The sequence below is a fragment of the Hypnocyclicus thermotrophus genome, assembly GCF_004365575.1.
In the GTDB taxonomy this organism is placed as follows: domain Bacteria; phylum Fusobacteriota; class Fusobacteriia; order Fusobacteriales; family Fusobacteriaceae; genus Hypnocyclicus; species Hypnocyclicus thermotrophus.
Window position 1 is genome coordinate 134,193 of sequence record NZ_SOBG01000005.1, and the last position, 57,671, is coordinate 191,863.

The 57,671-nt window shown below is 25.1% G+C and carries 53 protein-coding genes and 1 tRNA gene (1 of these 54 only partly in view); 52 read left to right on the forward strand and 2 right to left on the reverse strand.

The window, feature by feature from the left end; genetic code table 11:
* Positions 1-307 precede the first annotated feature (307 nt).
* From EV215_RS06785 to bioA, 22 genes are all read left to right on the forward strand, one after another.
* On the forward strand, positions 308-1,996 hold the full coding sequence (locus EV215_RS06785) for a chromosomal replication initiator DnaA (RefSeq protein ID WP_134113243.1): 1,689 nt from the start codon (positions 308-310) through the stop codon (positions 1,994-1,996).
* 575 nt (positions 1,997-2,571) lie between these two features.
* The gene (yaaA, locus tag EV215_RS06790; RefSeq protein ID WP_134113244.1) at positions 2,572-2,784 is read left to right on the forward strand and encodes a S4 domain-containing protein YaaA; all 213 of its coding nucleotides are present in this window, start codon (positions 2,572-2,574) and stop codon (positions 2,782-2,784) included.
* 13 nt (positions 2,785-2,797) lie between these two features.
* Positions 2,798-3,877 carry a DNA replication/repair protein RecF gene (recF, locus tag EV215_RS06795; RefSeq protein ID WP_134113245.1) on the forward strand — a complete coding sequence of 360 codons (1,080 nt, stop codon included), beginning with the start codon at positions 2,798-2,800 and terminating at the stop codon, positions 3,875-3,877.
* Positions 3,870-4,703, forward strand: coding sequence for a DciA family protein (locus EV215_RS06800; RefSeq protein ID WP_134113246.1), 834 nt, complete (start codon positions 3,870-3,872; stop codon positions 4,701-4,703). The genes recF and EV215_RS06800 overlap by 8 nt, the downstream gene beginning before the upstream one ends.
* A gap of 16 nt (positions 4,704-4,719) precedes the next feature.
* On the forward strand, positions 4,720-6,621 hold the full coding sequence (gene gyrB, locus EV215_RS06805; protein ID WP_134113247.1) for a DNA topoisomerase (ATP-hydrolyzing) subunit B: 1,902 nt from the start codon (positions 4,720-4,722) through the stop codon (positions 6,619-6,621).
* Between the two features lie 24 nt (positions 6,622-6,645).
* Complete coding sequence (gyrA, locus tag EV215_RS06810; protein ID WP_134113248.1) at positions 6,646-9,096, forward strand: DNA gyrase subunit A; 2,451 nt, start codon at positions 6,646-6,648, stop codon at positions 9,094-9,096.
* Between the two features lie 238 nt (positions 9,097-9,334).
* Positions 9,335-12,316, forward strand: coding sequence for a transcription-repair coupling factor (gene mfd, locus EV215_RS06815; protein ID WP_134113249.1), 2,982 nt, complete (start codon positions 9,335-9,337; stop codon positions 12,314-12,316).
* Positions 12,317-13,222, forward strand: a complete 906-nt coding sequence (locus EV215_RS06820; protein WP_134113250.1) for a peptidylprolyl isomerase — start codon at positions 12,317-12,319, stop codon at positions 13,220-13,222.
* The gene (mazG, locus tag EV215_RS06825) at positions 13,222-13,974 is read left to right on the forward strand and encodes a nucleoside triphosphate pyrophosphohydrolase (RefSeq protein ID WP_134113251.1); all 753 of its coding nucleotides are present in this window, start codon (positions 13,222-13,224) and stop codon (positions 13,972-13,974) included. The genes EV215_RS06820 and mazG overlap by 1 nt, the downstream gene beginning before the upstream one ends.
* 68 nt (positions 13,975-14,042) lie before the next feature.
* Positions 14,043-14,351 carry an RNA-binding S4 domain-containing protein gene (locus EV215_RS06830; RefSeq protein WP_134113252.1) on the forward strand — a complete coding sequence of 103 codons (309 nt, stop codon included), beginning with the start codon at positions 14,043-14,045 and terminating at the stop codon, positions 14,349-14,351.
* Entirely contained in the window at positions 14,338-15,201 is an 864-nt protein-coding gene (gene ispE / locus EV215_RS06835; protein WP_134113253.1) for a 4-(cytidine 5'-diphospho)-2-C-methyl-D-erythritol kinase, read from the forward strand. The genes EV215_RS06830 and ispE overlap by 14 nt, the downstream gene beginning before the upstream one ends.
* A gap of 34 nt (positions 15,202-15,235) precedes the next feature.
* Positions 15,236-15,544, forward strand: coding sequence for a septation regulator SpoVG (gene spoVG, locus EV215_RS06840; protein ID WP_134113254.1), 309 nt, complete (start codon positions 15,236-15,238; stop codon positions 15,542-15,544).
* Positions 15,545-15,621: 77 nt separating this feature from the next.
* Positions 15,622-15,696: transfer RNA gene (locus tag EV215_RS06845), tRNA-Gln, on the forward strand.
* Between the two features lie 151 nt (positions 15,697-15,847).
* Complete coding sequence (locus EV215_RS06850; RefSeq protein ID WP_134113255.1) at positions 15,848-17,755, forward strand: hypothetical protein; 1,908 nt, start codon at positions 15,848-15,850, stop codon at positions 17,753-17,755.
* 18 nt (positions 17,756-17,773) lie between these two features.
* Positions 17,774-18,451 carry a flagellar brake protein gene (locus EV215_RS06855; RefSeq protein ID WP_134113256.1) on the forward strand — a complete coding sequence of 226 codons (678 nt, stop codon included), beginning with the start codon at positions 17,774-17,776 and terminating at the stop codon, positions 18,449-18,451.
* Between the two features lie 21 nt (positions 18,452-18,472).
* Positions 18,473-19,819: a glucose-6-phosphate isomerase gene (locus EV215_RS06860; RefSeq protein ID WP_134113257.1), complete on the forward strand. Its 1,347-nt coding sequence runs from the start codon at positions 18,473-18,475 to the stop codon at positions 19,817-19,819.
* A gap of 170 nt (positions 19,820-19,989) precedes the next feature.
* Positions 19,990-21,381 carry an aminopeptidase gene (locus EV215_RS06865; RefSeq protein WP_134113258.1) on the forward strand — a complete coding sequence of 464 codons (1,392 nt, stop codon included), beginning with the start codon at positions 19,990-19,992 and terminating at the stop codon, positions 21,379-21,381.
* A 235-nt stretch (positions 21,382-21,616) separates the two neighbouring features.
* Positions 21,617-22,069, forward strand: coding sequence for a PTS sugar transporter subunit IIA (locus EV215_RS06870; protein ID WP_134113259.1), 453 nt, complete (start codon positions 21,617-21,619; stop codon positions 22,067-22,069).
* Between the two features lie 24 nt (positions 22,070-22,093).
* Positions 22,094-23,305 (forward strand): cation:proton antiporter, encoded by a 1,212-nt coding sequence (locus tag EV215_RS06875; protein ID WP_134113260.1) that lies wholly within the window; start codon positions 22,094-22,096, stop codon positions 23,303-23,305.
* A gap of 28 nt (positions 23,306-23,333) precedes the next feature.
* Positions 23,334-23,657 carry a hypothetical protein gene (locus EV215_RS06880; protein ID WP_134113261.1) on the forward strand — a complete coding sequence of 108 codons (324 nt, stop codon included), beginning with the start codon at positions 23,334-23,336 and terminating at the stop codon, positions 23,655-23,657.
* A gap of 99 nt (positions 23,658-23,756) precedes the next feature.
* Positions 23,757-25,526, forward strand: coding sequence for a chloride channel protein (locus EV215_RS06885; protein WP_134113262.1), 1,770 nt, complete (start codon positions 23,757-23,759; stop codon positions 25,524-25,526).
* Between the two features lie 149 nt (positions 25,527-25,675).
* Positions 25,676-26,950 carry an adenosylmethionine--8-amino-7-oxononanoate transaminase gene (gene bioA / locus EV215_RS06890; protein ID WP_134113263.1) on the forward strand — a complete coding sequence of 425 codons (1,275 nt, stop codon included), beginning with the start codon at positions 25,676-25,678 and terminating at the stop codon, positions 26,948-26,950.
* 39 nt (positions 26,951-26,989) lie between these two features.
* Here the strand turns inward: bioA and EV215_RS06895 are convergent, their stop codons facing one another.
* Positions 26,990-29,083 carry a hypothetical protein gene (locus EV215_RS06895; RefSeq protein ID WP_134113264.1) on the reverse strand — a complete coding sequence of 698 codons (2,094 nt, stop codon included), beginning with the start codon at positions 29,081-29,083 and terminating at the stop codon, positions 26,990-26,992.
* Between the two features lie 194 nt (positions 29,084-29,277).
* Here EV215_RS06895 and EV215_RS06900 point away from each other — a divergent pair, with 194 nt between their 5' ends.
* The 30 genes from EV215_RS06900 (at position 29,278) to sufU (ending at position 56,881) form a co-directional block, all read left to right on the forward strand.
* On the forward strand, positions 29,278-30,561 hold the full coding sequence (locus EV215_RS06900) for a UDP-N-acetylmuramoyl-tripeptide--D-alanyl-D-alanine ligase (RefSeq protein ID WP_134113265.1): 1,284 nt from the start codon (positions 29,278-29,280) through the stop codon (positions 30,559-30,561).
* A gap of 16 nt (positions 30,562-30,577) precedes the next feature.
* The gene (gene mraY, locus EV215_RS06905; RefSeq protein ID WP_134113266.1) at positions 30,578-31,660 is read left to right on the forward strand and encodes a phospho-N-acetylmuramoyl-pentapeptide-transferase; all 1,083 of its coding nucleotides are present in this window, start codon (positions 30,578-30,580) and stop codon (positions 31,658-31,660) included.
* Positions 31,661-31,666: 6 nt separating this feature from the next.
* Positions 31,667-32,941: a UDP-N-acetylmuramoyl-L-alanine--D-glutamate ligase gene (gene murD, locus EV215_RS06910; protein WP_134113306.1), complete on the forward strand. Its 1,275-nt coding sequence runs from the start codon at positions 31,667-31,669 to the stop codon at positions 32,939-32,941.
* A gap of 14 nt (positions 32,942-32,955) precedes the next feature.
* Positions 32,956-34,029 carry an undecaprenyldiphospho-muramoylpentapeptide beta-N-acetylglucosaminyltransferase gene (gene murG, locus EV215_RS06915; protein WP_134113267.1) on the forward strand — a complete coding sequence of 358 codons (1,074 nt, stop codon included), beginning with the start codon at positions 32,956-32,958 and terminating at the stop codon, positions 34,027-34,029.
* 13 nt (positions 34,030-34,042) lie between these two features.
* Positions 34,043-35,386 (forward strand): UDP-N-acetylmuramate--L-alanine ligase, encoded by a 1,344-nt coding sequence (murC, locus tag EV215_RS06920; protein ID WP_134113307.1) that lies wholly within the window; start codon positions 34,043-34,045, stop codon positions 35,384-35,386.
* 1 nt (position 35,387) lies between these two features.
* Entirely contained in the window at positions 35,388-36,227 is an 840-nt protein-coding gene (gene murB / locus EV215_RS06925) for a UDP-N-acetylmuramate dehydrogenase (protein WP_134113268.1), read from the forward strand.
* A 72-nt stretch (positions 36,228-36,299) separates the two neighbouring features.
* On the forward strand, positions 36,300-36,962 hold the full coding sequence (locus EV215_RS06930) for a cell division protein FtsQ/DivIB (RefSeq protein ID WP_134113269.1): 663 nt from the start codon (positions 36,300-36,302) through the stop codon (positions 36,960-36,962).
* A gap of 23 nt (positions 36,963-36,985) precedes the next feature.
* Complete coding sequence (gene ftsA, locus EV215_RS06935; RefSeq protein ID WP_134113270.1) at positions 36,986-38,263, forward strand: cell division protein FtsA; 1,278 nt, start codon at positions 36,986-36,988, stop codon at positions 38,261-38,263.
* 31 nt (positions 38,264-38,294) lie between these two features.
* Complete coding sequence (gene ftsZ / locus EV215_RS06940; protein WP_371682588.1) at positions 38,295-39,359, forward strand: cell division protein FtsZ; 1,065 nt, start codon at positions 38,295-38,297, stop codon at positions 39,357-39,359.
* 93 nt (positions 39,360-39,452) lie between these two features.
* Positions 39,453-39,737, forward strand: coding sequence for a 30S ribosomal protein S6 (rpsF, locus tag EV215_RS06945; RefSeq protein ID WP_134113308.1), 285 nt, complete (start codon positions 39,453-39,455; stop codon positions 39,735-39,737).
* Positions 39,738-39,770: 33 nt separating this feature from the next.
* Positions 39,771-40,169 (forward strand): single-stranded DNA-binding protein, encoded by a 399-nt coding sequence (locus EV215_RS06950; RefSeq protein ID WP_134113309.1) that lies wholly within the window; start codon positions 39,771-39,773, stop codon positions 40,167-40,169.
* An 18-nt stretch (positions 40,170-40,187) separates the two neighbouring features.
* On the forward strand, positions 40,188-40,415 hold the full coding sequence (gene rpsR, locus EV215_RS06955; RefSeq protein ID WP_208320356.1) for a 30S ribosomal protein S18: 228 nt from the start codon (positions 40,188-40,190) through the stop codon (positions 40,413-40,415).
* Between the two features lie 93 nt (positions 40,416-40,508).
* Positions 40,509-41,531 carry a D-glycero-beta-D-manno-heptose-7-phosphate kinase gene (gene rfaE1 / locus EV215_RS06960; RefSeq protein WP_134113272.1) on the forward strand — a complete coding sequence of 341 codons (1,023 nt, stop codon included), beginning with the start codon at positions 40,509-40,511 and terminating at the stop codon, positions 41,529-41,531.
* A gap of 15 nt (positions 41,532-41,546) precedes the next feature.
* On the forward strand, positions 41,547-42,032 hold the full coding sequence (ispF, locus tag EV215_RS06965) for a 2-C-methyl-D-erythritol 2,4-cyclodiphosphate synthase (protein ID WP_134113273.1): 486 nt from the start codon (positions 41,547-41,549) through the stop codon (positions 42,030-42,032).
* A gap of 107 nt (positions 42,033-42,139) precedes the next feature.
* The gene (gene pth / locus EV215_RS06970) at positions 42,140-42,709 is read left to right on the forward strand and encodes an aminoacyl-tRNA hydrolase (protein WP_134113274.1); all 570 of its coding nucleotides are present in this window, start codon (positions 42,140-42,142) and stop codon (positions 42,707-42,709) included.
* 258 nt (positions 42,710-42,967) lie between these two features.
* Positions 42,968-44,278 carry an electron transport complex subunit RsxC gene (rsxC, locus tag EV215_RS06975; RefSeq protein WP_134113275.1) on the forward strand — a complete coding sequence of 437 codons (1,311 nt, stop codon included), beginning with the start codon at positions 42,968-42,970 and terminating at the stop codon, positions 44,276-44,278.
* Between the two features lie 19 nt (positions 44,279-44,297).
* Complete coding sequence (locus EV215_RS06980; protein WP_134113276.1) at positions 44,298-45,236, forward strand: RnfABCDGE type electron transport complex subunit D; 939 nt, start codon at positions 44,298-44,300, stop codon at positions 45,234-45,236.
* Entirely contained in the window at positions 45,229-45,750 is a 522-nt protein-coding gene (locus EV215_RS06985; protein ID WP_134113277.1) for an RnfABCDGE type electron transport complex subunit G, read from the forward strand. Before EV215_RS06980 ends, EV215_RS06985 begins: the two co-directional genes overlap by 8 nt.
* Before the next feature lies 1 nt (position 45,751).
* Positions 45,752-46,369 carry an electron transport complex subunit RsxE gene (gene rsxE / locus EV215_RS06990; RefSeq protein ID WP_134113278.1) on the forward strand — a complete coding sequence of 206 codons (618 nt, stop codon included), beginning with the start codon at positions 45,752-45,754 and terminating at the stop codon, positions 46,367-46,369.
* Entirely contained in the window at positions 46,370-46,954 is a 585-nt protein-coding gene (gene rsxA / locus EV215_RS06995) for an electron transport complex subunit RsxA (protein ID WP_134113279.1), read from the forward strand.
* 12 nt (positions 46,955-46,966) lie between these two features.
* The gene (locus tag EV215_RS07000; protein ID WP_134113280.1) at positions 46,967-47,965 is read left to right on the forward strand and encodes an RnfABCDGE type electron transport complex subunit B; all 999 of its coding nucleotides are present in this window, start codon (positions 46,967-46,969) and stop codon (positions 47,963-47,965) included.
* A 154-nt stretch (positions 47,966-48,119) separates the two neighbouring features.
* On the forward strand, positions 48,120-48,983 hold the full coding sequence (locus EV215_RS07005; protein WP_134113281.1) for an RluA family pseudouridine synthase: 864 nt from the start codon (positions 48,120-48,122) through the stop codon (positions 48,981-48,983).
* A 79-nt stretch (positions 48,984-49,062) separates the two neighbouring features.
* Positions 49,063-50,076, forward strand: coding sequence for a type I glyceraldehyde-3-phosphate dehydrogenase (gene gap / locus EV215_RS07010; protein ID WP_134113282.1), 1,014 nt, complete (start codon positions 49,063-49,065; stop codon positions 50,074-50,076).
* An 84-nt stretch (positions 50,077-50,160) separates the two neighbouring features.
* Positions 50,161-51,360, forward strand: coding sequence for a phosphoglycerate kinase (locus tag EV215_RS07015; protein WP_134113283.1), 1,200 nt, complete (start codon positions 50,161-50,163; stop codon positions 51,358-51,360).
* Positions 51,361-51,526: 166 nt separating this feature from the next.
* On the forward strand, positions 51,527-51,772 hold the full coding sequence (locus tag EV215_RS07020; RefSeq protein WP_134113284.1) for a thioredoxin family protein: 246 nt from the start codon (positions 51,527-51,529) through the stop codon (positions 51,770-51,772).
* Between the two features lie 37 nt (positions 51,773-51,809).
* Positions 51,810-52,550 (forward strand): Fe-S cluster assembly ATPase SufC, encoded by a 741-nt coding sequence (sufC, locus tag EV215_RS07025; RefSeq protein WP_134113285.1) that lies wholly within the window; start codon positions 51,810-51,812, stop codon positions 52,548-52,550.
* Positions 52,551-53,957: a Fe-S cluster assembly protein SufB gene (sufB, locus tag EV215_RS07030; protein WP_134113286.1), complete on the forward strand. Its 1,407-nt coding sequence runs from the start codon at positions 52,551-52,553 to the stop codon at positions 53,955-53,957. It abuts the gene before it with no gap.
* Between the two features lie 51 nt (positions 53,958-54,008).
* Complete coding sequence (gene sufD / locus EV215_RS07035; protein WP_134113287.1) at positions 54,009-55,076, forward strand: Fe-S cluster assembly protein SufD; 1,068 nt, start codon at positions 54,009-54,011, stop codon at positions 55,074-55,076.
* 35 nt (positions 55,077-55,111) lie between these two features.
* Positions 55,112-56,308, forward strand: a complete 1,197-nt coding sequence (locus tag EV215_RS07040; protein WP_134113288.1) for an aminotransferase class V-fold PLP-dependent enzyme — start codon at positions 55,112-55,114, stop codon at positions 56,306-56,308.
* Positions 56,309-56,452: 144 nt separating this feature from the next.
* Positions 56,453-56,881: a Fe-S cluster assembly sulfur transfer protein SufU gene (sufU, locus tag EV215_RS07045; RefSeq protein WP_134113289.1), complete on the forward strand. Its 429-nt coding sequence runs from the start codon at positions 56,453-56,455 to the stop codon at positions 56,879-56,881.
* 37 nt (positions 56,882-56,918) lie between these two features.
* Here the strand turns inward: sufU and EV215_RS07050 are convergent, their stop codons facing one another.
* On the reverse strand, positions 56,919-57,671 hold the 3' end of the coding sequence (locus tag EV215_RS07050) for an alpha-amylase (RefSeq protein ID WP_208320357.1). Its footprint extends 1,068 nt past the window's final position; 753 of the gene's 1,821 nt are visible here — the last part of the coding sequence; its start codon lies off the right edge, out of view; it ends in the stop codon at positions 56,919-56,921.

Consider the following 57,671-nt stretch of genomic DNA (forward strand, 5'->3'; position numbering starts at 1 on the left):
CATTGTTTTTATTAGGAAATTCAATATATTTTTATATATTATTAATAAACAAGATTTGATTTTATTAGTTATAAATATATTTTTGTTTATATACATATAAAATCTTTTAAAATCAACAATATAAAAACAATATATATTCTAAATAAATTATATATAATATATGTATATGAATAAAAATAAAAAATATTACAATATTTTATTATTTTTGTTATAATAAAAAATAGAAAATTATTATTGAATATATACATATATATTTTACTATAAATTAGGGGAAAAAGAAAATATTTTTTAGGAGGAATCATCTATTATGATCTTAAAAGAAGAAAAAGAAATATTTGAATTAGATGAATATAATATTGATACATCTGGTGATTTAACAAAAGATGCAGTAAGAGAAATAGATCATTTTGATATGGAAGAAAAATCATTACCAAATATAGAAGTAAAAGAAATGATTATAAAAGAAACAGGAAATTTTTTAAATTTAAAAGAAAATATAATTAATATACCTATTGAAATGATAGTTTTTCCTTTTTTTACGCCTCAAAAACAAAATAAACGTGTTAATTTTAAATATTCTTTTCAAGATTTAGGTGTAACAATGTACTGTACATTAGTTAGTAAAGATGAAAGTGATAAGGTTTTTCAACCATCTATTTTCGAAGAAAAAATATATAATTATCTTATTTCAATGTATGAACAAAAAAGAGAAATTAATGATACTGATGAATATATAGAATTTGAAATATCTGATTTTATTTGTGGTTTTTTAGGAAATAAAATGAATAGAGCATATTACTCTAAAGTAGAACAATCTTTGAAAAATCTTAAAAATACAGAGTATCAATTTGTAATATCAAATCATAGTAAATTAGGAAAATATAAATTTGAAGATGAAGAATTTAAACTTTTAACTTATCAAAAATTAAAATTAGGAAAAAAAGTTTTTTATAGAGTAACACTTAATAAAAATATAAGAAAAAAAATAAAAGATAAAAGATATATTAAATATAACTCTAAAAATCTTTTAGAAATTATTGATAAAGATGTAGTAGCTTCTAGAATATATAAATATATAAGTAAAATAAGATATAGTAAAATAGAAGATGAAATACCACTAAAAACTTTGGCGGCGATAATTCCTTTAAAGACAGAACAAATTGTAAGTAGAATAAATAAAAAAGGTGAAAAAAGACGATATAAATTAAGTAGAGTAAAACAGATAAAAAAAAGAATAGAGAAAGCTTTTAATGTATTAATAAAATTAGGTTATATAAAAAGTGTAAAAATATATGATAAAAAAGGTGAAATAGTAGTTAAATATCAATTTAATATAGAAAAAGATAATAAATGTCACGTATCTTCGTATATTGGTAATAAGATACCTAAACTAGAAAGAGTACCATATGAGAAAAATAATGAGATAGATATTAATAGATATAAGGTTGAAGAAGCTATTATTATTGATAATCAAGATATATTAAAAGCAAAAATAAAAAAAGCTAAACAAAATATGTATATTTCAAAATTATGGAATAAAAGAGTAGATAATAAAATAAAAAGATTAGTAAAACAAAAAGGAGAAGAGTTTGTAGTTAAAATTTTAGATATTTTATATACTCAAGTAAATTATGAGATTAGAACTACTTTAGTTCAATATATTAATGGAATAGTAAATAATTTAGAAAAAAATAGTGATATAGTAGAAGAAACTATTAAAGTAGAAGATAATTTAACTCTTTTTGAACAAGAAAAAAAAGAAAATAAAGGAAATAAAACAAAAGAGTTATCTGACGAAGAAATAAAAAAAATATTTAATTCTTTAGATGAATTAGAAAAAGCATCAATAGAAAAACAAGCATTAGAAATTTGTGAGAAAAGAGAAAAAGTATCAATAGAATTTTTAATAAAATTAAAAAATCAAAATCAAAATATATATATGCTTACTATATTAAAATTTATAGGAGAAATACTGATAGAAAGAAATTTAGTATAATATAAATATATAAACTTTGCTTCTAAAATAAAAAAAGCCTTACATAGGCTTTTTTTATTTTTAATCATATACATATTTAAACATAGTAAAATAAGTACTATTTTGCTATTGTGAAATGAAAAATATTGATTATAAAGGGAATAAAAAGATAAGAAATATTTTTGTGCATATACATAATAATAAAAACTAGTAAAATAAGTATAAATTAAAAAAGAAAAATTTCTTAAATAAGTAAAATCAAAATTTATTTTATAAAAAATTATTTTTGACTGTATACATATTTAAACATAATAAAATAAGTACTATTTTACTATTGTGAAATGAAAAATATTGATTATAAAGGGAATAAAAAGATAAGAAATATTTTTGTGTATATACATAATAATAAAAACTAGTAAAATAAGTATAAATTAAAAAAGAAAAATTTCTTAAATAAGTAAAATCAAAATTTATTTTATAAAAAAATATTTTTGTCTATATACATATTGGTTGAAATAAAAAATATTTTTCTATAATTGCTTAAAAAAAATATATATGATATTATATAATGTATTATTATGTAAAGGAGTCGATTAATGGAAATAGTAAAAATAAATACAGAATTTATAAAATTAGATCAATTATTAAAGTGGATTAATGTAGTATCAAGTGGAGTTGAAGCTAAAATAGTTATTCAAGATGGCTTGGTAAAATTAAATGGAGAAATAGAAACTAGAAGAGGAAAAAAAATATATAATGATGATATTATAGAAGTTAATGGTAGAAAATATAAAATAGTAAATAAATAATTGAGGTGTTACTTTGTTTATAAAAAATCTTTCATATTTTAATTTTAGAAATTTAATAGATGGAAATTTAGAATTTGACAAAAAATTTAATCTGTTTTTAGGAAAAAATGGGCAAGGTAAAACATCTGTTTTAGAATCTATATATTTTACTATTACTGGTCAAAGTTTTAGAACTAAAAATATAAAAGATATAATAAAATATGAAAAATTGAAATTAGCTACATATTTGGAATATGAAGACAAATTTTCAGAAAAAAATATCGCTATAAAAACAATCTCTAATAAAAAAGAGTATTTTTATAATAAAAAAAAAGTAACTTATGATGAATATTTAGGAAGATTGAATGTAATATCTTTTATTCCAGAAGATATAAATCTTATTATTGGTTCACCTATGAATAGAAGAAATTTTTTTGATTATGAAATATCTCAAGGAAATACAAGTTACTATATACATTTAAAAAATTATAATAAAATATTAAAAATAAGAAATACTTTTTTTAAGAATAAAGATTTTAGTGAAATATTTGAAATATATAATCAGAAATTTTTTGAAGAAATAGTCGAAATAGTTACAATGAGATATGAATACATAAAAAAAATTTCTATTTTATTAAATCTTAATTATAGAAAATTATTTGATAATAAGAGTGAATTAATTTTAACATATAAAAATTCTTTTGGTGATATAACAAAACTTAATAAAAATCAAATAATGAAAAAATTATTAGAGTATTATAAAAAAATAAAAGATAAAGAAAAAAAATATGGTTATTCTTTGATAGGTCCTCAAAAAGATGATTTTTTATTTTTGTTAAATGGAAAAGAAGCAAAATCATTTTCTTCTCAGGGAGAAAAAAAATCAATTATATTTGCATTAAAAATATCAGAAATAGATATGCTTATTAAAGAAAAAAGTGAAACACCTATTTTTTTAATAGATGATATTTCATCTTATTTTGACTCTATACGAAAAGAAAGTATAATAAAATATTTTGAAAATAGAGAAATACAACTCTTTTTAAGTTCTACTGATGATTTGGGAATTAATTCTAAAAAATTTAAAATATTTAAAGGTGATGTAAATGGATGAAATAAGAATTAATCCAGTAAATGAGATAGTAAAATTAGGAATAAAACAAAGTAGAATGTTAAAAGAAAGTATGATAAGAGCTTATTATAATAAAATAGTAGAACCATATTTTTTTGAAAATTCTATGATAATAAAATTAGATAATGATATATTGATTATAGGAGTAAAAAATTCTATATGGTTGCAAGAATTTACTTTGAAAAAAAATATAATCTTATATAAAATAAATAAAATTTTTGAAAATAACTATATAAAAAATATTAGATTTGAAATAAAAGAAAATATAAATCCAGAAAAAATATATGAGGAAAATTTTGAAAAATTTGAACCAGAAAAAATAAATTTAAAAAAAGAAGAGATAGAAAAGATAGAAAAAAAAATAGAAGAATATGATGAAGTGATAAAAGAAAAAATAAAAAATATGATGATATTATCTAAAAAAAAAGAAATCTATTTAAAAAATCATAATTATAAAAAATGTAAAAATTGTGGTATATATTTTTATAGTGAAAGAGATATATGTATAAATTGTTTTAATCAAAACAAACATAAAGAAAGAAAAAAATTATATAATATAATAAAAAATATTCCATTTATCAAGTATGAGGATTTGACAAATACACATATAACAAAAGAACAATTTTTAGATATTAGAGCAAAAATAAAAGATGAAGTAAGAAAAAAAATGATGGATGGAGCAAATAATAATAATATAAAAGTTTATAAAAAATATGCTAGAATTTATTTTATGATTGAAACACAAAATTCTAATGAAAAAGAAATAGAAAATTTAGTAAATAATTATTTAAAACGTCTAATATACTAAATATTTGGAGGGGAAAATGAGTTATAAAGCAGAAAATATTAAAGTCCTAGAAGGATTAGAAGCTGTTAGAAAAAGACCTGGAATGTATATAGGATCTACATCAATTAGAGGACTTCATCATTTAGTTTACGAAATAGTAGATAATAGTGTTGATGAAGCTTTAGCAGGTTATTGTAATAATATTCAAGTAAATATTTTACCAGATAATATAATAGAAATAAGAGATAATGGTAGAGGAATCCCAGTTGATTTACATCCAAAACATAATAAATCTGCACTTGAAATTATTATGACGGTTCTTCATGCGGGAGGAAAATTTGAAAAAAGTGGATATAAAGTATCTGGAGGACTTCATGGAGTTGGAGCTTCTGTAGTAAATGCTTTATCAGAATGGTGTGAAGTAGAATCAAGAAGAGATGGTGGAGTATTTTATCAAAAATATTTTAGAGGAAAACCAGTAGAACCAGTAAAAAAAATAGGGGACTGTTATGAAGAAACAGGTACAACAGTTAGGTTTAAAGCTGATTATGAGATATTTGAAACATTAGAATATGAGTTTGATACTTTAAAATCTAGATTAAAAGAACTTGCCTATTTAAATAAAGGATTATCTATAACTATTACAGATAGCAGAAAAGATAAAGAAAAATCAGAATATTTAAAATTTGAAGGTGGAATAGTTGATTTTTTAAGTGAAATAACTAAAGAAGAGAAAAAAATAATAGAAAATATTATATATATAGAAGGAACTAAAGATGATGTTGTAGTAGAGGTATCATTTGTATATACAGAAAAACAAAGAGAAAATGCTTATTCATTTGTAAATAATATAAATACTCATGAAGGAGGGACACATCTTAGTGGATTTAAAACAGCACTTACAAGAGTAATCAATGATGTAGCTAGAGAACAAGGATACATTAAAGAAAAAGATGGAAAATTTCAAGGTACAGATGTAAGAGAAGGTATTACATGTATAGTAAGTGTTAAAGTACCTGAACCGCAATTTGAAGGACAAACAAAAACAAAATTAGGAAATTCAGAAGTTACAGGCGTGGTATCATCAATAGTTTTTGATTATCTGAAAATGTATTTAGATGACCATCCAAATGATACTAAAAATATAGTTGAAAGAATATTACTTTCTAAAAAAGCTAGAGAAGCAGCTAAAAAGGCAAGAGAGTTAGTACTTAGAAAAAATGCACTTGAAGTTGGCTCACTTCCTGGAAAATTAGCTGATTGTTCATCAAAAAAATCAGAAGAATGTGAAGTATATATAGTAGAGGGAGATAGTGCGGGAGGAAGTGCAAAACAAGGAAGAGATAGAAGATTCCAAGCAATATTACCTTTAAGAGGAAAAATATTAAATGTAGAAAAAGCCGGTATTCATAAAATACTTGAAAATAATGAAATAAGAGCATTAATAACAGCTATAGGAACAAATATCGGTGATGATTTTGATATAGAAAAATTAAGATACAGTAAAATAATAATAATGACAGATGCCGATGTAGATGGGGCACATATAAGAACCCTTTTACTTACTTTCTTTTATAGATATTTACCAGAGCTTATAGAAAATGGAAATATATTTATAGCGCAACCACCATTATATAAAATATCAAAAGGAAAATCAATTGTTTATGCTTATTCAGATAAACAATTAAATGATATTTTAAAAACATTTGATGAGGGAACAAGATATAATTTACAAAGATATAAAGGACTTGGAGAAATGAATCCAGAACAATTATGGGAAACAACAATGGATCCAGATACAAGAACATTATTAAAAGTAACTCTTGAAAGTGCAACAGAAGCAGATAGATTATTCTCTGTGTTAATGGGAGATAAAGTAGAACCTAGAAGAGAGTTTATTGAAGAACACGCAGAATATGTAAGAAACTTAGATATTTAATTTACTTGAGAGGAGTATAGAAATATGTCAATTGAAAAAGAGATATATATAGAGGATGAGATTAAGGCATCATACCTTGATTATTCAATGAGTGTAATTGTAAGTAGAGCACTTCCAGATGTAAGAGATGGATTAAAACCTGTACATAGAAGAATACTTTTTGCAATGAATGAAATGGGAATGACTAATGATAAGCCTTATAAAAAAAGTGCTAGAATCGTTGGGGAAGTACTAGGTAAGTATCATCCACATGGAGATACTGCAGTATATAATACTATGGTGAGAATGGCACAAGAGTTTAACTATAGATATATGCTTGTACAAGGACATGGAAACTTTGGTTCTATAGATGGAGATAGTGCAGCTGCTATGAGATATACAGAAGCAAGAATGGCAAAAATTACTTCTGAGTTATTAGTAGATATTGATAAAGATACTATAGATTATAGAAAAAACTTTGATGATAGCTTAGATGAACCTGTAGTATTACCAGCAAAACTTCCAAATTTACTTTTAAATGGTGCAGATGGAATAGCAGTAGGAATGGCTACTAAAATACCACCACATAATTTAGGTGAGTTAGTAGATGCTATTATTGCATTAATAGATAATAAAGATATAACAATTGAAGAATTATCTACTCATATAAAAGGACCAGATTTTCCAACTGGTGGAATTATATTTGGAAAAAAAGGTATAAAAGAAGCATATGAAACAGGAAGAGGAAGAATATTAGTTTCTGGAAAAGTAGATGTAGAAGAGAAAAAAAATGGTAGAGTTAGTTTGATAATAACAGAACTTCCTTATCAAGTAAATAAAGCAAGACTTATAGAAAAAATAGCTAACTTAGTAAAAGAAAAAAGATTACAAGGAATATCAGATCTTAGAGATGAATCAGATAGAGATGGAATAAGAGTTGTAATAGAACTTAAAAAAGGAGAAGAACCAGAATTAATATTAAATAATTTATATAAATATACAGAATTACAAACAACTTTTGGGATAATTATGCTTGCACTTGTAAATAATATACCTAGAGTATTAAACTTAAAAGAAGTTTTAGAATATTATTTACAACATAGATTTGAAGTAGTAACAAGAAGAACACGATTTGAATTAAATAAAGCAGAAAAAAGAGCACATATTTTAGAAGGATTTAGAATAGCATTAGATAATATTGATAAAATTATAGAGTTAATTAGAGCTTCTAATGATGGAAATACAGCAAAAGAAAAGCTAGTAGAATCATATAGCATAAGTGAAATACAAGCAAAAGCTATATTGGATATGAAATTACAAAGATTAACAGGATTAGAAAGAGGAAAAATAGAAGCTGAATATAATGAACTTATGAAATTAATCATTGAGTTAAAAGAAATATTAAATAATGATAATAGAATATATGAAATAATAAAAGCAGAGCTTGTAGAATTAAAAGAAAAATTTAATGATGAAAGACGTACAGAGATAAAAGCTTCAAGAAGAGATATATCTGTAGAAGATATAATAAAAGATGAAAAAATGATAGTAACACTTACTAATAAAGGTTATGTAAAAAGAATGGCTTTAGATAAATATAAAGCACAAAAAAGAGGCGGAAAAGGAATATCTGCTCAAGTAACTATAGAAGATGATTTTGTAGAAAGTATGTATGTAGCTTCTACATTGGATACATTGATGATATTTACTGATTTTGGAAAAGCATATAGTTTAAAAGTATATGAAATTCCTGAAACATCTAGACAAGCAAAAGGAAAACTTATAACTAATCTTATAAATTTAGATAAAAATGAAAAAGTAAGAGCAATTATAAAAGTTCGAGATTTTTCAGATGAAACAGAAGTATTCTTCTTAACATCACAAGGAAAAGCAAAGAAAACAAATTTAGATTTATTTAAAAATATGAATAGATCTGGAATTATAGCTATTAAACTTAATGAAATGGATAATTTAATATATGTAGGACTTATAAATAATGAGAAAGAAGAGATATTTGTAGCAACTAAAAAAGGTTATGCAATAAGATTTGGTCAAGAACTTATAAGATCTATGGGAAGAAATGCAGCAGGAGTTAAAGCTATAACTCTTCGTACAAATGATGAAGTCGTATCTGGAGTAATAGTAAGAAATGAAGAGGAGAAAATACTCACTATCACAGAAAGAGGATATGGAAAAAGAACTGATTTAGAAGAGTATCCATTACAATCAAGAGGTGGAAAAGGAGTAATAAACATAAAATCAAATATAAAAACAGGAGATGTAGTAGAAATAAAATCTGTAAATGATGATGAAGAACTTATGGCTATCACATCAAATGGTATAGTAATACGTACACCTGTTGAAAAAATATCTAATATAGGTAGAGCTACTCAAGGAGTAAAAGTTATGAGAGTAGCAGAAAATGAAAAAGTGGTATCTATTGTAAAAGTGAAAAAAAATTTAGAAGATGAGATAGATATTGAGGAAGAAGAATAAACCGGTTTATCCGGTTTATTTTTGTATATAAACAAAAATAAAATTTTGAAAATAATTGAAAACAGATAAAAAATAGCTTATACTAAAAAATGTATTAATATTATAATTATATGTATATAAACAAAAATATTATTTTTTAGATTTTTATCTAAGAATGTAAAAAAAGAGTCTTTTTTGGCTTAATTTAAATTAATTATTTTAATTTATATAATGTTTTATAAAATTAAATGGAGGAAAAATGAATTTTACAATAGATTTAGAAGAAAAAGAAATATATAGAGGGAAAATACCTTTTTTTCTTATGAACAAAAATAAAAATATCATATATCTTTCAGGATTAAATAAGAATATAGATGATTATTACTTTGGAATAAAAGACTTTTCAAATAAAAATCTTTTAAAAATAGAAAACTATAATTATACAGATATAGAATGGAAAGAAAAAAATATAGAATTATTAAATATATTAAAAAAAGAGAATTCAATTATTTTTATTAGTTTAAATGCTGTATTTAAAGAATATTTTTCTAAAATAAAATTTTTTACTATTTATAAAGAAAAAGAATATAAAATAAATAAAATTATTAAATTTTTAGAAGAGAATGGATATACTAGAAATTATATAATAGAATCTATTGGTGAATACAGTATAAGGGGAGATATAATTGATATATTTTCTCCGTCATATGATCATCCAATTAGATTAGAATTTTTTGATAATTTTTTAGAAGATATAAGATATTTTGATATAGATACTCAAAAATCTATAGAAAAAATAGAACATATTGATATAAATAGTAATATAGGAAATAGTGAAAAATATAGTTTTTTAGAACTTTTAAATAAATTAAAGTATAAAAATTATGAGATTATTATAGAAAATAAAGAGTTTTTAGATTATAAACTTGAAGAATACATACTAAATAATAGAGAAAAAGAGAATAAGATAAGAGAAGAATATGCAAAAATTATTTTTGATAATATACATATATTTACAAAAAGATTAAATGAAAATTTTGTCAGTAAGTTAAAAGATTATGACTATATAAAAGAGTATTCTAAAAATAAGACTATTTATATTTTTACAGAAGAAAAAAGAAGATATGAAGAGATATTTAAAGGATATAAAAATATAATTATAGAGAGAAAAAATTATTTTGAAGGATTTGAAACAGCAAAAGAATTAGTAATTACTGATAGAGAGTTAAAAGGAATAAGAGTTGTAAGACTTGAAAAAAGAAAAGAAGGATTAAAACTAAAAAATATAAATCAAATAATAAAAGGTGATTATGTAATACATGAAAATCATGGTGTAGGTATATATTTAGGAATAGAAGAGATAGATAATAAAGATTATTTAGCTATTAAATATGCTGATGCAGATAAACTTTATGTACCAATTGATGGCATAAATAAAATAGAAAAATATATAAATGAACCAGGAAAAATTCCTGAAATATATAATTTGGGAAGAAAAGGATTTAAAAAAAGAAAAGAAAAAATAAGAAAAGATATAGAGGAGTTTGCAAAAGAATTAGTTCAAATTCAAGCAAAAAGAGAAGCTGCAGTTGGATTTAAATTTTCAAAAGATACAGTATGGCAAGAAGAGTTTGAAGAAGGATTTCCATATAATGAAACAAAAGATCAATTAAAAGCTATAAATGATACTAAGAGAGATATGGAAAGTTATAAAGTAATGGATAGAATAGTTTGTGGTGATGTAGGATATGGAAAAACAGAGATAGCACTTCGTGCAGCATTTAAAGCAGTAATGGATGGAAAGCAAGTAGTTATGCTTACACCAACAACTGTTTTAGCACATCAACATTATGAAAGGTTTATAGAAAGATTTAAAAATTTCCCTGTAGATATAAAACTATTGTCAAGACTTGAGTCAAGAGGTAGTCAAAATAAAGTTGTAGAAGGATTAAAAAATGGTTCAGTTGATATAGTAATAGGAACACATAGGTTATTATCAACTGATATTAGTTTTAAAGATTTAGGCTTGATAATAATAGACGAAGAGCAAAAATTTGGAGTAAAAGCAAAAGAAAAATTAAAGACTTTAAGAATTGCAGTAGACACACTTACACTTACAGCTACTCCTATACCTCGTACACTGAATTTAGCTTTATTAGGAATAAGAGATATATCTATAATAGAAACAGCACCAGAAAATAGAAAGCCAGTAGAAATAAAATTTTTAGAAAAAGAAAAAAATAAAATAAAAGAAGTTATTTTAAAAGAAAAAGCTAGAGAAGGACAAATATTTTATCTTTTTAATTCAATAAAAGGTATGGAAAATAAATTAAATGAATTAAGAAAAATATTACCAGATTATATAGAAATAGATTTTATTCATGGACAAATGCCAGCTAATCAAATAAAAGAAAAAATAGTAAAATTTGAAAATGGAGAATTTGATCTTTTACTTACAACAACAATTATAGAAAATGGTATAGATATAGTAAATGCAAATACAATTATAATTGAAGGAATAGAAAAATTAGGACTTGCACAAATATATCAATTAAAAGGTAGAGTTGGTAGAGGAAATAAAAAAGGATATTGTTATTTATTATTAGAAAAAGAAAGAAAACTTAGTAAAAAAACAAAGCTTCGTAAAGAAACATTGGAAAATATAAATGTGCTTGGAGGAGGTTTTCAATTATCATTAGAAGATATGAGAATAAGAGGAGCAGGAGAAATACTAGGAGACAAGCAACACGGTGCTATTGATACATTTGGATATGATTTATATATAAAAATGCTTAATGAAGAAATGAAGAAATTAAAAAACGAAGAAATCCAAAAAGAATTGTATATAGACATTAATAAAAAAGGTTATATACCTAATGATTATATAAATGAAACTGAAAAAATTAGAGTATATAAAAGAATTTTAAGTTGTAAAAAAATTATAGAATTAAAAGAATTAAAAAATGAAATAATAGATAGATTTTCTAAAATGCCTAAAGAAACAGAGGAGCTTTTTGAGTATTATGAGATAAAATTACTAGCTAAGGAAGTAGGAATATTGGAATTAATAGAAACAAAAGAAGGGTATTTTATGAAATTAGATGAAAATAAAATTGAAATAGATAGAATAAATGTGTTAATATTAAAAGGTAAACTAAAATATATATCAACTAAAAAAGCAATTATTTATAATGGAAATATAAAAAAATTTTTAATAAACTTAAAAGAAGGAGAGAACTAAATGAAAAAAATATTAGTTATAGCAATATTATTAGTATCAGTAGTATCATGTAATAATAAAAAACAGGTAAAAGAAAAAGTGGTAGAAAAAACAGAAAAAGTGGAACTTATGGATAAAAATGAAACGCCTAAAAATGCATTAGCAAGAGTAGGAGACGAAGTAATAACAGAAGATGAAGTTGAAATGGTATTAAAAAGCATACCAGAACAATATAAAGATTATTATAGTAGTGAAGAAGGGAAAAAAGAAATATTAAAAGAATTAGTAGAACAAAAATTAATAAAAAAAGAAGCCGAAAAATTAGGTTTAGATAATGATAAAGAATTACAAAAAGAATTAAATTTATATAAAGAAAGATTACTTATTAATAGTTATATAAATAAAAATATTATTAAAAAAATTGATGTAACAGAAGATGAGTTAAAAGCATATTATGAAGCAAATAAAGAAAATTATAAAATACCAGAACAGGTAAATGCTTCTCATATATTAATATTAACAATGAATTTAAATGAAAAAGAGAAAAAAGCTGCCTATAAAAAAGCTCAAGATGTATTTAAATTGGTGAAAGAAGGAAAAGATTTTCATGAATTAGCAAAACAATATTCAGAAGGACCTTCAGCAAAAGACGGAGGAAGACTTGGTTGGTTTGAAAAAGAAAGAATGGTAAAAGAATTTTCAGATGCTGCTTTTAGTACTGAAAAAGGAAAAGTATATGACGGAATTGTAGAAACAAAATATGGTTATCATATAATACTTACAGAAGATAAAAAAGAATCTTCATATATACCATTTGAAGAAAAAGAAAAAGAATTAAAAGAAGAACTTTTAAATAAAAAAAGATTAGATGAATATAATAAAACATTAGAAAGATTAAAAAAAGAGTATAATATCGAGGAGATGTAATGAACAAGTTTCAAGAATTAATTGAAATAATGAAAAAACTTAGAAAAGATTGTCCTTGGGATAAAGAACAAACCTTAGATAGTTTAAAACCTTATCTTTTAGAAGAATCATACGAGCTTATAGATGCAATAGATAAAAAAGATTATAACGAATTAAAATCAGAACTTGGAGATTTACTTCTTCAAGTTGTTTTTCAATCTGAAATAATGGAAGAAGAAAAGAGGTTTAATATAGATGATGTTATTGAAAAATTAAATGAAAAACTTATTAGACGTCATCCGCATGTATTTAAAGATGTAGAAGTAGAAAATAGTGATGAAGTATTAAAAAATTGGGAAGAAATAAAGAAAACAGAAAAAGAACATTTAGATAGAGTATCAGTTCTTGATGGGATTCCAAATTCTTTACCACCATTAATTAGAGCAACAAAATTGCAAAAGAAAGTTAAAAAAATAGGATTTGAATTTGAAAAAATAGATGATGTAATAGAAAAAATAGATGAAGAAGTATTAGAATTTAAAGAGGCAATAAAAAATAAAGATATTAAAAATTTAGAAGAAGAGCTTGGAGATATAATATTTACTTTAGTAAATATTAGTAGATTTTTAAAAATTGATATAACAAATGCTCTTATAAAAACAAATAGAAAATTTGAAGAAAGATTTAGATTTGTGGAGAAAAATTTAGATTTGAAAAATTCTACTTTAGAAGAAATGGATAAAATGTGGGAAGAAGCAAAGAAAAAAATCTAAAATTACTTAATATGTATATAAACAAAAATAATTTTATAAAAAATTATTTTAATAGAAAGGATTTTTTTATGAGATTAGATAAATTTTTAAAAACTGCTAGAATAATAAAAAGAAGACCAATTGCTAAAAAAGTAGCTGATAATAAAAAAATAAAAATAAATGGCAAAATAGCAAAATCAGCTACAAATGTAAATATGGGAGATATATTAGAAGTAGAATATTTTAATAGATATATGAAAATAGAAGTATTAGAAGTACCAAAAGGAAATGTAAAAAAAGAAAAAGCAAGTGAGCTAATAAAAGTAATAGAAACAAAAAAAATAGAAACAAATGAGTTAGCATTTTTAGAGGAAGATGAGCTAGATGAAGAGTTATAAAGAAAAAGCAAATGCTAAAATTAATATAGGACTTAATATATTAGAAAAACTAGAAAATGGATATCATAGTTTAGATATGATAATGGCTCCAATTGATTTATCAGATATATTAGAAATAAAATTTAATGAAAAAAAAGGAAATTTAAAAATATTTTGTAATAAAAATGATGTGCCTATTAATGAAAATAATATTATATATAAAATATATAATAAATTTTATGAATATACCTCTTTACAACGCGAAGATATAGAGGTAAAATTAATAAAGAGAATTCCTAGTGAAGCAGGACTAGGTGGAGGAAGTTCTGATGGGGCTACATTTTTAAAAGTTTTAAATAATTATAATAATAATATTTTGTCTACTAACGAAATGATAAATATTTCAAAAGATATTGGAGCAGATATACCGTTTTTTATAATTAATAAAACAACAAGAGTAAAAGGTATTGGAGAAAAATTAGAAATTATAGAAAATAAATTAGAAAGTGATATTATACTAGTAAAGCCTAGTTTTGGAATTAGTACAAAAGATGCATATATAAATTATTCTAATTTAAAAAATAAAAACAATGCAAATATAGAAAAAATAATAAAGGGATTAAAAGAAAATGACGTAAATTTAGTTAGAGATAACATAGATAATCATTTACAACAATCTGCAAAACTTTTTAAAAATGAATTGGAAAAATTTGAAAAAGAACTATATAAATTGACAAAATTAAAATTTTATATGACAGGTAGTGGAAGTTGTTATTATAGTTTTGTAGAAAAAAAAGACTCAAAAAAAATTATAAATTTATTAAAAAATAAATATGGGACTTACTTTATAAGTCTTACAAGATTTTACTAATCAAAAAAAACGAAAAAGGAAGGTGCTTAGAACAATGAACATTACTGATGTAAGAGTTAGAATTGTAAAAGGGGAAAATGAAGCAAAATTAAAAGCTTATGCAGACATCACATTTGATGATTGTTTTGTTATTCATGGTTTAAAAATTATTGATGGGCAAAAAGGCATGTTTGTAGCAATGCCGAGCAGAAGAATGCCAAGTGGTGAATTTAAAGACATAGCTCATCCAATAACACCAGAAACAAGAAAAGAAATAACTGATACAGTTATTGAATATTATGAAAAAGCATTAAATTCTCCTGAAACATTAGAAGAAGTTTCTTCTGATGAAATAGAAGAATAATTTTTAATGGGCTCAGAAATGAGCTCATTTTTTTTCTTGACAAATTATAAAAGTTTTGATAAAATAATTTTCGTTGTTGGGCTGTCGCCAAGCGGTAAGGCATCAGACTTTGACTCTGACATGCGTTGGTTCGAATCCAGCCAGCCCAGCCATTATATAGTTTTTAACTCCAATTAAAATAATTGGAGTTTTTTTTTATAAAAAATAAATGTTTAATTTTTTCTTGATTATAAAAACGGATTTATAATTGATAAACAAATATGATTGTGATATACTAAAATGTATAGTAAATTGGAGGGAAAAATGAAAAAAGCAATCATATTATTATTTTTAGTATATAGTATGTCTATATTTTCTGAGGAAGCAAGTTTTTATAAAGATGTAAAAATAGATAATTGGGCTTATAGAGCTGTAAAAAATCTTGTTGAAAATGGTATTTTTGATATAGAAAATGAGGAATTTTTAGGTGATGAAAATATAGATAGATATGAATTTGCTTTTTATCTTTCAAGAATGTTAAATAAAATAAATGAAAATAAGGCTTCTAAATCTGATTTATTTATTATTGAAAATATAGTATATGAATTTTCAAAAGAATTAAACAGTTTTGCGTTTAATTCAGATGAATATATAAAAAAAATATCTAATTTAGAAGAAAAAGTAGATAAATTAGAAAAAAACAATGTTAAAATTCAAGAATCATTGCTAAATATTAATGAAAGATTAAAAAATTTAGAACAAAATAGCGGTATTAATCAAAATTATATATTAGAAAACAGTATATATAACGATAAACTAAAATATTTTCAGAATTTTAATCTATATTTAGCTTCAGGAATAAGTTATAAACCAAATTCAAAAATAGAAGAGAATAGATATAAGGGAAATTATACATTGGGATTAGGAATAACTGATGAAAATTTTGAGCTTATTATAGAAAGTGAAACATCAGATGAGACTAAAAAAGATGGAGAACTAGTAGTAAAAGGACAAATTGCTACACGTATAGATTTTATGGGAGGCTCAACGCTTAGTTATCATACAAAAGGATACGAAAAATATTATAAATCATATTTTAATAATGTAATATTTGATAATCATAGTTCTTATCAATATAATAAATTAAGTAGTACTACAAATTATAGTAATTTGAAAAAAACAATAGGAGATAATAAAAGAATTTCATATTATGATTTGAGTAATGAAACTATAGACTATGAACTAGATGAATTTGATTCTTATGGGTTATCATTTTTAAATAAAAATTTTATTATTCTTATAGAAAAATTAAGAACAGATAGAGCGATAGATGAAAAAGAAGGTATAATAAATCCAAGTGGAAATATAGCTTATTCAGATACATTAGTTTTTTTTGGTAAAACAAGTCAAAAATATATAGATGCAACAGCTATGATAAATGGAAACGTAGGAAATCGTGATTTTGAAATAGTTGGTAAATATCCTGGTGATTTTTATGATTTAGCAGGAGGTTTTACTTTAAGTCAAAGAGATAGTGGTAAAGAGGTACAAGATTATTCAGGGTATAAAAGATTATTTTTATTTGATGCTAGAATAAATTTTGGTGATACAAGAGATATTGAATTCGGGACAGAATTAAAAAATAGTAATTATGGAAATAATTTATATCAATCATATTATTTTTCATTTAAATATTTATTAGGAGATACGGGGGTAATAAAATATAAAGGTGAAAATATTAATGCAAAAAATCAAAATAATTTTATAAATCACTATTTTTTAATAAATTTTAATAGTGGAAGATTAAAAACTTATACAGGATATAATATAATAAGTGTAAATAAATCTGCAATTGTAAATGAAGACAGTATCGAAGAAATATATTATGTGTATAATGGTTTATATACCCGAATACAAGATTATGATGAATTTTTAATAAAAGCAGAATATCAATTTAATCAAAAATTAATAGGAAAAATAGGATATTATTTAAAATCATTAAAAGATAAAATAGTAACAGAAGAAAATGCTACAACATTTCAATTTACATATAATTTTGCAAATAGCATAAAAATTTTTGCTAAATATATGCAAAATGATGGAGAAGATATAAATGATAGACAACTCGATATAAATGATGATATGTTAGATATAGATTTTGATGAAACTACGGGAGTTATAAGAAAAGCAGAAGAAGGAAAAGTTGAAATAGGAGTTGAGATAAAGTTTTAGGTTTTAGGGGGAACATAAATGAAAAAAAATGATCCAAATCAAATAATTCTTGGTGAACTTGTAGATATAGAAATAATAAACCCCGATAGTGAAGGTCGGTATCATGCTACAAAAGTATCTGATATTTATGAAGAAGATAATTCGTTTTCAGTAAATTGGCCAATATATGAAAGAAGATATTTACCAGCAAGAAGAAATGATAAAATAAAAGTAATATTAAAGAGAAAAGATGCAATATATTATTTTGAGAGTCGGATAAAAGCTAGAGCTTTAGAACCATATGCACATCTTAGAATAGAAAATCCTAAAAAATTGATAAAAAAACAAAGAAGAACATATTTCAGACTTCCATTAAATCTGATAGTAAAATTTATTAGATTAAAAGATGAGGTAAAAGAAGGAGAACTACCTCCAGTATATTCAGGAATTTCACTTGATTTAAGTGGAGGAGGAATGTCGATATTATCTAAAACAGAACTTGAGTTAGGAGAAAATATAGAAATTAGTTTTGAATTAACTAATGGAACAAGATACGAATATGTATCTTGTAAAGTTAGAAGAAAAAAATTAATAGATATAAAATATGAGTATGGTTTAGAATTTTTAGATATGCCAAATAGAGATAGAGAGTATATAATAAGTTATCTTTTTGAAGTGCAAAGAACTAGAGCGAGAGCAAAAGATGCAAAAGAATAATATAAATTTAGGAGGGGAATAATGGAAAAATTAGTATTTAATTACAAACTTGCTGAAAAATTTATAGCGGAAGATGAGTTGAACCTTATTAAAGCTCAAACGATGGAAGCTGTAAAAGTATTAGAATCAGGTGAAGGCGCTGGAAATGATTTTTTAGGTTGGAGAGAATTACCTGAAAACTATGATAAAGAAGAATTTTCTAGAATAAAAAAAGCGGCAGAAAAAATAAAAAATGATTCAGAAGTATTAATAGTTATTGGAATTGGAGGATCGTATTTAGGAGCAAAATCAGCAATAGAATTTTTAAAACACACTTTTTACAATAAACAAACAAAAGAAGAAAGAAAGTCACCAGAAATTTATTTTGCAGGAACAAATATTAGCGGAACATATATAAAACATTTAATAGATATAGTAGGAGATAGAGACTTTTCTGTAAATGTAATATCAAAATCAGGAACAACAACTGAACCAGCAATAGCTTTTAGAATTTTTAAAAAATTATTAGAAGAAAAATATGGAAAAGAAGAAGCTAAAAGTAGAATATATGCAACTACTGATAAACAAAAAGGAGCATTAAAACAACTTGCTACAGGTGAAGGATATGAAACATTTGTAGTACCTGATAATGTAGGAGGTAGATTCTCAGTTTTAACAGCAGTAGGATTATTACCAATAGCAGCAGCTGGAATAGATATAGATGAATTAATGAAAGGGGCTTATGATGCACAAGTAGACTTTAAAGCTCCATTTGAAGAAAACTATTGTTATCAATATGCAGCAGTAAGAAATATATTACATAGAAAAGGAAAAGATATAGAATTATTAATAAATTATGAACCAAGATTACATTATATAGCAGAGTGGTGGAAACAATTATTTGGAGAATCAGAAGGAAAAGATAATAAAGGACTTTATCCTGCATCAGCTGATTTTACAACTGATTTACACTCTTTAGGACAATATATTCAAGATGGAAAAAGACATTTGTTTGAGACATTAATTGAAATAGAAAAACCAGAAGAAGATATAGTAATAGAAGCTAATGAGACAGACTTAGATGGATTAAATTATTTAGCTGGAAAAACTATGGATTATGTAAATAAAATGGCAGCTAAAGGAACTATATTAGCTCATACAGATGGAGGAGTACCTAATTTAAAAATAACTATACCAGAAGCTACAGCATATCATTTAGGATATTTGTTTTATTTCTTTGAAAAAGCTTGTGGTGTAAGTGGATATTTATTAGGAGTAAATCCATTTAATCAACCAGGAGTAGAAGCATATAAGAAAAATATGTTTGCTTTATTAGAAAAACCTGGATTTGAAGAAGAAACTAAAAAAATAAAAGAAAGATTAAAATAAAATCTTTAAAAAAGAGCGTCAATTGTCGCTCTTTTTTAATTAAAATAAAAAAAGTTGAATTATTTGGAAAAAGTTGTATAATATTTAGAAGAAGAAAATATTTTTAAAATAAATAAAAATATTTAAAAATTTATATTAAATAAAATAAAAGTAGAAAATGGAGGAAACAGATGTTAGAAAGAAAGCTAGAAAATGGTTGGAAAAATCTAGATGAAAAAACAAAAAAAGATATTTTTGATTTTTCAGAAGGATATAAAAAGTTTTTAGATATTTCTAAAACAGAAAGAGAATTTGTAAATAAAAGTATAGAATTAGCAGAAGCAAAAGGATTTGTAAATGCTGATACAGTAAAAGAATTAAAAGCATTTGACAAAGTATATTATATAAATAGAGGAAAAAATGTAATATTAGCTGTAATAGGTGAAGAAGATATAGAAAATGGAGCTAATTTTGTAGTATCACATGTAGATGTACCTAGACTTGATTTAAAACAAAATCCTTTATTTGAAGACTTAGAAATAGCAATGATGAAAACACATTATTATGGTGGAATAAAAAAATATCAATGGGTATCTATACCACTTGCACTTCATGGAGTTGTAATATTAGAAAATGGAGAAAAAATAGAGATAGTAATAGGAGAAGATGAAAATGATCCTGTGTTTACTATACCTGATATACTACCCCATTTATCTAGAAAAGTGCAAGATGATAGAAAAGCGAGAGAAGTAGTAAAAGGTGAAGAATTAAATATAATAGTAGGAACTATTCCAACTACAATTGAAGATAAAGAGATAAAAAATAGAGTAAAATATGCAGTACTTGAAAAATTAAATGAAAAATATGGAATGAAAGAAGAAGATTTTTTATCAGCAGAATTTGAGATAGTACCAGCATTTAAAGCAAAAGATGTAGGTCTTGATAGAGCGATAGTTGGAGCATATGGGCATGATGATAGAATTTGTGGATATACTTCATTAAAAGCTATATTAGAAGTAGAGAGACCTAAAAAAACAGCTATTTGTTATATAGCTGATAAAGAAGAAATAGGAAGTACAGGTTCTACAGGACTTGAATCAAAATATATAGAATATTTTATGGGAGACATTATTAGTAAATTAAAATCGAATTATAATGATATGATGCTTAGAAGATGTTTATGGAGTTCAAATGCATTATCATCAGATGTAAATGCAGCAGTAAATCCTATGTTTAAATCAGTTCATGATAGTGATAATGCAGCAAAATTTGGATATGGAATTGTTGTAACAAAATATACAGGACATGGCGGAAAATATTCTTCAAATGATGCAGATGCAGAATATGTATATAAAATAAGAAAAGTATTAAATGATAATGGTATAAAATGGCAAACAGGAATGCTTGGAAAAGTAGATGAAGGAGGTGGAGGAACAGTAGCAAAATTTTTAGCACATTATGGTATAAAAACTATAGATGCAGGACCAGCACTTCTTGCTATGCACTCTCCATTTGAATTAGCATCAAAATTTGATATATATGAAACTTACAGAACATATAAAGTATTTTTTGATATGAAATAATAATATTATATAAAAAACTTGAAAAATTTTTTTTTTAGAGTTATATTATAGATATAAAAAGATAGTATTTTTTACTATCTTTTTATTTATAATTAAAAATTTATCTGAAGACACAAAGAAATTTGTGTTTAAAATTAAATTTTTAATTTGAAAGGTTGTGAGAGGTATGAAAAATTTAAAAACTTAAAAGCTACTGTTTGATAAAAAAGTATCATAAAATATTTAAGGAGGAAAAATGACAGTAGAGATAAAAAAACTTTTAAGTAAAGAAAATGTAGTATTTTTAAATACACAAGATATGGAAAGTACTATAGAAGTTTTAAGTGAAAAAGCAGAAGAAATAGGTTGTATTTCTTCAAAAGATGAATTCAAAGAAGCTATATTAGAAAGAGAAGGATTGGTAAGTACAGGAATAGGATTTGGAATAGCTATGCCTCATGCAAAATTAGAAAATATTAGTGAGTTTTTTATGATAATAGGAATAAATAAAAAAGGAATAGACTGGGATGCAATAGATAGAAAACCTGTTGTAGCAGTTTTTCTAATAGGTGGCCCTTCTAATCAACAAAAAAAATATCTTCAAATTATAGCTAAATTAATGCTTCTAATAAAAAATAGTGAAAGAAGAGAAAAATTATTAAATGCTAAAGAAGAAAAAGAGATTGTAGAAATTTTTCAAGATTTTTAATCAATTTAATAAGGAGATATTAAAATGCACATTAACATATTAATAATATTAGCGGGACTTTTTTTATTAGCGTTTGTAAATAAATTAGTGTGTCCGAAATTAAAATTACCTGAAGTAACAGGATATGTAATTCTTGGAGCTATTATAAGTGGTGTTGCTGGAATTACGGTGGGAATGTCAAAATTAAATGAGGTCCTAGATTCTATAGAGATTATATCAAGTATAGCATTAGGAATAATTGGATTTTCAATTGGTATTGAATTAAAACTAAGTGTATTAAAAAAACTTGGGAATTCTATATTTTTTATAGTATTATTTGAAGTATTTGGAGGATTTGTAGTAGTAGCGATAACTTCAAAAATATTTGGATTTCAAACATATACTGCCTTATTATTAGGTTCTGTAGCAGCAGCAACAGCACCAGCAGCAACAGTTGCTATAATAAGAAAATATAAATCAAAAGGAGAATTAACATCAACTATTTTGGCAGTTGTAGGGATAGATGATGCAGTTGCATTAATAGTTTATGTTCTTGCAGCAGGTTTTGCTTCATCAATGGTAACAGGAGAAAAACTTCATATATTACATATATTTGTAAAAGTTGGAATATCTATATTTATAGCTATATCTATAGGGGCAATAAGTGGATTTGTTTATAGTTATATAGTAAAAAATATAAAAAATCAAGATACAATGGAAATGATATTAGTGGCATTTATATTACTTTTGTTAGGATTATCAGAAATGTTTGATGTTTCCGAACTATTAACTATAATGACTTTTGGAGCATTTATAACTAATCTTTCTGAGGTGACAACTAGAAAAAGTGAAAATATAATTGAGAAATTTACAGGAGTATTTGTTGGAGCTTTCTTTATAGCTGGTGGTGCTTATTTAGATTATAGTTTAATAAAAGCAGTATTTGGTACGAGTGTATTATTTTTTATAGCACGGACTATTGGAAAAATATTTGGAGCAAAAATTGGGGCTACTATTGGAAAAGCTTCCCCAAAAGTAAAAAAACATATAGGAGTAATGCTTCTTCCACAAGTAGGGGTAGCAGTAGCACTTGTTATCTCAATAAAAAAACAATTTGTAGGAGTGCAAGTTCATGGAATAGATATAGGTACTTTTATATTTAATATATTGTTATTAACTACTCTTCTTACAGAGTTCATTGGTCCTATATTGACAAAACGAGCTTTACTAGCTGTTAAAGAGATAAAAGAAAGATAATAATTGAGAGAATGAGAGGGGAATAAATATGCACTATTTATATGTAAAAGTAATGGATATAGACTATAAAGAAGACATATTTTTAGCATTAGAAAGCGTTGATATAGTAAAAGCTTCATATATTGAGGGAACTAATTTAGATAATGCTCTTACAAGAGAATTGCCACTTTTTAAAGGTTTTTTTCAAAGTGAAGAAGAGAAATCTAAGCAAGTAATTTTAATAAATGCTTTAATTAATGATGAAGAACAAGCACAAGAGTTTATAACAATGCTAAGAGAAGCTGGAATAGATGTAGATAATGGAGAGATAATAAGAGTATTAACATGGCCTGTTAATATATTGGTAGGATAAATAAAATTATTTAAAGTCAAACCAAAGTGTTTGACTTTTTCCATTTAGAAAATTATAGAAATAATAATAGAGTTATAGATTTTAGGAGGGTAAATAATTGTGCGACGAAAATTTTTAGAAGAAAAAATTATATTTTCTAGTATTATAAAATGGAGTATACTAGCTTTATTTACAGGTATAATAGTAGGAACATCAACGTCACTTTTTTTAAAGGCTATAGACTATGGAATAAAATATAGAAGAATTTTTTCTTTTAAATATTACTATTTATTACCATTAGCACTTATAATAAGTGTATTTTTGATCCAAACATTTGCAAAAGATGCAAAAGGTCATGGAACGGAAAAAGTTATAGAAGCTATACATAAATATGATGGTGCGATAAAACTTATGGTAGTGCCAATAAAAGTACTAGCTACACTTATAACTATAATATTTGGAGGATCAGTAGGGAAAGAAGGTCCGAGTGCACAAATAGGTGGAGGTGTAATGTCTTTTGTTTCTGATATATTGAAAATAGAAGATAAAGATAAGAAGAAATTAGTAATATGTGGTATAGCAGCAGGATTTGGAGCGGTATTTGGAACTCCAGTAACTGGAGCAGTATTTGCAGTAGAAGTCCTTTATGTAGGAAAAATGTTGTATGATGTATTATTACCTTCTTTTATAGCATCTTTTACGTCTATATATGTATCAAAATTATTTTATGTAAGACATTCAAATTATTTAAATGTAGGGAATCTAGATAATTCATCATTAATTTTATATTTAAAAGTATTTATAGCAGCAATATTATTTTCTATAGTTACATTTATGTTTATTGAAATTTTAAATAAAATAGAAAATATTGCAGAAAAGATAAAATTAAATATTTATATAAAAACTTTAATTGCTAGTTTTATAATTATTCTTATAGCATTAATATTTTCTGATGACTATTTAGGATTGGGATTGCATATGATAGATGATTCGATTAATGGAGAAGATATTATATGGTATGCTCCGTTTATAAAAATTTTTACTACAACTATTACTTTAAGTTTTGGAGGAAGTGGTGGAATATTAACTCCAGTATTTTTTATAGGTTCAACTTTAGGAAGTATAGTAGGAGAATTATTACATGGTTCGCTACCTTTATTTGCAGGACTTGGAATGGTAAGTGTATTAGCAGGTGCAGCAAATACGCCAATAGCTTCTGTTTTAATGGCGGTAGAGCTATTTGGAGGAGGAGTAACACCTTTTGCAGTTTTATCTTGTATAATAACATTTTTATTAACGGGTCATAGAAGTGTATATCCAACTCAAATACTTTCTATGAAAAAATCTGAATCAATTGATTTGGAAGTAGGAAAGGAAATAAAATCTACAACTGTAATGGGAACAACAAAAAAAGTTATGTATTTAAAAAAAGCTTTAGATAATAACCAACTAGAAAAAATAATACCTTTAGAAAATATATTTTTTTTAAAAGCTGAAACAAAAGAAGAAGTATTAAAAGAATTTGCTAAAAAAATGAGTAATATGAAGAAAAAAATGAAAAAAAAAGATATAATGAAAGCTCTTCAGCAAAGAGAAGAAATTTATTCAACCGCTTTAGGGCACAAAATAGCTATACCACATTTTGAAGTATCTTTAAATGAAGATTTTTTCATTTTATTTGCAATATTGGAAAAAGATATAAAATGGGATGATAGAAATTATGTTAATACAGTAGTAATGATAGCTAAACCAGAATTTGAACAAAAAATATATCTTGAAATAGTTGCTAAAATATTAAAACAGATAAAAGATGAAGATATAAATAGAGAGTTAATAGCAAGCAAAACGCCAGAAGATGTAATGGCTGTTTTAAAGAGAAAAAAATCTTAAATAAAAATTTTTAGTATAAAAAAATAAATTTTGGAGAATTTTAAAGCTGCTAAACAGCAGCTTTTTTTATTGTTATTTTATAGTAAACATGATATAAAATAATAGAAAAAATTTATAATTTTATTTACCAAGAATAAAATGGAGGAAAAATGGAAAAGATAGAAGATAAAAATTTATGGTATCCATATGCTCAAATGAAAACTAGAAAAGAAAATTTTTTAGTGAAAGGAGCACAAGGAGTATATATTGATATATATCATAGTGAAAAAAAAGAGGAAAAAAAACTTATAGATGCAGTATCTTCATGGTGGTGTGCAGCTCATGGATATAATAATAAAGAGATAAATGAAGCAATAAAAAATCAAATAGATAAATTTTCTCATGTAATGTTAGGTGGACTTACTCATGAAATAGCACAAAATGCATCAAAAAAAATAGTTGAGATAACAAAAGAGGGATTAAATCATGTGTTTTTTTCCGATAGTGGTTCTGTTGGAGTAGAAGTAGCTTTAAAAATGGCTATTCAATATTATAAAAATAAAGGAGATGTAAGTAAAAATAAAATTATATCATTAACTCATTCATATCATGGTGATACATTTAAAACAATGGAAATAGGAGATGATCCAGACTATCATTTTGCATTTAAAGAGTTTTTTAGAGATTGTTATCATATTGATGCACCAAAGGGATTAGAAGCAAATGATGATGAAATAAAGAGGTGTATAAATGATTTAGAGAAATTATTAAAAGAAAAATCTGATAAGATAGCAGCTTTTATAGTAGAACCATTAATTCAAGCAGCAGGAGGATTTAATTTTTATAGTTATAAATATTTAAATGAAGCTAAAAAATTGTGTGAGAAATATGATATTTTATTTATATTTGATGAAGTAGCAACTGGATTTGGAAGAACAGGTAAAATGTTTGCAATGGATTATTGTGATTTTACTCCAGATATATTGGTACTTGGAAAAGCACTCACAGGTGGATACATAGGACATGCAGCGACAGTAGCAACTACAAAAGTTTTTAAAGAATTTTATAGTGATGATAGTGAAAAAGCTTTTATGCATGGACCTACTTTTATGGGAAATCCTTTAGCTTGTAGTGCAATTTTAAAGAGTATAGAACTTTATGAAAAAAATGATTATTTAAGTAAAATAAAAAATATAGAAGAAATAATGAGAAAAAAATTGATAAATATTAAATCTAATAAAATAAAAGATATAAGAGTATTTGGAGCAACAGGTGTAATTGAAGTTGGAAATAGTATTTTTTTAAGAGGATTACAAGAATTTGCATATGAAAAAGGAGTTTGGATAAGACCATTTCTAAATTATGCTTATATTATGCCTCCATATATAATAAAAGAAGAAGAATTGTTAAAAATAATAAATGTATTAGAAGAGTGGTTTAAATAAAAAATAGACCTAATATTTATTTTAGGTCTATTTTTTATATTAAAATTTAGTTATAAATGATATTTTAGCTTGATCTTGTTCATTATCATAGATAGTTGTGTAATTATACATAAAATTATCAAAATCTTCATATGTATCATTAGGTCCATAAGATAGTTTTAAATAATTAGAATTATCAAATTTATATTTCATAGATATAGAAAATTTTGTATTATTTTTATAGTTATTATCACTATCCACCATTTTTCCATTTGATTCAATTCTATCAAGTTGATATTTTCCACCAAATGAATAAGTTATATTATTTTTACTCAAATCTTGTTTATAAAATAAAATAAAATTATCTTCATCTGAACTAGAATTACTATATTTTTTATTCATATATCTTCCACCAATTAAGATATCAGAATTATATGGAATAGATTCAGGTGTTTTAGGTTTAGATAAAACATTATTATTTTCAAAATTCCATCCTAAATTAATTTGTTTATATAATTCATCGCCATCATCATAATACTTAGAAGCAAATTTCATACTTTTATTATTAGTATATAATTTACTATGCTCTCCATATAACTCCCAAGAATTTATATTTGTATCATTATTTCTAATATATCCAAAAGTAAATTTATCAAATGTATTATTACCAGAAACATTTTTAGCTGTAATTCCAGGTCTATAAATAGTTTTATTTACTAAAGTTAAAGTAGAATCAGTTGTATCATTATCTTTATTATTATTAATAATATCAAAAGTAAGATTATAATTATTATTTACTTTTAAAATATTTTTAAAAGATAATTCTTTTTCTTTTGAAGAATTAATTTCATTAGATACATATGTAGAATGATACAAACTAGTTTTTAAGTATGGTGAAGTATATGAGATACCTTTTATTCCACCATAATGGTTTATATCAGATTTGATTAAATCAGTTTGTTTAAATACCTGATAATCAGTATCTCCAAGTCCAGTAATATCATAATTTTTCCCAGTGCTTATTCCGGCAAAAAGAATATCTATTTTGCTATCTTTTAAATATTTTGTAGTGTTAGAATATAAATAAATAGCAGAGTTATCATCCATAGGTAAAATATATTCGTTATTAGTAGAATTACTATTATAATCTTTGTTTGACACAGTAGAATATTCTACATTAAAATATGTATAAGTATTATTATTTATAGTAAAATTAAAATCTGAATTAAAAGATAAAAATGATTTTTTAGTAGTATTTATAGGATTATCCAATCGAGTATACATTAAATTATAATTAGATTTAGTACCTTCTTTATTATTAAAATATCCAAATACACCTCCCCACTCAACTCCAAATAGTTCCCCATATGAAGTAGTTGAAAACAAAGTGGTATATTTTTTGTTTAATAAAGTACTTTCTATAATATATCCATCATTATTTTCTATTTTATCGCCATTTAATATATTAAAATTAGAGTTAAATGAAGGAAGTTTTTTATTTGAATAATATTCATTGTCGCTTTCTTCATAAATATTTTTAAACATAACAATTTTTAAAGTATCATCAGATAAATGAATATCATAATTAGCTAACCCATAATTTGGATCAAAAGTAAAAGTAGAATTTAAATAATTATTAAATTTTGTTAAAATACTAGCTCTTCCATCAATATCTAGAGTAGAATTGTTAGAAGTAAAATTTTTATTTATTTCTAATTCTGCATTAAATCTTACTCTGTCAATCATAGATTTTAATTCATTGTAATTATTATCAATTTTTTGATTAAGTTCAATTTTTAAAGTATCAATTTTTTGATTAAGTTCATAATCTGTAGCTCCAAGTTTACCAAGTTCATTTGCATATTCACTAACCAAAGCTTTTAAAATAGTTATATCCTGTATGTTAGCATTCTTTTTTATATAATTTTCATTGTAAATAATACTATTATATAAGATAGTAGCTATTTCATATCTAGAAAAATTTTTATTGCCTTCAAAATTTGATTTGTTATCAAATAGAGGAGTTAAAATATTTTTTTCAGTTAAAGATTTTATAGCTTTACCTTCAAAAGAATTATAATCAATATCGTCAAATGCAAATGAAATATTTGATATAATAAGTAGAGCTATTAAAAATAAATTAGATTTTTTCATTATATACCCTCCTAGATGTATACGTTACCATGTTATAAATTATCATAAATTTATTATAAAGTCAAACCCTAAAATAAGTATATATTGATAAACTGAAATAATCCTTAAAAAACAAATAAAAAAAATTACTTTATTGATGATTATAAAAAAAAATGATATAATAATTAGAAAATGTAACTTTAAGGTTGTGAAAAATGAAAAGAGAAATTTTAAAAAAAATTTTAAAAAAATATTTTAAAAAAATAGAAAAAATAAATAAAATTTGCATAGATAGTAGAGAAGTAATGGAGAATGATCTATTTTTTGCTATAAGAGGTGGAAACAATTATATTAAAGAAGCACTTAATAAAGGTGCATATGTTATTTACGATAAAAATGGAGAAAATATAGTTAATGAAAAATGTTATAAAGTTAAAGATAGTATAGAATTTTTACAAAATTTAGCAAAAGAGTATAGAGAAAAACTAAATATAAAAATAATAGCAGTAACTGGAAGTAATGGAAAAACAACAACAAAAGATATTATTTTTCAAATATTTAATGAAAAATTTAAAACAAAAAAAACTATTGGAAATAAAAATAATCATATAGGAATGCCTTATACTTTATTAAATGTAGAGGATGATGATGAATTTTTAATTCTCGAATTTGGAATGAGTAATTTAGGTGAAATTGATTTATTAGCTAGTATATCAAAGCCAGATATAGGAGTTATTACAAATATAGGAGAATCCCATTTAGAATATTTAAAAACAAAAGAAAATGTATTTAAAGCTAAAAGTGAAATAATACCTTATAGTAAAAAGATGGTTGTAAATGGTGATGATTTTTATTTATCAAAATTAAATGATAAAAAAATAATAAAAATAGGAAGAAATGGAAATATATCTATATTAGAAATAGAAATAAAAAATGAGTATACATATTTCAAATTAAAAATTAATGATAAAGAACATAAATTTATAACAAATCTATATGGGGTACATAATGTATACAATATAGTGATTGCAATACAAATAGCGATATTTTATGAAATGAGAATAGAAAAAATAAAAGATATTATAAAGAATTTAACTTTAACATCAATGAGATTTGAAGTTTTAAAGATAAAAGGAAATATATATATAAATGATGCTTATAATGCAAGCCCTATATCTATGAAAGCTTCTCTTGAAACTTTTAATAATTTATATAATGATAGATACAAGATAGTTGTTTTAGGAGATATGTTAGAGCTTGGAATAAATAGTAAAAAATATCATGAGGATTTGTCTTATATCTTAGAAAGAATAGATATAAAAGAGATATATCTATATGGAAAAGAGATGCAATACCTATATAAAAAAATAAAAAATAGATTAAATGTAAGGTATTTTACAAATAAAAAAGATATACAAAATTTATTAGGGAATAAAGAGGAAAAATTAGCAGTTCTACTAAAGGGATCTCGTGGAATGAAATTAGAAGAAATTTTATAAACTAAAGGAGATTGGCATGTTATATTATATTTATTTAAAATTATTTAATGAGCTTTCATTTTTAAGGGTATTTAAGTATATTACAGTGAGATCCATAATAGCGTTTTTTTTATCATTTTTTATAGTTCTTTTTATAGGGAAACCATTTATTAATTATCTAAGAAGAAAAAAAATAGGAGATGATATAAGAAAAGAGGGACCTAAAACTCATTATAATAAACAAGGTACACCTACGATGGGCGGGGTACTTATTCTTTTTTCAATACTTCTCACAGTTTTAATAACAGGTAATTGGACTAATCAGTATATTGTACTTCTTTCTATTTCTACATTATTTTTAGGTGGATTAGGATTTTATGATGATTTTAAAAAATTTACGGTGGATAAAAAAGGATTGGCAGGAAAAAAGAAAATACTTGCACAAATAATACTCTCTATAATAGTATGGATTTTTATAAAAAATCTAAATTTAGGAGAAATTTCTTTTTCGATTGTAAATCCATTTTTAAAAAATTCTTATATTTACATTGGTAGTTTTTTAATGTTATTATTTATTATATTTATTATTGTAGGAAGCTCAAATGCTGTAAATATAACAGATGGACTTGATGGATTAGTTATTGTACCAGTTATGATAGTATCATTGACTCTTGCAATAGTAGCATATTTTACAGGAAATATTATTTGGAGTAAATATTTAAATCTTTATTATATAGAAGGAACAGGCGAAATAGTAGTATTTTTAGCGAGTATAATAGGTTCTGGATTAGGTTTTTTATGGTACAATTTTTATCCTGCGCAGATTTTTATGGGAGATACAGGTTCATTAGCACTCGGAGGATTATTAGGTATTATATCAATATTATTAAAACAAGAGATTTTATTAGGTATAATAGGAGTAATTTTTGTTATAGAAGCATTATCAGTAATAATTCAAGTGTGGTCTTTTAAAAAAAGAGGAAAAAGAGTATTTAAAATGGCGCCTATACATCATCATTTTGAAATTTTAGGTGTACCAGAAACAAAAGTAACTGCAAGATTTTGGATAATATCAATTATGTTTTCTATATTAGGACTTTTAATTTTAAAATTAAGATAGGTGATTATTTTGAAAGCTATTGTTTATGGAGCAGGAAAAAGTGGTTTAGGAGCAAAAAAACTTTTAGAAAAACAAGGTTATGAAGTAATTTTAGTAGATGATAAAAATGGAATATCATCACAAAAAGCTATAAAATATTTAGATGAAATAGATATTTTTATAAAAAGTCCAGGAATTCCTTATAATGATTTTGTAAAATTAGCAATAGATAAAAATATTAATTTAATAGATGAAATAGAATTAGCTTATATGTATATGAACAAAAATACGAAAATTATAGCAATTACAGGAACGAATGGAAAAACTACTGTAACAAGCAAAATAAAAGAGTTATTAGAGTATAATAGTTATAAAGTAAAATATGCCGGAAATATAGGTATTTCTTTTTCCGAAATAGTTTTAGAGGGTAAAGATTTAGATTATATTGTGTTAGAACTTAGCTCATACCAGCTTGAAAATATTAAAACATTTAAACCATATATATCGATGATAATAAATTTAACACCTGATCACATGAATAGATATAGTAGTTTAGATGAATATTACAATGCAAAATTTAATATTTATAAAAATTGTAATAATACTGATTATTTTATTTTAAATATTGATGATAATGAAATAATGACTAGATTTAATAAAAATATAAACTTAAAAAAAATTTCTTTAGAAAATGAAGCTGATATCTATTATAAAAATAATTATATATTTATAAATAAAGAAATGTATATAAACAAAAATAATCTTTCTTTAAAAGGTATACATAATATACAAAATATTTTATTTATAATATCTGTATCTGAAATTTTAGGTCTTGATAGAAAAAAATTAAAAGTTTTTTTAGAAACAACAAATACTCTAGAACATAGAATGGAAGAATTTTTTAAAAAAGAAGATACTTTGTTTATTAATGATTCTAAAGGAACAAATATAGATTCTACAATAAAAGCAATAGAAGCTTTTGAAAAAGACTTAATTTTAATAACAGGAGGAAAAGATAAAAAAGTAGATCTATATCCACTGTGTAAAATAATAAAAAATAAAGTAAAAAAGGTATATCTTATAGGTGAGACAGCAGATATTTTAGAGGAGATATTATTAGAGCTAGAATATAAAAAAGAAAATATTAAAAACTTAAAAACTATTGAGAAAGTAGTAGATAATCTTAAATTAGAATCAGAAATAGTACTTTTTTCGCCGGCACATTCTAGTTTTGATCAATTTAAAAATTTTGAAGAAAGAGGAAAAATTTTTAAAGAATTAATTTTACAAAAGTTTAATTAGAAATGGGGTTAAATATGAAAAAAGTTGTTTTAACAACTGGAGGAACAGGTGGACATATATATCCAGCTTTAGCTATTGCAAAAGAACTTAAAAATAGAGAAGTAGAAACGTTATTTATAGGTAGTAAATATAGAATGGAAAATGAATTAGTACCTGAAAATGGATTTGATTTTATAGGGCTAGATATAAAACCTATTAAAATAACGAATATAAAATCAATATATAGATTATTTAAATCAATAATAAAAAGTATAACAATTTTATACAAAGAAAATATAGATTGTATTATTGGTTTTGGAAATTATATATCAATACCAGTTTTAATAGCAGCCTTTTTACTTGGGAAAAAAATATACCTTCAAGAACAAAATATTAATTTAGGACTTGCAAATAGAGTATTCTATAGAGTATCTCAAAAGATTTTTGTAGCTTTTGATAAAACATATGAAGATATTCCGAGAAAATATCAGCATAAAGTAATGGTAACGGGAAATCCACTGAGAAAAGAATTTAGATATATAGATAGAGAAGAAGAGCGAGAAAAATTAAAAATAGGAAATAATGAAAAAATACTTCTTGTTATTGGTGGTAGTTTGGGAGCAAAAAAAATAAATGAAGCTATATTAAATAATTGGGATGAGTTATTTAAAAATTTAGACATAAGAGTGTATTGGGCAACAGGAAAAAATCATTTTGATGAAATAAATAATAAAATAAGAAAAAGAAAACCAAATGATGTAATAAAACCATATTTTGATAATATAGCTAAAATTATGGCGGCTTCAGACCTTTTAATTTGTAGAGCTGGAGCGTTAACAGTATCTGAGGTTATAGAACTCCAAAAACCTAGTATTATGATACCTTACAAAAGTAGTGATGTAGGGCAAAAACAAAATGCTGAATTGTTAAAAAAAATAGGTGCTGCAAAAGTATATGATGAAGATAATAGTGACGAAGCAATAAAAGAAGCAATAAATTTAATAAAAAATGAAAAATTATTAAAAAAAATGAAAAATAATTTAGTTTTAATAAAAAAAGGAAATTCTACATTAAAAATTGTTAATGAAATAGATATTTGGAGGAATTAAGTATATGAAAGGTATAAAAAAAGTTTTTTTTATTGGTATAAATGGTATAGGTATGAGCGGATTAGCTAAAATAGCTAATAGTATGGGATTAGAAGTAGAAGGATCAGATATAGCTAAAAAAAATATAACTAAAGAATTAGAAAGTTTAGGAATAAAAGTATATATAGGTCAAAAAAAAGAAAATATAAAAAAAGTAGATATGGTAATATATTCGAGTGCAATAAAAGAAGATAATCCAGAATATATAGCTGCAAAAGCAAAGAATATAAAAATGATAAAAAGAGGAGAGTTTTTAGCAAAACTTTTTAATGAAAAAATAGGTGTAGCGATAGCGGGTACACACGGAAAGACAACAACTACTTCATTAATGTCATCGATTTCAATGTCAAAATCACCAACTATAATGGTAGGAGGTATTTTACCAGAGATTAATTCAAATGCAAAAGTTGGAAATTCTGATATTTTTATAGCTGAAGCGGATGAAAGTGATAACTCTTTTTTATATTTAAAACCTAAATATTCAATAATAACAAATATAGAAGAAGATCATTTAGAAAATCACGGGTCATTTGAAAATATAGAAAACTCATTTAAAAATTTTATAAATCAAACAGAAGAAGAAGTTATTCTTTGCATTGATTGTAAAAATGCTAAAAATTTAAGTAAATATTCTGACAAAATAAAAACATACAGTATAATAGATAAAGAAGCTAATATTTATGCTGAAAATATAAATCAAATAGATAATTTTACAACATTTGATTTGTTTATAGAAAATAAATATATAGATAATTTCAAAATAAAAATTCCAGGAATACATAATGTTTCAAATGCTATAGGGACTATATATTTAGCAATAAAATTTGGAGTAGAAATAGAAGAAATAAAACAAAAATTAGCAACATTTAATAATGCAAAACGACGATTTGATGTACTTTATAGTAATGGAATAACTATAGTAGATGATTATGCACATCATCCAACAGAAATAAAAGCAACATTGAGAGCTGCTAAAGAAAGAAAAACAGATAAAATAATAGCAGTTTTTCAACCACATAGATATAGTAGATTAAAATTTTTATTAGATAAATTTATTGGTGTTTTTGATTTAGCTGATGAAGTAATAATTTTACCGATTTATTCAGCAGGAGAAAAAAATATTTATGGAGTAGATGAAAAAATTTTAGTAGAAAAAATTAATCACTCTAAAATAAATATAATAAAGGGTGAGGAAGATATTTTAAATAAGATTAAAGAAAACAAAATCAAAACAACATATCTTTTTATGGGAGCTGGAGATATTTCTCAAATAGCACATAATTTAAGTGAAAAAATATCAAATAATTACGGAGTGTAGAATGGAAGTTATAAAAAACGCGAAAATGAAAAATCATTCAAATATGAAAATAGGTGGAGAAGCAAAAGAGCTTATTTTTATTGAAAAAAAAGAAGAATTATTAGAAGTTTTAGAAGAAGCAAAAGATTTTTTTATAATAGGTAATGGTACAAATACATTAATAAAAGATGGAAAAATAGATAAAACTTTTATAACTTTAAAAAGATTAAATGCGATTAAATTATTAGAAAATAATAGAGTATATGTAGAAGCAGGGTTAGACTTTAGTAAATTTATAGAATTTATGGAAAAAAATAATTTATCAGGATTAGAAAATCTCGCGGGTATTCCAGGTAGTGTAGGTGGGCTTGTATATATGAATGGTGGAGCTTATGGAACTGAGATTTTTGATTATATAGAAGAGATAGAAATAATAGATAATAATAATAACTTGAGAAAAATAAAAAAAGAAAATATAAAATATAGTTATAGAGCAACAGAGATAAAAGAAAAAAAATGGATAATAATAAGTGTTATTTTTAAATTAGAAAAAGGATTTAATAAAGAAAAAGTAAAAGAATTAATAAACAAAAGGGAAAATAATCATCCTTTAGATTTACCTAATTTAGGAAGTACTTTTAAAAACCCAGAAGGTTATTATTCTGCGAAATTAATAATAGAAGCAGGAATACAAGGACATAAAATAGGTGGTGCTAGAATTTCTAAAAAACATCCTAATTTTATTGTTAATGAAGAAAATGCAAAATATAGTGATGTTATAAAGCTTATAGAGTATGTAAAAAATAATGTGAAATCTAAAACAGGAATAGAATTAGAAGAAGAAATTATAATTATAAAATAAAACTGACACTTTTAGTGTTGAAAAAAACTAAAAAAAATGATATATTAGTGATAAGTATTAAAAGGGGTAAGTATGGTATTTTTTAAAAAATTTATACCTATTTTTATTTTATTTATTATTTTTTATAATATATATTTTTTTTATAATTCAGATTATTTTTTAATTAAAGATATTCAAATTATGGGTAAAAATGAATTATTAAAAAATGATATTATAGAGAAATTAGATATTTTAAAATCAAAAAATATATGGAAAATAGATATAGAAAAACTTAAAGAATTAATATTAAAAGATGTAAGAATAGAAAAATTAGATATTAAAAGAAAAATACCAGATAAATTAATTTTTGAAATAGAGGAAAAAAAACCTTTTATTTATGTTGAATATAAAGGAAGAATATTAGTTAGTGATAAAAATGGAATAATTTTTTCTATATATAAAGAAATATCTAATGAAGATTTGGCTATAATAAAATTAACTAACTTGGAAGACTTGAAAGAGTATATTAGTATATTAAATAAATTAGAGGGAAAATATTTAGAATTAATATCAGAACTTTATAAAAAAGAGAATTACTATATCATTTATTTAAGAGATGGAATAAAAATAAAGACAGATATTGATGTAGAAAAGAAAAAATATAGTTTAGCTTTTAAGCTATATAATCATTTAAAAAATAAAAAAGAGATAGATGAGTATTTAGATATAAGATTTAAGGATTTTATTGTTAAATAGGATTATTAAGGGGGAGGCAGTTAATGGATAATAATATTGCCGTTGCTATAGATATAGGAACAACCAAAATATATGTAATAATTGCAAAAGTAGATAATGAAACACATACATTTCAAGTAAAAGGATACGGAGTTGCTGCGTCTAGGGGATTAAAAAGAGGGTTAATAGTTGATATAACAACACTTAGTGAAGATATAGAAAGAGCTGTAAAAAAAGCAGAATTTATGGCCGGAATTAAAATAACAAAAACTTTTGTAGGACTTTCTGGAAAACATATAAAATCTAGTGTAACAAATGTTGAACTTGAATTAGATAATGCACCAAGAGTTATAGAGGAAAAAGATTATAAAAAACTTGTAAGAAAAGCTATAAATAGATTAGTAGAAGATGGAAGACAAGTACTTCATGAGATAGTTTATAATTATAAAGTGGATAATTCTAGCGTACTTAAAAATGCAATAGGCATGCAAGGAAGTTTTTTAAAAGCAGATGTACATCTTATTACTGGTTCTGAAAAAGAGATAATTTCATTAAAAAATGCTTTGAAAAATATTAACATAGAAATAGATGATATTATATTAGAACCTTATGCTTCAGCAAAATCAGTGCTTACACAGTCTGAAAAAGAATTTGGAACAGTAATAGTGGATATAGGTGGGGGAACAACAGATCTTGGAATATATAAAAGAGATAAATTAATTTATGCAAGTGTAATACCAATTGGTGGACAACATTTTACAAGTGATATAGCACAGGTATTAAAAATAGATTTAGAAACAGCAGAAGAATTGAAAAAGACATTTAGTGATTTATATTTTGATCCAAAAACAGAGAAAACTTTGCAAGTAGATAGTAAAAATTCAAATGATAAAATAGAAGTAAAATTAGATGTACTCAAAGAGATAATAGAAGCTAGAATAGATGATATAATAGAATATATAGAAGAGGGAATAGAATTATCAGGGTTTGGTGATTATATAACAAATGGAATTGTATTTACAGGTGGTTCGTCTAAGATAGCTGGTCTTGAAAAAAGAGCAAAACAACTTTTGAATTATAATATTAAAATAGGGGTACCTATAGAAATAGACGGATTATTAGAAAATATGAATAAACCAGAAAATGCTACAGGAATAGGATTATTACTTTATGCTACTGAAAAAAAATATTATTACTCAAAATTACATAAAGAAAAAAAACAAGAGAAAAAAATAGAAAAAAAAGAACAAAATAAAAATAAAATTGAAAAAGATAATAATATTAAAGAGAAGGTTAAAAAATTTTTTTCTAGCTTATTTTAGCGGAAATTAAGGAGGGTAAACAAGCATGGGGATGGAAGAACATGTAAAAATAAAAGTAATTGGTGTTGGAGGAGCTGGTGGAAATGCTATAAATGATATGATAGCTAGTGGTGTATCTGGGATAGAATTTATAGCAGCAAATACAGATGTACAAGATTTAGAAAATTCTGCTGCTCAAATCAAACTCCAATTAGGAAAAACTTTAACAAAAGGATTAGGTGCGGGAGCTGATCCAGAAATAGGAAGAAAATCAGTAGAAGAAAGTAAAGAAGAAGTAAAAAAAATATTAGAAAATACAGATATGCTTTTTATTACAGCAGGAATGGGTGGAGGAACAGGGACAGGAGCAGCTCCATCAATAGCTGAAATAGCTAAAGAATTGGGTGTTTTAACTATAGGTATAGTTACTAAACCATTTAATTTTGAAGGTAAAAAAAGAATGAAAAATGCTGAAGAAGGATTAGAGAGGTTTAGAGAGTTTGTAGATACGCTTGTTATTATTCCAAATGATAAATTATTTGATTTACCAAACAAAAAAATAACTCTTAAAAATGCATTCCAAGAAGCAAATAATATATTAAAAATAGGGGTAAAAGGTGTTTCGGAGCTTATAACAAAACATGGTTATATTAATCTAGATTTTGCAGATATACGTACAATAATAAAAGGATCAGGAGTAGCTATGTTAGGATTTGGAGAAGCAAGTGGAGAAGATAGAGCAAATATTGCTACACAAATGGCGTTATCTAATCCATTGTTAGAAAAATCTATAGAAGGAGCGCAAAGAATCTTATTAAATATAACAGGTGGAGAAGATTTTACTTTAACAGAAGCAAATCAAATTTCAGAAGCAATTAAAGCAGCGGCGGGAACAGAGCATACAGAAGAGATGATGTTTGGTAGTGTTATAGATGAAAGTTTAGAAGATATAATAAAAGTGACTATAATGGCAACAGATTTTATAGATTTAGCTGATAAAGAAATTAGAAAAGAAAAAACATTTGAAACAAATATTAAAGTTAATAAAGATAAAAAAACTGAAGAAGATGATGATTATTTAGAAATTCCAGCTATAATTAGAAAAAGAAATTTATAAAAAAAGTTGATTTTTAAATAAAAATATGTTATTATAAATAGCCCTGTTTAGTAAAAAACTAGACAATATCCAGAGGGAGGAGGAAGATTAATGATAAGAAATTACGAAATAATGTACATTATTAATCCAGTAACTACAGAAGAGCAAAAAGCAGAAGTTATAGAGAAAGTAAATGCTATCTTAGCTGCTGCAAAAGCTGAAGATGTAAAAGTTGAAAAATGGGGAGAAAGAAAATTAGCTTACCCTATCGACAAAAAAGAAACTGGGTTTTATGTATTAACTACTTTTAAAATTGAAGGAACAGAATTAAAAGAAGTAGAAACTAAATTAAACATAACTGAAAACTTAATGAGATATATCGTAGTAAAAAAAGACTAATTATAGATATTTTTGGGGAGGGGTTTTATGTCAATGAATTTAGTTGTATTAACAGGTAGATTAGCTAGAGATCCAGAGCTGAAATATGGACAAAGTGGTACAGCTTATTGTAGATTCACTTTAGCAGTTAACAGGGTAGCTAAAGATGAAGCGGATTTTATAGGATGTACAGCATTTGGAAAAACTGCAGAACTTATTGGTGAATACTTAAGAAAAGGTAGTATGACAGGAGTTCAAGGTAGATTACAAACTAGTTCATATGAAACAAATGGTGAAAAAAGATATAGAACAGATGTTATCGTTGATAGGATTGAGTTTTTAGAATCTAAAGCAAGCTTATCTACAACAGGAAACATAACAAATACGTCTAAATCCCCAGAACCAGTACAAAATTCGCATGAAGAAGAAGATGATGACGAATTTCCATTTTAATTTTTGGAGGTGAAGATAATGGATATCAAAAGAAGAAGAAGAAGAAGATCAAGATTAAAAGTAACTGCAAAAGATATTGATTATAAAAATGTAGATTTATTAAAAAAATTTATGTCTGATAAAGGTAAAATTAATCCAGCTAGAGTAACAGGAGCAGATGCTAAATTACAAAGAAAAATAGCTAGAGCTATTAAAAGAGCAAGAAATATAGCGTTATTACCTTATACTAATACAGTAAGTAAATAATTAAATTTATTAAAGCTAATGAGTTTTTCATTAGCTTTTTTTTATTTGAAATGATATAATTTTATAAAAAATCAAAAAATTTTAGGAGGAAAAATGTTAAAAAAAGAAAGATTATTTGAAATATTAGAAAATTTTTTAACTAAAAGTATTGCTGTAATAGGAGATATGATGATAGATGAATATATAATAGGAAATGTAGATAGAATATCTCCAGAAGCTCCAGTACCAGTAGTAAATGTAAATAATGAAAAATATGTACTTGGAGGAGCAGCTAATGTAGTAAATAATTTATCTGTATTAGGTGTAAATGTATTAGCATATGGAATAGTAGGAAATGATTTAAATGCAAATAAGTTACTTTATAAATTCAAAGAAAAAAATGTAAATACAGAAGGTATAATAATTGATAGAGAAAGACCTACAATAATAAAACAAAGAATTTTAGCAGGGAATCAACAACTTTTAAGAATAGATAGAGAGAAAAAATATCCTATTTCTAATGAAATAGAAAATAAAATTATAAATAATTTAAATAAAAATATAGAAAAAATAGATGCTATTATTTTATCTGATTATGATAAAGGCGTTCTTACAGAAAATTTAGCTAAAAATATAATTAAAATAGCTAAAGAAAATAATAAAATAATAATTATAGATCCTAAACCTAAAAATGTTTTGAACTATATAGGTGCAACTTCTATGACTCCAAATTTAAAAGAAGCATGTGAATGTATAGGAAAAAATATAACTGAAAATGAAAATGAAATAATACAAATAGGAAAAGAAATAAGAGAAAAATTAGAGCTAGATCATTTACTTATGACTAGAAGTGAAAAAGGTATGAGTATATTTATGAAAAATAGTGTAGAAAATATACCAACGTTTGCAAAAGAAGTATATGATGTAACAGGAGCAGGAGATACAGTAATCTCATTATATACATTGGCGCTTTCGTGTGGAGCAAGCTATGAAGAATCAGCTAAAATAGCAAATACAGGAGCAGGAGTAGTAGTTGGTAGAGTAGGAACATCAGTTGTAACAAAAGAAGAAATAATTGAATTTTATGAAGAAATATATGATAAACATAATTTAAAAATAGAAGAAAAAAAATATTAAAGAAAGGATAAAAATATGTATAGAATAGGTAATGGATATGATGTTCATAAACTAGTAGAAAATAGAAAACTAATATTAGGTGGAGTAGAAATACCTTATGAATATGGATTACTAGGGCATTCTGATGCAGATGTTCTTATTCATGCTGTTATGGATGCGTTATTAGGAGCACTTGCACTAGGTGATATAGGACAGCATTTCCCTGATACTGATGAAAAATATAAGGGAATATCAAGTATAGAATTATTAAAACATGTGAATAAATTAATAGTATCTAAAGGATATGAGATAGTCAACATTGACTCTATTATAGTCATGCAAAAGCCTAAATTAAAAGGTTATTTATTTGAAATGAGAGAAAATATATCAAAAGTAGTTGATATAGAAATAGAGAATATAAATATAAAAGCAACTACAGAAGAAAAATTAGGATTTACAGGAAATGGAAATGGGGTTAAATCTTATGCGGTTGTAATGTTAAAAAAAAGTAATAAATTTTAATTAAAAAAATTTGATAATTAAAAAAAATAGAGGTAAACTTGTATTAGAGTTTTAAAATTTCAAAATAAATGATATAATTTCTTAAAATAATATTTGGAGGTTATATCATGAAATTAATAGTAGGACTTGGTAATCCAGGTAAAAAATATGAAAAAACTAGACATAATATAGGATTTAATGTTATTGATAATTTAGCAAAAGATTTAGGTGTGGAGAATTTTAGAGAAAAATTCCAAGGTCTTATTGCAGATACGACTTTTAGGTCAGAAAAAGTTTTATTACTTAAGCCACAAACGTATATGAATCTTAGTGGAAATTCATTAATTGAAGTTGTGAATTTTTATAAACTAGATATAGAAAATGATATTATTGTAATATATGATGATATGGATTTAAAATTGGGTGAGCTAAGAATTAAAGCAAAAGGAAGTGCAGGAGGCCATAATGGAATAAAATCTATAATAAGTCATATAGGAGATAAATTTATTAGAGTAAAATGTGGAATAGGAAAACCTAAAGAAAAAGGAGAAGTTATAAATTTTGTATTAGACAATTTTGCTAAAGCAGAAATAGAAGAGGTAGATACTTTAATTGAAAATGCGAAAAATGCCACAAAAGATATTTTAATTTCAAAATCTTTAGATAGAGTAATGCAAAAGTATAATAGAAAAAAATAACAAATATTATTGATTTTAAGAGTAAAAAAACTTTTTAAGCCTAAAAAAACCTTTAAAAATAAAAAGGAATTGGTTTAAGAAGTTTTTTTTCGATATTAAACCATACTTTACAAAGTGAATTTTTAATCAAAGTAAATTTTGAAAAAACAAATAATAAAAACATACAAAATAAAAAAATAACTTACTTTACAAAATTTTTAAAAACAGTTATTATATAAAGTGAATGTTAATTATAATTTAACAAAGGAGTTGAATTAAATGAAATTATTTAGTTTTAAAGGTGGTATACATCCGCCTGAAAACAAAGATTTAACAGAAAATTTAAAGATTGAAGATTTTAAAATTCCAAAAGAAATATGTATACCTCTTCTTCAACATATAGGAGTAGTACTAGAGCCTCTTGTAAAAGTGGGAGATAGGGTAAAAAAAGGTCAAAAAATAGGAGATAGTAGTGGTTTTTTATCATCACCTGTACATTCATCAGTAAGTGGAGTGGTAAAAAAAATAGAAGTTAGACCTTTTCCAGTAAGTGGTAGAGTAAATACGGTAATTATTGAGAATGATTATGAAGAAGAAATTTTTGAATATCCCAAATATAAAGAATATGAAAAATTAACAAAAGATGAATTATTAAAGATAGTAAGAGAAATGGGAATAGTAGGACAAGGTGGGGCAACATTTCCGACACATATAAAACTTAATCCACCAAAAGATAAAAAAATAGATGTCTTATTAATAAATGGTGCAGAATGTGAGCCATATTTAAATGCTGATAATAGGCTTATGCTTGAACAAACAGAAAAAGTAGTAAAAGGAATAGATATATTTAGACATATTTTAGGAGTGCAAAGAGTAGTAATAGGGATAGAAGAAAATAAAGAAGAAGCAATTCATAAAATGAAAGAAGAAGCTTCTAAATATGGAATGGAAATAGCAGTACTTAAAACAAAATATCCTCAAGGAGGAGAAAAACAATTAATAAAAGCTGTTTTAGATAGAGAAGTACCTTCTGGTAAATTACCATCAGAGGTAGGAGTAGTAGTACAAAATACGGCTACAGCATTATCTGTATATGAAGCAGTGATTGAAGGAAAACCAGTAATAGAAAAAGTACTTACAGTGTCAGGGCTGGGAGTAAAAACACCTAAAAATTTAAGAGTAAGAATAGGAACACAATTTAAAGAAATACTAGATTATGTAGAAATAGATAGAGAAAAAACAGAAAAACTTGTAATGGGTGGTCCAATGATGGGATTAGCTCAACATTCAGAAGAAGTTCCAGTAATAAAAGGAACATCTGGGATTTTAGCTCTTACAAAAAAAGAGATGAATCCATATAAATCAAGAGCTTGTATAACATGTGGAAAATGTGTAGATGCATGTCCGATGAATTTATCTCCATTAATGTATGCAAAACTTGCAAGATTCCAAGAGTGGAAGGAGATGGATAAATACGATTTATTAGATTGTATAGAGTGTGGAAGCTGTTCATTTGTATGTCCAGCAAATAGACCATTAACAGAAGGGATAAAAATAGGAAAAGCTAAATTAAGAGCTATGAAAAGATAAAAGAGAAGGCAGGTGTATTATGGATAAATTATATAGAGTAGGTCAATCACCACATATTAGAACAAAAGAAACAATAGAAAGTGTAATGTATGATGTAGTAATAGCACTTTTACCAACACTTTTAGTTGCAATATATTTTTTTGGAATGAAAGCATTATATATGACATTAGTTGCTGTAATATCAGCAATGTTAGCAGAATATGTATCACTTAAATTAATGAAAAGAGAAATTACGATATTTGATGGTAGTGCCATTATTACAGGAATGCTTTTTGCTTTTATATCTCCAGTAACACTTCCATATCCATATATAATTATTGGTTCAGTTGTATCAATAGTTATAGGAAAAATGGTGTTTGGAGGACTTGGACATAATGTATTTAATCCAGCATTATTAGGAAGAGTATTTTTAATGGCATCATGGCCAGCACTTCTTACAAGATATGTAAATGTAGATGGAAGCGCAGGTGCTACTACTTTAGATTACTTAAAAAAAGGAAAAGATTTAATGGAAGTATTTGGACATAATGTATATTTAGATATGTTTATAGGAAAAATGGCAGGTTCCATGGGAGAAACATCTGCATTAGCTTTGCTTATTGGTGGATTATATTTAATCTATAAAAAACATATAGACTGGAAAATGCCAGTTACAATTATTTCTGCAGTGTTTATATTAGCACTTATTTTTGGACAAAACCCATTTTATCATATACTTTCAGGAGGATTATTTATAGGTGCCTTTTTTATGGCTACAGATATGGTTACTACACCATATACAACTAGTGGAAAAATTATATTTGGACTTGGAGTTGCTTGTATAACTATGCTTATAAGATTAAAAGGTTCATATCCAGAAGGAGTAGCATTTTCTATTCTTATAATGAATGGGGTAACTTCACTGATAAATAAATATACAAAACCTAAAAAATTTGGTGAGGTGAAGTCAAATGAATAAAACATTACATTATGGACTTGTATTATTTATTATTGCTTCTATTTCAGCTTCAATATTAGCATTTATAAATGGGAAAACAGCTCCTGTAATAGCTGAAAGATCGAAAAGAGAAGAGATCGAAGCTAGAAAAAATGTTCTTTTAGCAGAAGATTATAAAATAGAAGAAAAAAAAGAAATAGAAGGAATGGAATTTATACCAGCATATAAAAATAATAAAAAAATTGGATATGTAGTAAAAACAATAGGGCCAGGGTATGGAGGAGATATTGTAATATTATTTGGTGTAGATATGAATGGTAAAATTACAGGAATAAATATATTAAAAGCATTAGAAACACCTGGACTTGGAGATAAAATTTTAAATAAAGAATGGCAAAAAAGATGGATAGGAAAAGATAAAAATTATGAATTTAAAGTAGGTGTAGATTCATTTGCAGGAGCAACTATCTCACCTAGAGGAGTATATACTGGTCTTATGAAAGCGTTAGATGCTTTTGAGAAAGAGGTGAAATAGAGTGGAGAATAGATATTTTAAAGAGTTTTCAAAAGGAATAGTAAAAGAAAATCCAGTACTTGTTCTATTACTTGGGTTATGTCCTACTCTAGGAGTAACTACTTCTGCAACAAATGGATTGACAATGGGACTTGCAACATTAACAGTATTAGTTTTTTCAAATATGATAGTATCTATGATAAAAGATTTTATCCCTGATAAAGTAAGAATACCAGCATTTATAATGGTAATAGCATCATTAGTAACAATAGTTGGAATGGTAATGGAAGCTTATATACCAGCACTTTATGCAGCACTTGGAGTATTTTTACCATTAATAGTTGTAAACTGTATAATTCTTGGAAGAGCAGAAAGCTTTGCATCTAAAAATGGAATTATATTATCGATATTAGATGGTTTAGGAAATGGTTTAGGGTTTACTTTTACTCTTGTTTTATTAGGAGGAATAAGAGAAATTTTAGGTAATGGAAGTATTTTTGGAATTAAATTTTTAGGAAGTTTTTATAATCCAGCTTTAATATTTATATTACCACCAGGTGCATTTTTAACATTAGGGTTTATTATAGCTACGATGAATGCAAAAAAAAATAGAAGCCTTAATAAAAAGGAGGCAAAATAGATGGATTTAGGTAGATTGATTTCAATAATAATAGGTTCGATTCTTATAAATAACTTTATATTTTCTAGATTTTTAGGTATTTGTCCATTTATGGGAGTATCAAAAAAAATAGAGTCATCAATAGGAATGGGAATGGCGGTTACATTTGTAATGACATTAGCATCATCTGTAACATGGATAGTATATTATTATATTTTAAAACCATTTCATATAGAATATTTAGAAATAATAGCGTTTATACTTATAGTAGCATCGCTTGTACAATTTGTAGAAATGGCAATAGAAAAAACAAGTCCAAATTTATATAAAGCATTAGGTGTATTTTTACCACTAATTACTACAAACTGTGCGGTATTGGGAGTGGCACTTATAAATATACAAGAGGAATATAATTTTATAGAGACAACAGCAAATGGATTTGCAGCAGCAGTAGGATTTACACTTGCATTAGTTTTACTTGCAGGAACTAGAGAAAGACTTGAATACGCTGATGTACCAGAAAGTTTTAAAGGAATTGCTATAGCCTTTATAAGTGCAGGAATTCTTGCAATGGCATTTATGGGATTTAGTGGTATAAAAATCTAATAAGGAGTGATAATGGTGGATATTATAATTGCAGTAGTTGCATTAGGAACTATAGCCATATTAATGGGTGTATTTCTAGCATATGCGGCTAAGAAATTTGAAGTAAAAAAAGATCCTAAAATAAATGAAATACTAGACATATTACCGGGAGTAAATTGTGGTGCGTGTGGATATCCAGGGTGTAGTGGATATGCTGAAGCAGTAGCAATGCAAGGTGTAGATATAAATTTATGTGCACCAGGTGGAGCAGAAGTAGTAGAAAAAATATCGACGATTACAGGGCAAGTAGCAGAAGATAAAGAAAAAATGGTAGCTAGAGTAATGTGTCAAGGTGATAATACTAAAGTTACAAAAAGATATGAATTCGATGCAGATATAAAAACATGTGCTAATGCACTTCTTTATTATGGTGGAGATAAAAGTTGTATGTATGGATGTCTTGGATATGGAGATTGTGAAAAGGTATGTCCAACAAATGCTATAAAAGTAAATGAAAAAGGAATAGCAGTAGTAGATGAAGAGTTATGTATTTCTTGTGAGAAATGTGTAATAGAATGTCCAAAAAATATAATAAAAATGGTAAGAGAAAAATCAAGAGTATCAGTACTTTGTTCTTCACATGAAAAAGGAGCAGACTCAAGAAAAGTATGTAGTATATCATGTATAGGATGTGGAATATGTGCTAAAAATTGTCCAGTAGATGCAATAGAAGTAAAAGGAAATTTAGCAGTAATAGATGATAGTAAATGTATAAATTGTGGAATATGTGAAGTGAAATGTCCGACAAATGCAATAAAAAGTGATATAAAAGAAGTAAAAAAAGCAAAAATAATAGAAGATAAGTGCATAGGATGTACAGCATGTGCTAGAGTATGTCCAGTAGATGCAATAGAAGGAGAAGTTAAGAAAAAACATAAAGTTATAGCAGAAAAATGTATAGGATGTGGTTTATGTTATGAAAAATGTAAATTTGATGCTATAAAATTGGAAACACAAATAAAATCTTCCTAAATTTAGGAAGGTTTTTTATTTATAGATTATAAGTGAAAAAAATAGTTATTATAAAGTTTGATTTTTCTAAATATATGAAATAATAATTGACAAAAACTGTTTACTTTGATAAGATAGTGATATATATAATTTGTAAAAACAAAAGGGTCATTATATGAAAAAATATAGAATTGAAAAAGAGTATAAAGGTTATACTATATCTGAATATTTAAGAAATATTCAAAATTATTCTGGTAGAAGTATCAGAAATTTGGAGATTTTTTTAAATGGAAAGAGAGTTAAACCTAAAAAAAAATTAAGAGCATATGAAGTACTTTTAGTAAAAGAAAAAGAAAAAAGTACAAATATTAAACCGCTAGAGATAAAATTAAATATTGTATATGAAGATGAAGAAATACTTATTATAGATAAAGACCCAGGAATAGTAGTTCATCCTACTTTAAAAAAAGTAGATAAAACTTTGGCCAATGGAATAGTATATTATTTTAAAGAAAAATATAATAAAATTATGATTCCAAGATTTTATAATAGATTAGATATGGATACCTCAGGACTTATAATTATTACTAAAACAGGATTTGCACAAAGTTTTTTACAAGAAAAATGTGAAGTGAAGAAGTACTATTTAGCAATAGTAGAAGGAATAATTGAAAAAGATGAATTTATTTTAGAAAAACCAATAGGAAGAATAGGAAATAATCTAAAAAGAGAGATTTTACCTATTGAAAATGGCGGACAATATGCGAAAACAAAAGTTAAAGTTTTAGAAAAAAACATAGAAAAAAATATTACTTTAATAGAGGTAGAGCTTTTTACAGGTAGAACTCATCAAATAAGAGTACATATGTCAAGTATAGGTCATCCACTTATTGGAGATAAATTATACTCTGATAAAGAAAGAAATATAAGACAATTATTACATGCGTATAGATTAGAATTTATTAACCCTATTAGTAAAGAAAAGCAAATTATCGAGATAGAAATGAAAGAAGATATGAAAAAATATCTATATAATTAATTTGACATTAGCTTTATTTTGAGTTATATTAGTTGTGTATGATTTAAATTTACATATAAAAAATAGGAGGTATGATTAAATGGCAGTAAAAGTTGCAATTAATGGATTCGGAAGAATCGGAAGACTAGCATTTAGATTAATGTTTGGTTCACCTGAATTTGAAATCGTTGCTATTAATGATTTAACAAGTGCAGGAGATTTAGCTTACTTATTAAAATATGATACAGCACAAGGAAGATATAAAAGTGATTCAATAACAGCTGGAGAAGATTCAATTACTGTAGATGGAAAAACTATTAAAATTTATGCTGAAAGAGATGCAAGAAATTTACCTTGGGGAGACCTAGGAGTAGATGTTGTATTAGAATGTACAGGATTTTATGTATCAAAAGATAAATCTCAAGCTCATATTGATGCAGGAGCTAAAAAAGTTGTAATCTCTGCACCAGCAAAAGGAGATTTAAAAACTATCGTATATAACGTAAATGATGAAATTTTAGATGGAAGTGAAGATATAATTTCAGGAGCTTCTTGTACAACTAACTGTTTAGCACCAGTTGCTAAAGTATTAAATGATAACTTTGGATTAGTAAAAGGATTTATGACTACTATCCATGCTTATACAAATGATCAAAACACATTAGATGGACCTCATGCAAAACCTATTACAGCTAGAAGAGGAAGAGCTGCTGCTGCTAATATGGTTCCAACTTCTACAGGAGCTGCGGTAGCTGTAGGAAAAGTTTTACCTGAATTAAATGGTAAATTAGATGGTGGAGCTGTAAGAGTTCCAACTGTTACAGGTTCTTGTGTTGATTTAGTAGTAGAATTAGAAAAATCAGTTACTGCTGAAGAAGTAAATGCTGCAATGAAAGCTGCTGCAAACGAAACTTTAGGATATACAGAAGATCCAATTGTTTCTTCAGACGTAATTGGAATTCACTATGGATCATTATTTGATGCTTTATCAACTAAAGTAATGACTGTAGATGGAAAACAATTAGTAAAAATCTTAACTTGGTATGATAATGAAATGTCATATACTGCTCAATTAGTAAGAACAGTTAAAAAATTAGCTTCATTAATAAAATAATTAAATAAATAGAATAGCGGAAACTTAGGTTTCCGCTTTTTTAAAATAAAATATGATATTAAAGAGAAAATCAGGAGGGAAAAAATGGCTAAAAAAATCGTAACTGATTTAGATGTAAAAGGTAAAAAAGTTTTAATGAGAGTTGACTTTAATGTACCTATGAAAGATGGGAAAATTACTAATGATAATAGAATAACAGCGGCACTTCCTACAATAAAATATGTATTAGAAAATGGTGGGAAAGTAATTGCATTTTCTCATTTAGGAAGAGTAAAAACCGAAGAAGATAAAGCTTCAAAATCTCTTGCTCCAGTAGCTAAAAGATTAGAAGAAGTATTAGGACAAGAAGTAAAATTTGTTCCAGTTACTAGAGGTCCAGAATTAGAAGCAGCAATAGACGAATTAAAAGATGGAGAAATCTTAATGTTTGAAAACACAAGATTTGAAGATATAGATGGTAAAAAAGAATCTAAAAATGATCCAGAATTAGGAAAATATTGGGCTTCTTTAGGAGATGTATTTGTAAATGATGCATTTGGTACTGCACATAGAGCACATGCTTCTAACGTAGGGATAGCTTCAAATATAGCTGAGTCAGCAGCTGGATTCTTGATGGAAAAAGAAATTAAATTTATAGGAGGAGCTGTTGATAATCCTGAAAGACCATTAGTTGCAATATTAGGAGGAGCAAAAGTTTCTGATAAAATAGCAGTAATAGAAAACTTAATTGCAAAAGCTGACAAAATTATTGTTGGTGGAGGAATGATGTTTACTTTCTTGAAAGCAAAAGGATTAAATATAGGAAAATCTTTATGCGAAGAAGATAGAATAGAATTAGCAAAAGAATTGATGGAAAAAGCAGGAGATAAATTAATACTTCCAGTAGATACAGTTCTTGCCGAAAAATTTGCAGCTGATGCAGCTCATAAAACTGTAGCAGTAGAAGATATAGCAGCTGATGAAGAAGGATTAGGATTAGATATTGGTCAAGCTTCTATAGAATTATTTGCAAAAACATTAGAAGGAGCAAAAACTGTAGTATGGAATGGACCTATGGGAGTATTTGAAATGCCTGCATTTGCTAAAGGGACAATAGCTGTTTGTGAAGCAATAGCTGCATTGGAAGGCGCTACTACAATAATAGGTGGAGGAGATTCAGCAACTGCTGCAATTCAATTAGGATTTGCTGATAAATTTACTCATATCTCTACTGGTGGAGGAGCTTCATTAGAATATTTAGAAGGTAAAGTGTTACCTGGAGTAGATTCAATATCTGATAAATAATTATTTTAACTATCCATGATTTTCATGGATAGTTTTTTTATTTTTTGGAAATGTGTAAAAAAGTAAATAAATTAAAAAATAGATTAAAATATTATTCTTTACTTGAAAAGTCAAGAATAATATGATATATTATTTATATAAAATATAAATAAATGGAGGAAAGACTATGCATGTAGGAATGAATATAGTAATATATGATTTTTTTTGTTCAAATAGTCCTTTATATATAGATATTATGAAAGTAATAGAAGAATTAGATATATATCCAAATGTAGAAAAAATAAGAGATGTAGACGCTATATTTAATATATCTGATAAACCACCTGTATTATTTATTAATGGAAAAAAAGTAATAGAGGGTGAGTATCCAGATAAGGAAAAATTAAAAGATATAATAGAAAAAAATTTATAAAAATTCTTGAGTTTTTTAATAAATAAAGGAGGAAAAAATGAGTAGTTTATTAAAAATTAACAATTTAAAAGTTAAAGTAGAAAATAAAGAGATATTAAAGGGAATAGATTTAGAAATAAATAAAGGAGAAGTACATGTAATAATGGGACCAAATGGTGCTGGAAAATCAACACTTTCAAATGCTATAACAGGAAATCCTAAATACGAGATTGTAGATGGTGAAATAATTTTTGAAGGTGAAAACATTAATGACTTAAAAGTGGATGAAAGAGCTAAAAAGGGGATTTTTATGTCATTTCAATATCCAGAAGCAATACCTGGAGTTACAGTAGAAGAATTTTTGAGAGCATCAAAATCATCAATAACAGGAAGATTGCAATCAGTAATTAAATTTAAAAAAGAGTTAGAAGAAAAAATGGAGGAACTTCATATTGATAAAAATTATGCAAATAGACATTTAAATGTAGGATTTTCTGGAGGAGAAAAAAAGAAAAATGAGATACTACAAATGGCTATATTAGCACCTAAATTAGCTATATTAGATGAAACGGATTCAGGACTTGATGTAGATGCTATTAGAGTAGTGTATGAAGGAGTAAATAAATTAAAAAATGAAAATAATGCGATACTTATAATTACTCATTATAATAAAGTGTTAAATTATATAAAACCTGATTTTGTTCATGTGGTAAACAATGGAAAGATTGTAAAATCTGGTGGAATTGAAGTTGCTCATGAAATAGAAAAACAAGGTTATGAAAATATAAAGGTGATATAAATGAAAAAAAATAAAACAAGTGTAGATGATATCAATAGAGGCATATATGATATAGTAGATAAAGAAGATCATTCATACAAATCTAAAAAAGGATTGAGCAATGATATAGTAATAGAGATTTCAAAGAAAAAAAAAGAACCTAAGTGGATGCTAGAACATAGATTAAAAAGTTTAGAAATTTATAATCAAAAACCTATGCCAACTTGGGGTGCAGACTTAAAAGATTTAAGAGTAGAAGATATAATTTATTATTTAAAGCCAAATACAGAAATGAAAGAAAATTGGGATGATGTTCCGGATTATATTAAAAATACTTTTGACAGATTAGGAATTCCAAAAGCTGAAAGAGAATCCTTAGCAGGAGTTGGAGCTCAATATGATTCTGAAGTTGTTTATCATAATGTAAATAAAGAATTAATAAAACAAGGGGTAATATATACAGATATAGAAACAGCCTTAAAAGAACATGAAGATATAGTAAAAAAATATTTTATGACACTTATAAGAAATATTGATCATAAATTTGCTGCACTTCATGGCGCGGTATGGTCTGGTGGTTCATTTGTATATGTACCAAAAGGAGTGCATGTAAAAATGCCACTTCAATCATATTTTAGATTAAATGCAAAAGAAGCAGGTCAATTTGAACATACACTTATTATTGTAGAAGAAGGAGCAAGTCTTCATTTTATAGAAGGATGTAGCGCACCAAAATATTCATCACAAGCGCTTCATGCGGGTGCAGTAGAACTTTTTGTAAAAAAAGGTGCTAAGCTTAGATATTCTACAGTGGAAAATTGGTCTAGAAATATGTATAACTTAAATACAAAAAGAGCAGTAGTAGATGAAAAAGGAACTATTGAATGGGTATCAGGTTCATTTGGTTCAAAAGTTAGTATGCTTTATCCTATGAGTATACTTCGAGGAGAATATGCAAGAGCAGAATTTACAGGAATTACTTTTGCTTCAACAGGTCAATATCTTGATACAGGCGCAAAAGTAGTGCATGCAGCACCATATACTAGTTCAACTATAAATTCTAAATCAATATCAAAAAATGGAGGAATAGCTTTTTATAGAGGTCTTTTAAAAGTAGCTAAAAATGCTCATCATGTAAAATCAAATGTAAATTGTGAAAGTTTAATGCTAGATAATATATCAAAATCAGATACAGTGCCAATAATAGAGCTTATGAATGATGATGTAGACATTGGACATGAAGCTAAAATAGGTAGAATTAGTGATGAGACGATTTATTATTTAATGCAAAGAGGAATTAGTGAGGAAGAGGCCAAAGCTATGATTGTGAGGGGATTTGTAGAACCAATTACAAAAGAATTGCCATTAGAATATGCTGTAGAATTAAATAATTTAATTAATTTAGAGTTAGAAGGAACAATAGGATAAAATAATAAAATTCAATTTTTTAAATTGAATAAAAAAGATAGAGGTGTATATATGTTTGAAAGTTATAAGAAATTTAATAAAGATAAATTAGACATATTGAACTCTTTAGAAAAACCAAATTGGCGAAGAGTAGGATATCAATATGAATTTAAGTTTGATAAAATTAGAGAATTATCTAAGATTTCAGATAATGATATAATAAAAATAGATGAAAAAATAATAAAAAAAATAGAATTTAAAAATTCTTTTAAAGAAAATGATTATTTTATAAAAATGGCAGAATTGTTTTTTAATAGCGGTGTGTATATAGATAACAATAAAAATTCTAAATATTATTTTTCTTTTAAAGGAGATAAAGAAAACAATAATATTTTAGATTATAATATTATTATAGCTAGAGAAAATAGTGAGAGTAGTATTATATTTGACTATACAGGTGATATAGATGTTTTTAGAAATTCTTTATTTAAAATAAAAGCGGAAAAAAACGCAGTAATAAATATTTTTTTTGTTCAAAGATTAAGTGAAAATTCTGAAAGTTTTTCAAATATAATTGTAGAAGCAGATAGAACTTCTAAAGTAAATCAATATTTTTTTAGTATGGGTTCAAAAATAAATATGATTAGTAATAATGTATATCTTCTTGATAAAGAAGCTAGAAGTGAAGTTTATTCAGTTTATATTGGAGATAAAAATAAAAAAATAGATTTAGAATTTACAACTAATCATAGAGCACCTTATACAGAAAGTATTATTGAAGGAAGAGGAGTATTAAAAGATAATAGCAAAAAGGTATTTAGAGGAAACCTTCAATTTGATAGAGGAGCTAAAAAATCAATTGGAAAAGAGTCAGAATTTACGTTATTACTTAATAAAAATATAAAATCAGACTCTATTCCAACCTTGAAATGTGATGAAGATGATGTAATAGGTGAACATGCGGCTAGTGCTGGACAACTTAATGATGAAAAACTTTTTTATTTAATGCAAAGAGGATTTGATGAGAAAGCAGCAAAAAAAATTATAGTTATGTCCAGTTTAAAACCAATTATTAGTAAAATTAATAATAAAAAATTAGTTGAAAGATTATATAATATAATCGAAGAAAGGTTTTCATAATTTAATCGAAATGAAAAATAATTGAGGTGTATAAAATGCATAAAAATAAGTTTCCTATATTTGAAAATAATAGAGAATTAGTATATTTAGATAGTGCAGCTACTACTCAAAAACCAAAAGAGGTATTAGATGCAATGTATAACTATAATATTTATAATAATGCAAGTCCAAATAGAGGAAGTTATAAACTTAGTTTAGAAGCTACAAATTTATATAAAGAAAGTAAAAAAAATGTTGCGACATTTATCGGAGCAGAAAGTGAAGAGATAATTTATACTAAATCAGCAACAGAATCGTTAAATTTAATATCGTATGTTTTAGAGAAAGAATTAAAAAAAAATGATGAAATTTTAGTAGGAATTAGTTCTCATCATTCTAATTTAGTTCCTTGGCAAGAATTAGCTAAAAGAAAAAACATAGTTCTTAAATATATTTATTTAGATAAAAATGGAGAGTTTGATTTAAGTGATTTAAAAAATAAACTTTCAAATAATACAAGATTAGTTACATTTTCTTATGCTGTAAATACTACTGGAGTTGTACATGATGTAAAAAAAATAATAAACTTAATAAAAACATTTAATACTAATATAAAAATAATAGTAGATGGTGCACAGATAGTACTTCATAAAAATATAGATGTAAAAAAATTAGATATAGACTTTTTTGTGTTTTCAGCGCATAAAATGTTTGGACCTATTGGAATTGGAGTACTTTATATAAAAAAAGAATTAATTGAAAAATTACCTCCATTTTTATATGGTGGAGATATGATAGAGTTTGTAGAAGAAACAAAGTCTATATATAAAAATAATTATGAAAAATATGAAGGTGGAACTCAAAGTGTAGAACTTGCAGTAGGACTTTCAGCAGCAATAGAATTTATTAATAAAATAGGTATTAAAAAAATAGAAACATATGAAAAAGAATTACATGATTATTTACTAAGTAAATTAAAGGAGCTTGATTTTATAGAGATATATTTTGAAAATCAAAAAAATAAAACTCCTGTTATAGCTTTTAATGTAAAAAATGTACACTCTCATGATGTGAGTCAAATATTGGATATGAATAATATAGCAATAAGGACCGGTCATCATTGTACACAGCCACTTATGAAATATCTAAATATTCCTTCTTGTTGTAGAGTAAGCTTATCTATTTACAATACTGAAAATGATATAAATAAACTTATAAAATCACTATATAAAGTAAAAGAAATTTTTTATTAAAAAATATAAATTTATAATACAAAGAGATAAGATAATCGTAATAATACATAAAAAAGTTCTAAATTTTAATAGTTTTAAGTAATTTTATGTAAGAAAGTATTTTAAATTTTGCAATAAAAAACAAAGAATCTGGAGGTGAAATTATTGGACTATAATAAAATATATACATCTTTAATTATGGAACATAATAAAAGTGGACATAATAAGAGGGAAATAAAAAATGCAGATTATATTGAAAGAGGTCATAATCCAAATTGTGGAGATGACATTACTGTACAATTAAAAATAAAAGATGACAAAATCGTAGATGGAGCTTTTATAGGAATAGGGTGTGCAATTTCTCAAGCTTCAGCATCAATACTTTTTGATATAATAAATGGCAAAAATATAAATGAAGCAAAACATATAGTAGAATCTTATCTTAAAATGATAAAAAAAGAAGAAATATCAGAAGAAGACAAAGAAAAATTAGAAGATGCTGTAATCTTAGAAAATATATCAAATATGCCAGCTAGAGTAAAATGTGCTACGCTTGCATGGAATGGAGTAAAAATAATTTTTAATAAAATATAAAATCCTCTTAAAGTAATCTTTAAGAGGATTTTTTTTATTATTGTTCTATCCAAACTGATACACTACCACCGTTTACTTTGAATTCAGCCCATCCATCATTATTTGAATAAATAACATCGCTTCTATTTCCAAGATAATCTATAAATTTAGCATTTGCTTTACCTACATACATCCATTTACTACCACCACTAGCATCAGTTAAGATTGTAGCCATTGCTTTTGGATGATTAGCATCACCAAGTCTTGTCCAACCAATAATATCAGGATTATCTAAATAATCTCTTTGTTCTCCATAAGCATATAATTTTCTTGCTTCAACAAGTTTTTTTATAGTATTGTATTGAGACTTAATATTTTGTGCACCATACATATCACCATAGAAAACACATGGATAACCATCTTGTCTAAGTAAAATCATAGCATAAGCTAGAGGTTTAAACCAATCTTTTACTGGTGATTCAAGAGCTTGACCAGGTTGTGTATCATGATTTTCTACAATAGTTACAGCTTTTAATGGATTAGATTGAACTAAAGTACCATTAAATATATTTTTCATATCATAATATCCATTACCATTTGACGCATTATGAAAATTCATGTGTAATGGTGCATCAAATAAAGACATTTTACCATTAGATTTTGTTATATAGTTATTTAATTTATTTATATCATAACTCCAATATTCTCCAACTGTAAATAATTCTTTTCCAGTTGAACTTCTTAAATAATCTAGCCAATCATTAAAAAATGTAAATTTAATATGTTTTACAGCATCAAGTCTAAATCCATC

What these genes read in the sequence shown, in the direction of transcription:
- EV215_RS06785 (WP_134113243.1), top strand. Translation starts at nt 308, where the DNA reads ATGATCTTAAAAGAAGAAAAAGAAATATTTGAATTAGATGAATATAAT.
- yaaA (WP_134113244.1), top strand. Translation starts at nt 2,572, where the DNA reads ATGGAAATAGTAAAAATAAATACAGAATTTATAAAATTAGATCAATTA.
- EV215_RS06800 (WP_134113246.1), top strand. Translation starts at nt 3,870, where the DNA reads ATGGATGAAATAAGAATTAATCCAGTAAATGAGATAGTAAAATTAGGA.
- gyrB (WP_134113247.1), top strand. Translation starts at nt 4,720, where the DNA reads ATGAGTTATAAAGCAGAAAATATTAAAGTCCTAGAAGGATTAGAAGCT.
- gyrA (WP_134113248.1), top strand. Translation starts at nt 6,646, where the DNA reads ATGTCAATTGAAAAAGAGATATATATAGAGGATGAGATTAAGGCATCA.
- mfd (WP_134113249.1), top strand. Translation starts at nt 9,335, where the DNA reads ATGAATTTTACAATAGATTTAGAAGAAAAAGAAATATATAGAGGGAAA.
- EV215_RS06820 (WP_134113250.1), top strand. Translation starts at nt 12,317, where the DNA reads ATGAAAAAAATATTAGTTATAGCAATATTATTAGTATCAGTAGTATCA.
- mazG (WP_134113251.1), top strand. Translation starts at nt 13,222, where the DNA reads ATGAACAAGTTTCAAGAATTAATTGAAATAATGAAAAAACTTAGAAAA.
- EV215_RS06830 (WP_134113252.1), top strand. Translation starts at nt 14,043, where the DNA reads ATGAGATTAGATAAATTTTTAAAAACTGCTAGAATAATAAAAAGAAGA.
- ispE (WP_134113253.1), top strand. Translation starts at nt 14,338, where the DNA reads ATGAAGAGTTATAAAGAAAAAGCAAATGCTAAAATTAATATAGGACTT.
- spoVG (WP_134113254.1), top strand. Translation starts at nt 15,236, where the DNA reads ATGAACATTACTGATGTAAGAGTTAGAATTGTAAAAGGGGAAAATGAA.
- EV215_RS06850 (WP_134113255.1), top strand. Translation starts at nt 15,848, where the DNA reads ATGAAAAAAGCAATCATATTATTATTTTTAGTATATAGTATGTCTATA.
- EV215_RS06855 (WP_134113256.1), top strand. Translation starts at nt 17,774, where the DNA reads ATGAAAAAAAATGATCCAAATCAAATAATTCTTGGTGAACTTGTAGAT.
- EV215_RS06860 (WP_134113257.1), top strand. Translation starts at nt 18,473, where the DNA reads ATGGAAAAATTAGTATTTAATTACAAACTTGCTGAAAAATTTATAGCG.
- EV215_RS06865 (WP_134113258.1), top strand. Translation starts at nt 19,990, where the DNA reads ATGTTAGAAAGAAAGCTAGAAAATGGTTGGAAAAATCTAGATGAAAAA.
- EV215_RS06870 (WP_134113259.1), top strand. Translation starts at nt 21,617, where the DNA reads ATGACAGTAGAGATAAAAAAACTTTTAAGTAAAGAAAATGTAGTATTT.
- EV215_RS06875 (WP_134113260.1), top strand. Translation starts at nt 22,094, where the DNA reads ATGCACATTAACATATTAATAATATTAGCGGGACTTTTTTTATTAGCG.
- EV215_RS06880 (WP_134113261.1), top strand. Translation starts at nt 23,334, where the DNA reads ATGCACTATTTATATGTAAAAGTAATGGATATAGACTATAAAGAAGAC.
- bioA (WP_134113263.1), top strand. Translation starts at nt 25,676, where the DNA reads ATGGAAAAGATAGAAGATAAAAATTTATGGTATCCATATGCTCAAATG.
- EV215_RS06895 (WP_134113264.1), bottom strand. Translation starts at nt 29,083, where the DNA reads ATGAAAAAATCTAATTTATTTTTAATAGCTCTACTTATTATATCAAAT.
- EV215_RS06900 (WP_134113265.1), top strand. Translation starts at nt 29,278, where the DNA reads ATGAAAAGAGAAATTTTAAAAAAAATTTTAAAAAAATATTTTAAAAAA.
- mraY (WP_134113266.1), top strand. Translation starts at nt 30,578, where the DNA reads ATGTTATATTATATTTATTTAAAATTATTTAATGAGCTTTCATTTTTA.
- murG (WP_134113267.1), top strand. Translation starts at nt 32,956, where the DNA reads ATGAAAAAAGTTGTTTTAACAACTGGAGGAACAGGTGGACATATATAT.
- murB (WP_134113268.1), top strand. Translation starts at nt 35,388, where the DNA reads ATGGAAGTTATAAAAAACGCGAAAATGAAAAATCATTCAAATATGAAA.
- EV215_RS06930 (WP_134113269.1), top strand. Translation starts at nt 36,300, where the DNA reads ATGGTATTTTTTAAAAAATTTATACCTATTTTTATTTTATTTATTATT.
- ftsA (WP_134113270.1), top strand. Translation starts at nt 36,986, where the DNA reads ATGGATAATAATATTGCCGTTGCTATAGATATAGGAACAACCAAAATA.
- ftsZ (WP_371682588.1), top strand. Translation starts at nt 38,295, where the DNA reads ATGGAAGAACATGTAAAAATAAAAGTAATTGGTGTTGGAGGAGCTGGT.
- EV215_RS06950 (WP_134113309.1), top strand. Translation starts at nt 39,771, where the DNA reads ATGAATTTAGTTGTATTAACAGGTAGATTAGCTAGAGATCCAGAGCTG.
- rpsR (WP_208320356.1), top strand. Translation starts at nt 40,188, where the DNA reads ATGGATATCAAAAGAAGAAGAAGAAGAAGATCAAGATTAAAAGTAACT.
- rfaE1 (WP_134113272.1), top strand. Translation starts at nt 40,509, where the DNA reads ATGTTAAAAAAAGAAAGATTATTTGAAATATTAGAAAATTTTTTAACT.
- ispF (WP_134113273.1), top strand. Translation starts at nt 41,547, where the DNA reads ATGTATAGAATAGGTAATGGATATGATGTTCATAAACTAGTAGAAAAT.
- pth (WP_134113274.1), top strand. Translation starts at nt 42,140, where the DNA reads ATGAAATTAATAGTAGGACTTGGTAATCCAGGTAAAAAATATGAAAAA.
- rsxC (WP_134113275.1), top strand. Translation starts at nt 42,968, where the DNA reads ATGAAATTATTTAGTTTTAAAGGTGGTATACATCCGCCTGAAAACAAA.
- EV215_RS06980 (WP_134113276.1), top strand. Translation starts at nt 44,298, where the DNA reads ATGGATAAATTATATAGAGTAGGTCAATCACCACATATTAGAACAAAA.
- EV215_RS06985 (WP_134113277.1), top strand. Translation starts at nt 45,229, where the DNA reads ATGAATAAAACATTACATTATGGACTTGTATTATTTATTATTGCTTCT.
- rsxA (WP_134113279.1), top strand. Translation starts at nt 46,370, where the DNA reads ATGGATTTAGGTAGATTGATTTCAATAATAATAGGTTCGATTCTTATA.
- EV215_RS07000 (WP_134113280.1), top strand. Translation starts at nt 46,967, where the DNA reads ATGGTGGATATTATAATTGCAGTAGTTGCATTAGGAACTATAGCCATA.
- EV215_RS07005 (WP_134113281.1), top strand. Translation starts at nt 48,120, where the DNA reads ATGAAAAAATATAGAATTGAAAAAGAGTATAAAGGTTATACTATATCT.
- gap (WP_134113282.1), top strand. Translation starts at nt 49,063, where the DNA reads ATGGCAGTAAAAGTTGCAATTAATGGATTCGGAAGAATCGGAAGACTA.
- EV215_RS07015 (WP_134113283.1), top strand. Translation starts at nt 50,161, where the DNA reads ATGGCTAAAAAAATCGTAACTGATTTAGATGTAAAAGGTAAAAAAGTT.
- EV215_RS07020 (WP_134113284.1), top strand. Translation starts at nt 51,527, where the DNA reads ATGCATGTAGGAATGAATATAGTAATATATGATTTTTTTTGTTCAAAT.
- sufC (WP_134113285.1), top strand. Translation starts at nt 51,810, where the DNA reads ATGAGTAGTTTATTAAAAATTAACAATTTAAAAGTTAAAGTAGAAAAT.
- sufB (WP_134113286.1), top strand. Translation starts at nt 52,551, where the DNA reads ATGAAAAAAAATAAAACAAGTGTAGATGATATCAATAGAGGCATATAT.
- sufD (WP_134113287.1), top strand. Translation starts at nt 54,009, where the DNA reads ATGTTTGAAAGTTATAAGAAATTTAATAAAGATAAATTAGACATATTG.
- EV215_RS07040 (WP_134113288.1), top strand. Translation starts at nt 55,112, where the DNA reads ATGCATAAAAATAAGTTTCCTATATTTGAAAATAATAGAGAATTAGTA.